Source organism: Leeuwenhoekiella parthenopeia (genome assembly GCF_020782115.1).
In the GTDB taxonomy this organism is placed as follows: domain Bacteria; phylum Bacteroidota; class Bacteroidia; order Flavobacteriales; family Flavobacteriaceae; genus Leeuwenhoekiella; species Leeuwenhoekiella parthenopeia.
The window spans coordinates 1-57,507 of record NZ_JAJGMW010000027.1 but is presented as its reverse complement, the minus strand read 5'-3'; the positions used below and the strand labels follow the sequence as shown (position 1 = coordinate 57,507).

61 protein-coding genes are annotated in these 57,507 nt (G+C 43.5%); 37 read left to right on the top strand and 24 right to left on the bottom strand.

What is annotated here, in order from left to right; genetic code table 11:
• The 3 genes from LLW17_RS16450 to LLW17_RS16440 form a co-directional block, all read right to left on the bottom strand.
• A partial coding sequence (locus LLW17_RS16450) for a transposase (RefSeq protein WP_228228726.1) occupies window positions 1–184 on the bottom strand: 184 nt, incomplete at its 3' end.
• A gap of 75 nt (window positions 185–259) precedes the next feature.
• Complete coding sequence (mnmC2, locus tag LLW17_RS16445; protein WP_228231383.1) at window positions 260–937, bottom strand: tRNA (5-methylaminomethyl-2-thiouridine)(34)-methyltransferase MnmC2; 678 nt, start codon at window positions 935–937, stop codon at window positions 260–262.
• A 1-nt stretch (window position 938) separates the two neighbouring features.
• On the bottom strand, window positions 939–1,451 hold the full coding sequence (locus tag LLW17_RS16440; RefSeq protein ID WP_228231382.1) for a DUF4920 domain-containing protein: 513 nt from the start codon (window positions 1,449–1,451) through the stop codon (window positions 939–941).
• 226 nt (window positions 1,452–1,677) lie between these two features.
• On the opposite strand from LLW17_RS16440, the gene LLW17_RS16435 reads away from it, so the two are divergent.
• The 3 genes from LLW17_RS16435 to LLW17_RS19075 all read left to right on the top strand — a co-directional run bounded on the left by LLW17_RS16435 (window position 1,678) and on the right by LLW17_RS19075 (window position 4,443).
• Window positions 1,678–2,748, top strand: coding sequence for a branched-chain amino acid aminotransferase (locus LLW17_RS16435; RefSeq protein ID WP_228231381.1), 1,071 nt, complete (start codon window positions 1,678–1,680; stop codon window positions 2,746–2,748).
• Between the two features lie 120 nt (window positions 2,749–2,868).
• A complete protein-coding gene (locus LLW17_RS16430; protein ID WP_228231380.1) occupies window positions 2,869–3,801 on the top strand; it encodes a peptidylprolyl isomerase in 933 nt (310 codons plus the stop codon).
• 453 nt (window positions 3,802–4,254) lie between these two features.
• Window positions 4,255–4,443 (top strand): 30S ribosomal protein THX, encoded by a 189-nt coding sequence (locus tag LLW17_RS19075; RefSeq protein WP_434084791.1) that lies wholly within the window; start codon window positions 4,255–4,257, stop codon window positions 4,441–4,443.
• A 3-nt stretch (window positions 4,444–4,446) separates the two neighbouring features.
• Here the strand turns inward: LLW17_RS19075 and yaaA are convergent, their stop codons facing one another.
• The 6 genes from yaaA to LLW17_RS16395 form a co-directional block, all read right to left on the bottom strand.
• Window positions 4,447–5,211, bottom strand: coding sequence for a peroxide stress protein YaaA (gene yaaA / locus LLW17_RS16420; RefSeq protein ID WP_228231379.1), 765 nt, complete (start codon window positions 5,209–5,211; stop codon window positions 4,447–4,449).
• A gap of 189 nt (window positions 5,212–5,400) precedes the next feature.
• Window positions 5,401–5,685 carry a hypothetical protein gene (locus tag LLW17_RS16415; protein ID WP_228231378.1) on the bottom strand — a complete coding sequence of 95 codons (285 nt, stop codon included), beginning with the start codon at window positions 5,683–5,685 and terminating at the stop codon, window positions 5,401–5,403.
• 164 nt (window positions 5,686–5,849) lie between these two features.
• Window positions 5,850–6,545 carry an ABC transporter ATP-binding protein gene (locus LLW17_RS16410; RefSeq protein WP_228231377.1) on the bottom strand — a complete coding sequence of 232 codons (696 nt, stop codon included), beginning with the start codon at window positions 6,543–6,545 and terminating at the stop codon, window positions 5,850–5,852.
• A 71-nt stretch (window positions 6,546–6,616) separates the two neighbouring features.
• A complete protein-coding gene (locus LLW17_RS16405) occupies window positions 6,617–7,387 on the bottom strand; it encodes an O-methyltransferase (RefSeq protein ID WP_228231376.1) in 771 nt (256 codons plus the stop codon).
• Between the two features lie 264 nt (window positions 7,388–7,651).
• Window positions 7,652–9,526 carry an ABC-F family ATP-binding cassette domain-containing protein gene (locus tag LLW17_RS16400; protein WP_228231386.1) on the bottom strand — a complete coding sequence of 625 codons (1,875 nt, stop codon included), beginning with the start codon at window positions 9,524–9,526 and terminating at the stop codon, window positions 7,652–7,654.
• Window positions 9,527–9,700: 174 nt separating this feature from the next.
• Window positions 9,701–10,087, bottom strand: coding sequence for a nucleoside triphosphate pyrophosphohydrolase family protein (locus tag LLW17_RS16395; RefSeq protein ID WP_228231375.1), 387 nt, complete (start codon window positions 10,085–10,087; stop codon window positions 9,701–9,703).
• 386 nt (window positions 10,088–10,473) lie between these two features.
• On the opposite strand from LLW17_RS16395, the gene LLW17_RS16385 reads away from it, so the two are divergent.
• The 3 genes from LLW17_RS16385 (at window position 10,474) to LLW17_RS16375 (ending at window position 13,375) form a co-directional block, all read left to right on the top strand.
• The gene (locus LLW17_RS16385) at window positions 10,474–11,529 is read left to right on the top strand and encodes an SRPBCC family protein (RefSeq protein WP_228231373.1); all 1,056 of its coding nucleotides are present in this window, start codon (window positions 10,474–10,476) and stop codon (window positions 11,527–11,529) included.
• Window positions 11,526–11,897 carry a fluoride efflux transporter CrcB gene (gene crcB, locus LLW17_RS16380; RefSeq protein WP_228231372.1) on the top strand — a complete coding sequence of 124 codons (372 nt, stop codon included), beginning with the start codon at window positions 11,526–11,528 and terminating at the stop codon, window positions 11,895–11,897. Before LLW17_RS16385 ends, crcB begins: the two co-directional genes overlap by 4 nt.
• Window positions 11,898–12,148: 251 nt before the next feature.
• Complete coding sequence (locus LLW17_RS16375; RefSeq protein WP_228231371.1) at window positions 12,149–13,375, top strand: MFS transporter; 1,227 nt, start codon at window positions 12,149–12,151, stop codon at window positions 13,373–13,375.
• Here LLW17_RS16375 and LLW17_RS16370 read toward each other — a convergent pair.
• The gene (locus tag LLW17_RS16370; RefSeq protein WP_228231370.1) at window positions 13,365–14,765 is read right to left on the bottom strand and encodes a hypothetical protein; all 1,401 of its coding nucleotides are present in this window, start codon (window positions 14,763–14,765) and stop codon (window positions 13,365–13,367) included. The genes LLW17_RS16375 and LLW17_RS16370 overlap by 11 nt on opposite strands.
• Before the next feature lie 110 nt (window positions 14,766–14,875).
• The gene (locus LLW17_RS16365) at window positions 14,876–15,070 is read right to left on the bottom strand and encodes a DUF1328 domain-containing protein (protein ID WP_228231369.1); all 195 of its coding nucleotides are present in this window, start codon (window positions 15,068–15,070) and stop codon (window positions 14,876–14,878) included.
• A 227-nt stretch (window positions 15,071–15,297) separates the two neighbouring features.
• Here LLW17_RS16365 and lipA point away from each other — a divergent pair, with 227 nt between their 5' ends.
• From lipA to LLW17_RS16350, 3 genes are read left to right on the top strand one after another with little or no spacing between them, the layout of a single operon-like run.
• Window positions 15,298–16,176 carry a lipoyl synthase gene (gene lipA / locus LLW17_RS16360; RefSeq protein ID WP_262909014.1) on the top strand — a complete coding sequence of 293 codons (879 nt, stop codon included), beginning with the start codon at window positions 15,298–15,300 and terminating at the stop codon, window positions 16,174–16,176.
• A gap of 11 nt (window positions 16,177–16,187) precedes the next feature.
• Entirely contained in the window at window positions 16,188–17,183 is a 996-nt protein-coding gene (gene gap / locus LLW17_RS16355; protein ID WP_228231367.1) for a type I glyceraldehyde-3-phosphate dehydrogenase, read from the top strand.
• 55 nt (window positions 17,184–17,238) lie between these two features.
• Entirely contained in the window at window positions 17,239–19,461 is a 2,223-nt protein-coding gene (locus LLW17_RS16350) for a tetratricopeptide repeat-containing hybrid sensor histidine kinase/response regulator (RefSeq protein WP_228231366.1), read from the top strand.
• Here the strand turns inward: LLW17_RS16350 and lpxK are convergent.
• On the bottom strand, window positions 19,458–20,468 hold the full coding sequence (lpxK, locus tag LLW17_RS16345) for a tetraacyldisaccharide 4'-kinase (RefSeq protein WP_228231365.1): 1,011 nt from the start codon (window positions 20,466–20,468) through the stop codon (window positions 19,458–19,460). The genes LLW17_RS16350 and lpxK overlap by 4 nt on opposite strands.
• 134 nt (window positions 20,469–20,602) lie before the next feature.
• Between lpxK and LLW17_RS16340 the strand changes: the two genes are divergently transcribed.
• From LLW17_RS16340 to LLW17_RS16280, 13 genes are all read left to right on the top strand, one after another.
• The gene (locus LLW17_RS16340; RefSeq protein WP_228231364.1) at window positions 20,603–21,697 is read left to right on the top strand and encodes a Nif3-like dinuclear metal center hexameric protein; all 1,095 of its coding nucleotides are present in this window, start codon (window positions 20,603–20,605) and stop codon (window positions 21,695–21,697) included.
• 1 nt (window position 21,698) lies between these two features.
• The gene (locus tag LLW17_RS16335) at window positions 21,699–22,478 is read left to right on the top strand and encodes a zinc ribbon domain-containing protein (protein WP_228231363.1); all 780 of its coding nucleotides are present in this window, start codon (window positions 21,699–21,701) and stop codon (window positions 22,476–22,478) included.
• 127 nt (window positions 22,479–22,605) lie between these two features.
• Window positions 22,606–23,268, top strand: a complete 663-nt coding sequence (gene msrA, locus LLW17_RS16330; RefSeq protein WP_228231362.1) for a peptide-methionine (S)-S-oxide reductase MsrA — start codon at window positions 22,606–22,608, stop codon at window positions 23,266–23,268.
• The gene (locus LLW17_RS16325; protein WP_228231361.1) at window positions 23,268–23,702 is read left to right on the top strand and encodes a DUF4174 domain-containing protein; all 435 of its coding nucleotides are present in this window, start codon (window positions 23,268–23,270) and stop codon (window positions 23,700–23,702) included. Before msrA ends, LLW17_RS16325 begins: the two co-directional genes overlap by 1 nt.
• Window positions 23,703–23,954: 252 nt before the next feature.
• Window positions 23,955–25,067, top strand: coding sequence for an alkene reductase (locus tag LLW17_RS16320; protein ID WP_228231360.1), 1,113 nt, complete (start codon window positions 23,955–23,957; stop codon window positions 25,065–25,067).
• A 93-nt stretch (window positions 25,068–25,160) separates the two neighbouring features.
• On the top strand, window positions 25,161–25,808 hold the full coding sequence (locus LLW17_RS16315) for a flavin reductase family protein (protein WP_228231359.1): 648 nt from the start codon (window positions 25,161–25,163) through the stop codon (window positions 25,806–25,808).
• Entirely contained in the window at window positions 25,798–25,941 is a 144-nt protein-coding gene (locus tag LLW17_RS16310) for a DUF2256 domain-containing protein (RefSeq protein ID WP_228231358.1), read from the top strand. The genes LLW17_RS16315 and LLW17_RS16310 overlap by 11 nt, the downstream gene beginning before the upstream one ends.
• The gene (locus LLW17_RS16305) at window positions 25,938–27,233 is read left to right on the top strand and encodes a DASH family cryptochrome (RefSeq protein WP_228231357.1); all 1,296 of its coding nucleotides are present in this window, start codon (window positions 25,938–25,940) and stop codon (window positions 27,231–27,233) included. Before LLW17_RS16310 ends, LLW17_RS16305 begins: the two co-directional genes overlap by 4 nt.
• A 42-nt stretch (window positions 27,234–27,275) precedes the next feature.
• Window positions 27,276–28,814 carry a cryptochrome/photolyase family protein gene (locus tag LLW17_RS16300; RefSeq protein ID WP_228231385.1) on the top strand — a complete coding sequence of 513 codons (1,539 nt, stop codon included), beginning with the start codon at window positions 27,276–27,278 and terminating at the stop codon, window positions 28,812–28,814.
• A gap of 85 nt (window positions 28,815–28,899) precedes the next feature.
• Complete coding sequence (locus tag LLW17_RS16295; RefSeq protein WP_128759385.1) at window positions 28,900–29,058, top strand: lmo0937 family membrane protein; 159 nt, start codon at window positions 28,900–28,902, stop codon at window positions 29,056–29,058.
• A gap of 17 nt (window positions 29,059–29,075) precedes the next feature.
• Window positions 29,076–29,213: a hypothetical protein gene (locus LLW17_RS16290; protein WP_228231356.1), complete on the top strand. Its 138-nt coding sequence runs from the start codon at window positions 29,076–29,078 to the stop codon at window positions 29,211–29,213.
• Window positions 29,214–29,364: 151 nt separating this feature from the next.
• Window positions 29,365–30,219: an aldo/keto reductase gene (locus LLW17_RS16285; protein ID WP_228231355.1), complete on the top strand. Its 855-nt coding sequence runs from the start codon at window positions 29,365–29,367 to the stop codon at window positions 30,217–30,219.
• Between the two features lie 232 nt (window positions 30,220–30,451).
• Window positions 30,452–31,210: an SDR family oxidoreductase gene (locus LLW17_RS16280; protein ID WP_228231354.1), complete on the top strand. Its 759-nt coding sequence runs from the start codon at window positions 30,452–30,454 to the stop codon at window positions 31,208–31,210.
• A gap of 246 nt (window positions 31,211–31,456) precedes the next feature.
• On the opposite strand, the gene LLW17_RS16275 is transcribed toward LLW17_RS16280, so the two are convergent.
• Together LLW17_RS16275 and porG are read right to left on the bottom strand one after the other, a co-directional pair.
• Window positions 31,457–33,289: an ABC transporter ATP-binding protein gene (locus LLW17_RS16275; protein WP_228231353.1), complete on the bottom strand. Its 1,833-nt coding sequence runs from the start codon at window positions 33,287–33,289 to the stop codon at window positions 31,457–31,459.
• Between the two features lie 54 nt (window positions 33,290–33,343).
• Complete coding sequence (porG, locus tag LLW17_RS16270; protein ID WP_228231352.1) at window positions 33,344–34,078, bottom strand: type IX secretion system protein PorG; 735 nt, start codon at window positions 34,076–34,078, stop codon at window positions 33,344–33,346.
• Between the two features lie 227 nt (window positions 34,079–34,305).
• On the opposite strand from porG, the gene LLW17_RS16265 reads away from it, so the two are divergent.
• Entirely contained in the window at window positions 34,306–35,178 is an 873-nt protein-coding gene (locus LLW17_RS16265) for a pirin family protein (protein WP_228231351.1), read from the top strand.
• Here LLW17_RS16265 and LLW17_RS16260 read toward each other — a convergent pair whose 3' ends face one another.
• The 3 genes from LLW17_RS16260 to LLW17_RS16250 all read right to left on the bottom strand — a co-directional run bounded on the left by LLW17_RS16260 (window position 35,179) and on the right by LLW17_RS16250 (window position 37,690).
• The gene (locus tag LLW17_RS16260) at window positions 35,179–36,396 is read right to left on the bottom strand and encodes a multidrug effflux MFS transporter (protein ID WP_228231350.1); all 1,218 of its coding nucleotides are present in this window, start codon (window positions 36,394–36,396) and stop codon (window positions 35,179–35,181) included.
• A gap of 251 nt (window positions 36,397–36,647) precedes the next feature.
• Entirely contained in the window at window positions 36,648–36,863 is a 216-nt protein-coding gene (locus LLW17_RS16255) for a hypothetical protein (protein ID WP_228231349.1), read from the bottom strand.
• A gap of 110 nt (window positions 36,864–36,973) precedes the next feature.
• A complete protein-coding gene (locus LLW17_RS16250; RefSeq protein ID WP_228231348.1) occupies window positions 36,974–37,690 on the bottom strand; it encodes a pirin family protein in 717 nt (238 codons plus the stop codon).
• Window positions 37,691–37,884: 194 nt separating this feature from the next.
• Between LLW17_RS16250 and LLW17_RS16245 the strand changes: the two genes are divergently transcribed.
• A complete protein-coding gene (locus tag LLW17_RS16245) occupies window positions 37,885–38,592 on the top strand; it encodes a hypothetical protein (protein ID WP_228231347.1) in 708 nt (235 codons plus the stop codon).
• Window positions 38,593–38,817: 225 nt separating this feature from the next.
• On the opposite strand, the gene LLW17_RS16240 is transcribed toward LLW17_RS16245, so the two are convergent.
• Entirely contained in the window at window positions 38,818–39,972 is a 1,155-nt protein-coding gene (locus LLW17_RS16240) for an MFS transporter (RefSeq protein ID WP_228231346.1), read from the bottom strand.
• Window positions 39,973–40,050: 78 nt separating this feature from the next.
• Here LLW17_RS16240 and kynU point away from each other — a divergent pair, with 78 nt between their 5' ends.
• The 3 genes from kynU to LLW17_RS16225 are packed head-to-tail and all read left to right on the top strand — an operon-like array spanning window position 40,051 to window position 43,430.
• On the top strand, window positions 40,051–41,340 hold the full coding sequence (gene kynU / locus LLW17_RS16235; RefSeq protein ID WP_228231345.1) for a kynureninase: 1,290 nt from the start codon (window positions 40,051–40,053) through the stop codon (window positions 41,338–41,340).
• Window positions 41,341–41,379: 39 nt separating this feature from the next.
• Window positions 41,380–42,786, top strand: coding sequence for an FAD-dependent oxidoreductase (locus LLW17_RS16230; RefSeq protein ID WP_228231344.1), 1,407 nt, complete (start codon window positions 41,380–41,382; stop codon window positions 42,784–42,786).
• Window positions 42,787–42,788: 2 nt separating this feature from the next.
• Window positions 42,789–43,430: an O-methyltransferase gene (locus tag LLW17_RS16225; RefSeq protein WP_228231343.1), complete on the top strand. Its 642-nt coding sequence runs from the start codon at window positions 42,789–42,791 to the stop codon at window positions 43,428–43,430.
• Between the two features lie 286 nt (window positions 43,431–43,716).
• Here the strand turns inward: LLW17_RS16225 and LLW17_RS16220 are convergent, their stop codons facing one another.
• From LLW17_RS16220 to LLW17_RS16200, 5 genes are all read right to left on the bottom strand, one after another.
• A complete protein-coding gene (locus tag LLW17_RS16220) occupies window positions 43,717–43,998 on the bottom strand; it encodes a Sec-independent protein translocase subunit TatA/TatB (RefSeq protein ID WP_228231342.1) in 282 nt (93 codons plus the stop codon).
• An 89-nt stretch (window positions 43,999–44,087) separates the two neighbouring features.
• Window positions 44,088–46,394 (bottom strand): M1 family metallopeptidase, encoded by a 2,307-nt coding sequence (locus LLW17_RS16215; RefSeq protein WP_228231341.1) that lies wholly within the window; start codon window positions 46,392–46,394, stop codon window positions 44,088–44,090.
• Between the two features lie 64 nt (window positions 46,395–46,458).
• Window positions 46,459–46,965, bottom strand: a complete 507-nt coding sequence (locus LLW17_RS16210) for a DUF6702 family protein (RefSeq protein ID WP_228231340.1) — start codon at window positions 46,963–46,965, stop codon at window positions 46,459–46,461.
• 58 nt (window positions 46,966–47,023) lie between these two features.
• On the bottom strand, window positions 47,024–47,854 hold the full coding sequence (locus LLW17_RS16205) for a peptidase associated/transthyretin-like domain-containing protein (protein WP_228231339.1): 831 nt from the start codon (window positions 47,852–47,854) through the stop codon (window positions 47,024–47,026).
• A 142-nt stretch (window positions 47,855–47,996) separates the two neighbouring features.
• A complete protein-coding gene (locus LLW17_RS16200) occupies window positions 47,997–48,764 on the bottom strand; it encodes a carboxypeptidase-like regulatory domain-containing protein (protein WP_228231338.1) in 768 nt (255 codons plus the stop codon).
• A gap of 144 nt (window positions 48,765–48,908) precedes the next feature.
• Between LLW17_RS16200 and pepE the strand changes: the two genes are divergently transcribed.
• Entirely contained in the window at window positions 48,909–49,613 is a 705-nt protein-coding gene (gene pepE / locus LLW17_RS16195) for a dipeptidase PepE (protein ID WP_228231337.1), read from the top strand.
• Here pepE and LLW17_RS16190 read toward each other — a convergent pair.
• Entirely contained in the window at window positions 49,610–50,038 is a 429-nt protein-coding gene (locus tag LLW17_RS16190; RefSeq protein WP_228231336.1) for a GNAT family N-acetyltransferase, read from the bottom strand. The genes pepE and LLW17_RS16190 overlap by 4 nt on opposite strands.
• A gap of 58 nt (window positions 50,039–50,096) precedes the next feature.
• On the opposite strand from LLW17_RS16190, the gene LLW17_RS16185 reads away from it, so the two are divergent.
• From LLW17_RS16185 to LLW17_RS16145, 9 genes are all read left to right on the top strand, one after another.
• Entirely contained in the window at window positions 50,097–50,384 is a 288-nt protein-coding gene (locus LLW17_RS16185) for a GNAT family N-acetyltransferase (protein ID WP_228231335.1), read from the top strand.
• Entirely contained in the window at window positions 50,371–50,829 is a 459-nt protein-coding gene (locus LLW17_RS16180) for a GNAT family N-acetyltransferase (RefSeq protein WP_228231334.1), read from the top strand. Before LLW17_RS16185 ends, LLW17_RS16180 begins: the two co-directional genes overlap by 14 nt.
• Entirely contained in the window at window positions 50,829–51,563 is a 735-nt protein-coding gene (locus LLW17_RS16175; RefSeq protein ID WP_228231333.1) for a M15 family metallopeptidase, read from the top strand. The genes LLW17_RS16180 and LLW17_RS16175 overlap by 1 nt, the downstream gene beginning before the upstream one ends.
• Window positions 51,564–51,656: 93 nt before the next feature.
• Window positions 51,657–52,421, top strand: coding sequence for a M48 family metalloprotease (locus tag LLW17_RS16170; protein WP_228231332.1), 765 nt, complete (start codon window positions 51,657–51,659; stop codon window positions 52,419–52,421).
• Window positions 52,422–52,778: 357 nt separating this feature from the next.
• Window positions 52,779–54,296 carry a 2,3-bisphosphoglycerate-independent phosphoglycerate mutase gene (gpmI, locus tag LLW17_RS16165; RefSeq protein ID WP_228231384.1) on the top strand — a complete coding sequence of 506 codons (1,518 nt, stop codon included), beginning with the start codon at window positions 52,779–52,781 and terminating at the stop codon, window positions 54,294–54,296.
• A gap of 11 nt (window positions 54,297–54,307) precedes the next feature.
• Window positions 54,308–54,898: a thioredoxin family protein gene (locus LLW17_RS16160; protein ID WP_228231331.1), complete on the top strand. Its 591-nt coding sequence runs from the start codon at window positions 54,308–54,310 to the stop codon at window positions 54,896–54,898.
• Between the two features lie 687 nt (window positions 54,899–55,585).
• Entirely contained in the window at window positions 55,586–56,008 is a 423-nt protein-coding gene (locus LLW17_RS16155) for a hypothetical protein (protein WP_228231330.1), read from the top strand.
• Window positions 56,009–56,036: 28 nt separating this feature from the next.
• On the top strand, window positions 56,037–56,486 hold the full coding sequence (locus LLW17_RS16150) for a hypothetical protein (protein ID WP_228231329.1): 450 nt from the start codon (window positions 56,037–56,039) through the stop codon (window positions 56,484–56,486).
• Between the two features lie 110 nt (window positions 56,487–56,596).
• Complete coding sequence (locus LLW17_RS16145; RefSeq protein ID WP_228231328.1) at window positions 56,597–57,367, top strand: hypothetical protein; 771 nt, start codon at window positions 56,597–56,599, stop codon at window positions 57,365–57,367.
• Window positions 57,368–57,507 lie beyond the last annotated feature (140 nt).

Below are 57,507 nucleotides of genomic sequence, written 5' to 3'. Positions count from 1 at the left end.
ATCCTTTCTCATTAAAGTTAGAAAATTTATAAATCCATCGGTAAATACTAACACAAGGTATGTTGTGCAACATCGATAGTTGGCTAGCACTATACTTACCGGATTCAAAATCTTCGACGATCTGACGTTTAAAACTCTCAGAATAAACACGCCTCTTTTGGATGATTTGTACGTTGGATTTCATTGTTAATCACGTTTAAGTGGTCAACCTATATCAGGGACGTACATGTGACAACAAATAACTTTTAACAATTAACTTTTAACTTTTCGTAGCTCTGAGCATTTCCCGTTTTCCGGGAGGGCCGGGAAGGCGTTCTACGGTAAAGCCCACGCTTTGCATTGCGCGGCGTACACTGCCTTTTGCGGCATAGGTTACCAGAACTCCGCCTGGATTCAGGGCATCAAACATCTTTTGGAAAATGGGTTCTTCCCAAAGTTCAGGTTGTACCCGCGCACCAAAGGCATCAAAGTAAATAAGATCGTGCTTACTGATATCGGTTATGGTTTCAAAGGTCTGCTCGCGCTTTTTTAAATGGAATTGGGAGGTAATTACGTGCTCCTCTTCCCAGGGAGTCTGGTGCATCGCGTCAAAAGTCTCGCGATAGCTTTCGGCTTCAATCGTTTCTAAATAATTGAGTTGCTTTAATTCTTCAGTAGAAACCGGAAAGGCTTCGACTCCTTCATACTTCAGTTTTACCGGGAGTTTTTCAGCGTGGATCAAAGTTAAAAGTGCATTCAACCCCGTACCGAAACCTATTTCTAAAATATGAAGTTCATCAGGCTGGCCCGCTTTCGCGAAGGCGTGATCAAAACCCATTTTAAGAAACACATGCCGCGCTTCCTGCACCGCACCGTGCATAGAATGGTACTGCTCATTCCAGTCGGTTATCTGTATGGTGGTAGAGCCGTCTGCTGTTTTAACGATTTTGCGCTCCAACTTACTCGGCGATTTTCACTCCGCTGGCCGTAAAGCCCAGACTTTTCTTAGGAAGGGTAATCGCTGCGATTTCGGCTTCGCTTTTCCCGGCATCTTTGGCATAATGCTGCTGTTCCTCAACCGGCACCTCGCTGATAAAGGCCATTCCGTGAACAACCACGCGCTTTCCTCCTAAATCTTTAGGTACAAAAAAACCGTAATCCTTAAACTTAACCATTACAGGATCTTCAGCACCTACATCTACCTGCATCCAGCAGCCTTTTGCCTGGCAAACCTCTTTGACAGGGCCTTCAAAGGTCACCTTAACCGTGTCTCCGGTTTTTAGATTTGAATAAATTTCGCCCAACTCATAGGCCGAAAGAATGGTTTCGTTTTTAAAATCGGCACCAAAAACCGGTAAATCTCCGGTGACTTCCTCCTGATTGATCACAGCTGCAGAGGCTCCTGCAGATTCATTATCCTTACACGAATAGACAATCAGAGCGATTGTGAGGATACTAAACAACTTTTTCATAGTTATCGTTTTTTTATTTGATTTCTTGCTTAAGCAAAAGCAAAACCCTTAAAAAAAGAGCTTTTTAAATGCTAAAACAGCTGTTTTGATGCATAATTAGTTTCAGAGAACCGGGTCCGGAGCTGTATTACAATGCAATAAGTCTGGCGAACAGGTAAAATTAATCATTTCTTGAGCTTACTTACTTTGAGAAAATGATAAATTTGTGCTTATAAATCGGATGATTATGACAGATACTTTAACGATTACCAAAGCGGAAAAGTCAAAAATAAGTCAGGTTGACTTTAGTAACCTTGCTTTTGGTAGCATTTTTACAGACCACATGTTTGTTTGTGAATATAAAGACGGAAGCTGGCAAACCCCTGAGATCAAACCTTACGGGCCTATCGAGATGGATCCTGCAGCAAAAGTCTTTCACTACGGGCAGGCGGTTTTTGAAGGAATGAAAGCTTACAAAGACGACAACGGCGACATTTTTATGTTCCGCCCTGAAGAAAATTTTAACCGTATCAATAAATCCAGCGAGCGTCTGGCGATGCCGGCATTTGATAAAGACTATTTTTTTGATGGTCTCAATACCCTGCTAAACCTCGATAAAGACTGGATCAAACCCGGAGAAGGCAACTCGCTTTACATTCGCCCGTTTGTCATTGCGACCGAAAACGGCGTATTGGCTTCCCCTTCTACCGAATATAAATTTGTCATCATTTGCGCACCCGCTCAGTCGTATTACAGCGGCAAGGTGCGCGTACTTTTTGCAGACCACTACAGCCGTTCTGCTGATGGTGGTGTAGGCTTCGCTAAAGCAGCAGGTAACTACGCCGCGCAGTTTTATCCAACTGAGCTAGCCAAGGAAAAAGGCTACAATCAGGTGGTATGGACGGACGCCAGCACGCACGAATACCTGGAAGAAGCCGGTACGATGAACGTATTTTTCCGTGTGAACGATACCTTGCTTACCGCGCCTACCAGCGACCGTATTCTGGACGGAATTACCCGTAAAAGTTTGATCGAGCTTGCGCGCAGTCAGGGAATCAAGGTTGAAGTGCGCCCGGTTAAGGTTTCTGAAATTGTAGAAGCTGCCGAAAACGGATCACTCAAAGAAATGTTTGGTGCCGGTACCGCTGCCGTGATCTCTGTGATTTCGGGCTTTACCCACAAAGACAAGCAGTTTGACCTGCCTGATCTGGATGATGCCTATGCGCCAAAACTCAAAAAACAATTGACCGAATTACAGGCCAACCGTGCTGAAGATCCTTTTGGATGGAGGTATGAAGTACCTGCGATCGAAGTCTAGTTTATTATCTATTTCGCTTTCGCGAAAGCATTACAAAACCCAAAGCATTTAGGATTTGCTTTGGGTTTTGTGTTTGTAGACTTTAGACGTATTTTTGCACCTCATTTTTAAACCGAAGACATGCAAGACGGAATATATGCCAAATTTCATACGCCAAAAGGTGAAATTCTGGTAAAACTCGAACACGAAAAAACTCCCGGAACCGTAGGTAACTTTGTAGCTCTGGCTGAAGGAAACCTCGAAAACTCCGCTAAAAAACAAGGAACACCTTATTACGACGGACTTAAATTTCACCGGGTAATTCCTGATTTCATGATTCAGGGAGGTTGCCCACAAGGCACCGGTACCGGCAATCCCGGTTACCAGTTTGATGATGAATTTGATTCAAGCCTGAAACACGATACCCCCGGAGTACTCTCTATGGCAAACGCCGGCCCGGGCACTAACGGAAGTCAGTTTTTTATCACGCATACCGCGACACCATGGTTAGACGGAAAGCATACCGTTTTTGGTAAAGTAGTAGAAGGTCAGGATGTGGTTGACGCAGTCGCTCAGGGCGATAAAATGGAGCAGGTAGAGATCATTCGCGTAGGTGAACAAGCTGAAAAGTTTAATGCTGTTGAAGCCTTTCGTACGTTTGAAGGAGCCCGTGAAAAACGCATTGCCGAAGAACGCGCTAAAAAAGCCGAAGCTTTAGACAAATTGAGTCAGGGTTTTAAAGAAACCAAGAGCGGTTTACGCTATCAAATCATTCAGGAAGGAAACGGCAAAAAAGCCGAAACCGGAAAAATGGTATCGGTACATTACAAAGGTCAGTTAGCTGACGGAACTGTGTTTGACTCTTCGTACAAACGCAATCAACCATTGGATTTTCAGGTTGGTGTAGGTCAGGTGATCGCCGGCTGGGATGAAGGTATTGGCCTACTTAAAGTGGGTGACAAAGCCCGTTTTGTAATCCCTTCAGACCTGGGTTACGGAAGTCGCGGTGCAGGCGGGGTGATTCCACCGGATGCGATTTTGGTTTTTGACGTTGAATTGATGGACGTTAAATAAATTCCGAATACAAATAGAAAAAGAAAGGCTGTCTGAAAAGATGGCTTTTTTTTTGGTTGTTTTCGGTTTGCTGTTTACCGTTTATTTTGTTTTAAGGATAAAACTGTGAAATTTTACATTCTACATTCGTAACTGATTATTGGATTATTGGGTTATTGGGTTATTGGGTTATTGGGTTATTGGGTTATTGGGTTATTGGGTTATTGGGTTATTTAAAAGATTAAAAAAACACTCCTAATTCTGCATTCTGAATTCCTAATTGAGGAAGATTTGCGCTTTCGGGCCTATTTTCTTATTTTTTAAAGCTGATTAGTTGTACGAAGTAACCTCAAAATTTCAGGTCGAGCGCAGTCGAGACCTTTATGCTATTGAGAACATAGCCTCGCGACTGCGTTCGAGGAGACAGTCGTTACTACAAACGCCATTTTTTAATAATTAAAACAGTTGAAACCAATGGGAAAAGGAGATCAAAAAACCAAACGCGGAAAAATACACCGGGGCACTTACGGCAAGCTCAGACCGAAAAAAGGAAAGAAGAATCCGGCAACTACTGCTGATGTTCCTACGAAACAAACGGCTACCAAAACAAAGGAGGCCGGCAAAGCGACCTCAGATACAAGTTTAGCAGATAAAAAGCCCTAAATCTTAACGCACAAAAACGAGTTCGTTTTTAGCTAAATTAGAGTACTGCTCACTAAAGCCGTACCCGTCGTAATCAAAGCCCTTCAGGTCTTCTATGGTTTGCACATCGGTATCTATAATGTAGCGAACCATAGAGCCACGGGCTTTTTTAGCGTAAAAGGAAATGATTTTGAGCTTTCCGTTTTTATAGTCCTTAAAAACCGGAGTGATCACCGGCACTTTAAGTTTTTCAGGCTTAACCGATTTAAAATACTCCTGACTCGCAAGATTCAAAAACAACTCGTCGTCTTTTAATTCTTTGTTTAAAGCATCCGTGATTTTTTCGCCCCAAAACTCATAAAGATCCTCAGTGTGGCCACTTTTTAGCTTGGTTCCCATTTCCAGGCGATAGGGTTGCATCAAATCCAGGGGTTTCAACACGCCGTAAAGTCCGCTCAGAATGCGCAGGGTATCCTGAAGTTTATCAAGCTTTTCGGTTGGGATGGTGTAGGCATCAAGTCCGGTATAGACATCCCCGTCAAAGGCATAGATCGCAGGACGCGCGTTGTCTTTGGTAAATGGGGTATTGAATTCTTTATAGCGCTGGTAGTTAAGATCAGCCAGCTTGTCGCTGATGCTCATCAGCTCTGAAATCTCAGCTTTAGTTTTGCGCTCTAATTTTTTATTCAGGGTTTCGGCCTCTTCCAGAAACTGAGGCTGCGTCGCCCGTGTTGTGGGTAATTTATCTTCGTAATTCAGTGATTTTGCCGGGGAAACAACTGCTTTCATATATTCAACTTTTGATCAAAAATAAGCATTCACGAAAAGCTATTGAACGGCTTTTGATAAGTTTTGGCAATTGGAGGATAGATGTGTGACGTTAGATTTGAGATATGAGACTTGAGATCTAAGACTAAAGAACAGAGAGAAGAGAAAAAAGAAGTTACTCATTTAGCCTGCATCTTTCAGAAATCGAATTTAAGACAGGAAGAGGTAACAAAATAGTACTACTAGAACTATGGAAAGGAAAACAAGATAAAATTCCTTTAGGAGCTGCTTTTGAGCTTGCTTCTTGATTTCAACTTTCAGCTCTGCCAACTTATTTGGGTCTATAGGTTCTTTTGTGGATGGATTTGCCTTACCGGTCTTCTTTAAGGTATTTTGCAACAGCTTTTCTTCCCGACGTTCCAGTTTTTTGCGACGTAATTCTTTAAACCTTTGGTTATGCGCACTAAACCTTCCATATGTTCCATCTACAGGCATATTATATATTCTTTTAACACCTAGTCGGGAGAATTGAGATGTGAGACTTGAGATCTAAGACTAAAGAACAGCGAGAAGAGAACAAAGTCCTTAAAAACTAAAATTTAACTCCGGCCCGAGTTCCAATAATAATAATAATAATAATAATAATAGCAATAAACCCTCTAACCTACCAAACTCTTACGCACATCGCTCTCAATCAAACCATCCCGCAGGCGGATTACCCGGTGTGCATGTTCGGCGATGTCTTCTTCGTGTGTAACTAGAATAACGGTATTTCCTGCCGCGTGAATGGCGTCAAACAAATTCATTATTTCTACCGAGGTTTTAGAATCCAGGTTTCCGGTAGGCTCATCTGCCAGGATAATCGACGGTTTGTTAACCAAGGCCCGGCCTACGGCAACACGTTGGCGCTGTCCCCCGGAGAGTTGGTTAGGCTTGTGATCCATACGATCTGCCAGGCCTACATCGGCTAAAACCTCTTTTGCCCGCTCGTGACGCTCGGGTTTTGAATAACCCGCATAGACCATAGGCAGCGCGACATTATCAAGCGCAGTGGTACGGGGCAACAGGTTAAAGGTCTGAAATACAAAACCGATCTCCTTATTACGCACCTCAGCGAGTTCATCATCGGTCATCGAACTCACGTCCCGACTATTGAGCACATAGGTACCCGAAGTAGGCGTATCTAAACAACCCAGAAGATTCATCAATGTAGATTTACCGGATCCTGAGGGGCCCATAATGGCAACGTACTCCCCTTTTTCGATCTGCAGATCAATTCCCTTTAAAACGTGTACGATTTCGTTCCCCAAAGGGAAGTCGCGGGTAATATTCTTGATGTCGATAAGGCTGCTCATAAAATCCGGTTTACTGAAAAATAATCGATTTTGTACTATTTGTAGCCAAACGGGCTGTTGAGTTACAAAATTTACAGGCGAATCGTAAAATGTTCTTTAGCCTGCTCTGCTCTAAAAAACACAAACCCCAGCCAGAAACAATCTACCGTCACCCGAACTTTGGGATGTTGTTTGATGAATTCCCAGGCTTCGGTCATTCCTTCAGACCAGTAGATATCATCAAAAACCCAGATGCTATCGTTGTGCGCTGTAACCAGTAATTCTTCGAAATAGGCCAGCGTCGCTTCTTTACTGTGATTGCCGTCGAAATAAATTAAATCAAAGCCTGCTTTTTTTTGCTGCTTTAGTGTTTCAGAAAAATCACCAATTAAGATTTCAACAGTATTGATTCCGGCAGTGTTTAAAGCTTGCCGGGCCACATCTGCAGTTTGCGGGCAGCCTTCAAGTGAAGTTACCTTTCCGGTTTTGGGTAATGCCAAAGCTGAAGTCGCCAGACCCATTGAAGTACCCAACTCGAGAATTGTTTTGGGTTTGAAATACGAAACCACCCGATACAAAAGCTTCATACGCTTTAAAGTAGCTCCGGCGTGTTTAGTGATGTCTTTTACTGCCCGGGCATTGCTTTTAAAAACCCGGGAGCCGGCACCAAAATCGGTTACCTCAATTACTTCTGAAGTGTTCAGCAAGTTCTGGCGGTACTGCTTCAATTTTTGATAGTCATCTTTCGACTTACGATCGTATAAACATTGGGTCACAAAAGCATAAACAAAAGGCGAATGCACCCCGTGCTGGTTAGTCGCCTTCCGCAGAAATTTTAAATATGCTTTTGCGGTGTACCACATTCTCTGTTTTCTGTTTTCTGTTCTCTGTTCTCTGTTCTCTGTTCTCTAAAGAAATATTTCGTTTTCGGTTGGCTTCGATACAAATTTTGTTTCGCTAAGGCTTCACAAAATTCACTCAGCCACCGTGTTCTGGGTTTCGGTTTTCTGTTTTCTAAGCTCTAAAAAAAGGTTGAATCGTTGAAGCGTTGAATCGCTGAATCGTTGAATCGTTGAATCGTTGAATCGTTGAATCTTAAAAAATACTTTCTACTTTCTACTTTCCTTTCACCCTTCCATCTTAGCGCCCAGTTCAAACCAGCGCTCGGTAAACTCGTCAATCTTATCCTGAATTCCCTGCAATTCCATAGATCGCTTGTTGATTTCGTCGCCAGACAAATCCGGGTTCAGAAATTCGGCTTCCTTGGCCACTTTTTCCTTTTCCAGTTTGGCGATATCGCGTTCCAGACGGTTGTATTCTTTTTGTTCGTTATAGGAGAGCGTAATGTTTTGGGTTTTCCAGTTCTCCTTGTTGGTTTCCTTAGCTGCTTCCGGTTTTTTCTCCTCTTCCTGAATTACAGCCGGACCGGCATCATAGGCTCTAAAATCAGAATAGTTACCCGGAAAATCTTCTACTTCGCCCTGACCTCTAAAAACAAAGAGGTGATCTACAATTTTATCCATAAAGTAGCGGTCGTGAGACACCACTAAAAGACAACCGGGAAAGTCCAGCAGAAAGCTCTCCAGCACATTCAGGGTCACGATATCCAAATCGTTTGTAGGCTCATCGAGAATCAAAAAGTTAGGATTCTGAATCAAAACGGTACAGAGGTACAAACGCTTACGCTCTCCCCCGCTCAGTTTTTCTACGAAGTCGTATTGTTTTTTACGGTCAAATAAAAAGCGCTCCAGCAACTGCCCGGCAGAAATCTGTCTGCCTTTTTTAAGCGGAATGTACTCTCCAAATTCTTTGATGACCTCGATGACTTTCTGCCCCGGCTTAATGTCGATACCTCTCTGGGTGTAATAGCCAAACTGAATGGTTTCGCCAATCACAAGCTTTCCTCCATCGGGTTCCATTTGCCCGGTAAGGATATTTAAGAAGGTAGATTTTCCGGTTCCGTTTTTACCGATGATCCCAATGCGTTCGCCACGCTGAAAGTTGTAGTCAAACTTGTCGAGGATTACCCGGTCTTTAAAGGATTTTGAAACTTTGTGCAGCTCTACAATCTTGCTTCCCAAACGCTCCATATTGAGTTCGAGTTGAACCTCGTGATCGTTACGGCGTTTAGAAGCCCGGTCTTTGATTTCCGCAAAATCGTCTATTCGTGATTTTGATTTGGTCGTACGCGCCTTGGGCTGGCGGCGCATCCACTCGAGTTCCTTTTTAAAAAGCTGCTTGGCTTTTCCCGTTTCGGTTTCTTCATTGGCGATACGCGCGTCGCGTTTCTCGAGGTAATAGGCGTAATTGCCTTTATAGCTGTACAGCTGCCCTTCATCAAGCTCGATGATTTCATTACACACGCGCTCCAAAAAATAGCGGTCGTGCGTCACCATAAAGAGCGTGAAGTTTTCTTTGGCGAAAAAAGCTTCAAGCCATTCAATCATTTCCAGATCGAGGTGGTTGGTAGGCTCATCCAAAATCAGCAAATCGGGTTTACTAAGCAGCATATTGGCCAGAGCCAGACGCTTCTTTTGACCACCGCTTAGTTTTTCAACTTTCCGGCTTAAATCGTCCAGCTTCAGCTGAAATAAAATCTGCGTGTATTGGGTCTCAAAATCCCATGCCTGATGCGCTTCCATCTGATCAAAAGCTTTTTGATAGGCTTCCGAATCTTCCATATTTTGAAGCGCGTGCTCGTAGGCTGAAATCACTTTGAGGATTTCATTATCGCTATCCAGGATGGTTTCTTCCACCGTAAGATTGGGATCCAGGTTGGGTTCCTGAGGTAAAAAAGCGACCTTGATTCCCTTACGGAAAATCACCTGACCACTATCGGGATTTTCGGCTCCTGCCAAAATATCAAGCATAGAGGTTTTGCCGGTACCGTTTTTGGCGACCAGGCCTATTTTTTGACCTTCATTAATACCAAAAGATAAATCTTTAAACAGAACCCTTTCGCCGAAGGCTTTAGAAATCGATTCTACCGAAACATAATTGATTGCGCTCATAGGCTGCGAATTTAGCTTTTAAAAACGGGAAAACAAGAACCCCAAGGCCAGCTGCCGAAGTATAAACGGAAAGAACTGTCTTACCTACTTATGTATACTGAAATGGAAATCGTTACGAATGGCATCAGGGATTTTTTCTTGTTTGAATTGGAAAATCAAAGCGCCTTATTTGGCTAAAATAGCTACGATATCGGGTTTAAAATAGGAAGGACCTTTGAGCACTTTACCGTCTTCGCGGTAAATGGGTTTACCATCGGCACCCAACTTGCTCATATTGCTGCGCTGAATTTCATCAAAAACCTCCTCGATCTTATGCTGCATGCCGTGCTCGAGAATGGTGCCGCAAAGAATGTAAAGCATATCGCCCAGTGCATCTGCGACTTCAGCAAGGTCATTGTTGTTTGCAGCCTCCAGATATTCTTCGTTTTCCTCGCGCATCAGCTCAAACCGCAGTTGGTTTTTGGCTTTGCCCAGGTCTGCCGTGGGTTTTTCATTAATTCCCAATCCAAATGCGGTATGAAACTCGTGAACGGCTGACAGTCTTTTTTTCATCTCTGTGATTAATTTAAAGGGGTTTCAGGTTTATCAAAACAATCAAAAACACTTGATTGTTGCTCTTTATCGTATCGTTTTCTGTTATTTATAGCTTAATTTTGACCAAAAATACTGTTTAATGTTTAGCACCGGTCAGATAATATTTGCGCTCCTCTTTTTTGTTTCGTTTGTCATTTTTGTGAGCTTTAGTTACAAAAAAGACCGAAAGCTGCACCGCAAGGAATATAAAGGCAGTTTTTGGGTCTTGATAGGTTTTATCGCATTTGTTTTGATTCTCTTCGTTATAAAGCTCTACCTGAAAGAATAATTCTTACTTTGATCTGCATAACTGTATATTTTTATAGACCAAAGTGTTAAATTAGCAGTATAAGCTCCCCTTAATTATGAAAATTCTAAAATACCTCTTCTTCCTGCTGCTCATCATTTTTATTGCAGGAGCCATATACTTCGCCACCCAGGACGGCACTTACGACATTAAAGAATCTAAACGCATCGAAGCGCCTGTAAGTCTGGTTTTCGATAAAGTAAACGATTATAAAACCTGGGAGAACTGGGGACCCTGGAAGCAGGATGATCCCACAATGGTTTTCAATTATCCCGAAAAAACCAGCGGTGAAGGTGCCAGTTATTCGTGGAACGGTAAAGAGGCCGACGGCTCCATGCGCACCACTCAGGTCATACCAAATCAGCGTATAGAACAGGACATTACCTTTATTACTCCCGGGGGAGAGCGCGAGGCAAAAGTGTACTGGCAGTTTGAAAATACCGAAAAGGGCACCGAACTCACCTGGGGAATACGCGGAGAACACACGCTGACCGATAAAGCCTATTTTACCCTCACCGGTTATGATTTTGAGGCCGATATGAGAAAAATGTATCGCTTGGGCCTTGACAATCTCAGCCAGATGATACTGGACGATATGAAGGCCTACACTGTAAAGGTAGACGGTATCACCCAATACAGCGGGGGTTTCTATATGTACACCACAACCTCAACCACTCTAGAAAATGTTAATGATAAAGTAGCCGAATTGCTTCCGCAGGTCTATCGCTTTATGGAAGGGAATAACATTACCATTTCAGGCAAACCGCTAAGTCTGTATAATGCGAAAGATGCCGCCACAAACAGCGCCATTATTTCGGCAGGAATACCCACCACCTCGCGTATTGTTGTACCCGAGGATTCTGCTATTTTGTGCGGTTTTATGCCTGCATACACGGTAGTAAAAACCACATTAACCGGCGATTTGAGTAATCTTGAAGAGGCCTGGAGCAAAACGGAAGCCTACCTGAGTCAAAATAACTATACCAAAGCCGAAGGCGCATCTGTTTTTCAGGTCTATGTTAAGGGTGCCGAAGAGGATCTCAACCCTGCGACCTGGATCACCGAATTGTACATCCCCATTGAAGTTGCAGAACCCGAGACCGAGCAGCTATGAAACAACTCATCCTTGTTTTTGTAGGTGGTGGAGCCGGAAGCGCATTGCGCTTTTTGCTGGGCCGCTGGCTTAACACCACACCAAACGGGATTCCGTACGGGACTTTTGCGGCTAATATTCTGGGAAGTCTTTTAATAGGCTTAATTCTGGGGTGGGCACTTAAAAACAATAGTCTGAGCCCTAACAGTACCTTACTCCTGGCTACAGGATTCTGTGGTGGGTTTACCACCTTTTCAACCTTTGCCTATGAAAACCATTTGATGCTTAAAAGCGGCGACTTTTTAACTTTTGCAATCTACACGCTTGGCAGTCTGGTACTGGGTTTTGCGGCGGTTTTCGCAGGAATGTGGATTACAAAAGCCCTCTAAAAAAGTTGAATTTTAACTTTTTACAGGAAAAAGATTTGAAAACTGAAACTTTTAAGTAGCTTTGAAGTTCAAAACACCATTTTCGCAGCAATTTCTAAATAAAATGATCCTTTCCTACACATCATATCGCCAACTGAAGGTCTCTACGACCCGGCCAGATTTGTTGTGTTGATACATGAACGTTCATATATAAATCACTTCTAAAGTCTGGCTCACCGCCAGACTTTTTTTATGCCAACCAACAAGAAACCATGAAAACTATTTTTACCGCCTACCTCAATACATTTAAAGGCCTCTCTAAAGAGGTTTGGTGGCTGGCACTCATAACATTTGTGAACAGGGCCGGTGCCATGGTAATCCCTTTTTTATCGCTTTACCTCAGAGACGATTTGCAATTCAGCCTAAGCGATGTAGGCTGGGTGATGACCTGCTTTGGTTTCGGCTCCTTATTTGGATCCTGGATTGGCGGTAAACTTTCAGATAAACTGGGGTATTATAAAACCATTTTATTTAGTTTAATCGGTACCGGAATCGGATTCTTTTTTCTGCAATTCATTACAGGCTTTTGGCCGATATGCCTTGGCTTTTTTCTGCTTATTGCCATCGCCGATATGTCGAGACCGGCTTTTTTTGTTGCGCTCAGCGCATACAGTAAACCGGAAAACAAAACGCGATCGCTAACGCTCATCAGACTGGCGATTAACCTGGGCTTTTCAGCGGGACCCGCTCTGGGCGGACTCATCATTGCGGGCATTGGTTATTTTGGTTTATTTTGGGTAGACGGGATTACCTGCATTTTAGCAGGCCTTTTATTGATTAAAGCCCTCAACCCCAGAAAAGCCAAAGAGACCGATCAGGAAGCTCCGGTATTGATCCCACTCCCCCCGCATAAAGACCAGTTGTATGTAATTTTTCTTATTGCACTGGCTCTTTTCGGGATTGTATTTGTACAATACTTCTCTACGGTACCCCTGTATTACAAAGAGGTACGTAGCTTGAGCGAATCACAAATCGGACTTCTACTGGGCTTAAACGGCTTTTTGATTTTCGCTTTTGAAATGCCGCTTATCGCCTTTATGGAACGAAAAAAATGGTCGCAACTGGCAAATGTGATCGCAGGTCTTCTCTTTACAGGATTGAGTTTTGGCGCGTTTTTTCTGGGCAGCTGGAATCTGTTTCTGGTCGTGGGGATGGCCGTTGCGACTTTGGGTGAGATGATCGCCTTTCCTTTTGGCAATGCATTTGCGCTAAGGCGTGCAAAACTGGGCAGACAGGGAGCCTATATGGGGCTGTACAGCATGTCGTTTTCCCTATCACATATCTTTGGTCACAATTCGGGAATGCAGCTGGTGAATGCCCTGGGATACGACATAACCTGGTTAGTGATGGTCGCCATTACAGTGGTAGCCACGGTATTGCTTGTGTATGTTAAAAGAAGAATCACTACCGAAGAGCAGGAGAACCTCGTTAATATTTAGCCCTGCCCAGATAGCTTTTTATAAGCTCATTGTAGGTCGGTTTGATTTTAAGCAATTCGGTTTCGGGAATGCTGTACAGGGATTCATAATCAGCGTATCCCCGTTTAAGCAATTCTTCGAGATAGAAATACGCTGTGTTGTAATCCTGATCTTTTGCCGAAAGACTGATGATATTTAAATACGATTCAGTCGCATCGGGGTGTAGAATGGTATTGAGAACGTTCACAAATATGCGTTGCGGAATCAGGTTTGTAGTATTTAGAAACAGAAAGTCCTGAATCTGGTAATCGATAAAACCAAGAATGCGCCTGGCGACTTGTTGCTCTCTGGGTTTGGCATCATTTGCTGCAGCTGCCTCAAACTGCCTGATGCGCTCATCCCAATACCCGAGGTTCTCAAAATTGGCCATAACAAAATCCTCTTCCAGAAAATAATCAAGATCCTCCAGCAAAAGTTGTTCTTCAATGTTCCCGTTACGCTCAGCACGTCGCGCTTCTTTGTATGCCTCAGAACGCCTTACACTGCGCTGCAGATCGCGTACGCCATCCAGATCAACATAGCCTCTGTAGTCACTTTTCACATCTTTAATTAAATCATAGCCGGTAAGATATTCCTTTTCGGAAATTAAAATTTTTAAAGCATCCAGATCCCTTTGATAATCGCCGGCATAAATGGAATCTGCGATGTTTTTGTCTAAACGTTCGGCATTTACGTGCTTCAGCCGATTAATCATTACCCGTAGTAGGGCCGCACCGGGCCACTCCCCGGTTTGCTCGTAAGCATACAACTCATTATCCCGGCTAAAAGAACCCACGAGATAAAAATAATCACTCATCTGGTAATAGTTGGGTGAAGAGCGCCCCACCAGACCCAGGACCAGATTGCGCCCGGCACGTCTGGCAAAACGGTTTGCAAAATACACGTCATCAACCACAAGCAGGCGTGTTGCCTGGGTGACCACATAAGAAACGGCACTGGCGACGCGGGCTCCGCTTCGCAAACCCGATAAATAAACTTCCGTTTGTTCTATTGGAATTTTTAAAAGCACGTCGCGCATAACCAAAATAGCCCTGTTTGCATTAGCGTCAAGACTGTCTATCGACTCGTGTAACGGGAAATTGTTGGAAACGACCACAAAGTCATCGGGTTCTGTAGCTGCCGAAAACAGGCGCGCTGCCCTCACCCCTTCACCTTCGGGATCAAAAACAAAAATTACTTTAGAGGGTTTCTCCGAGTTATAACCTGACGGAAGGTAAATCGAATACGGTAAATCAAGAGTATCATTACTCACACGGGTTTCGGTTACCGCTCCTTTTAATAAGGTTTGATTTTGCGCATAACCTGCCAGAATAGATAAAAAGGAAAGAATGAGGATAAAATAGAGACGCATAGAAGGAGTTTCAAAAATCTACAACAACAATTGTGCTACAATTTAGGCAATAAAAAAACTGCTTCTATTGAAAGCAGTTTAAATTTAGAGGTGAAAGCTATTATTGAATTTTAAGATTCTACACGCTGGGGTACCTGTGCTCTTTTTCGAAATAAAAATTTTGCGAATAAAGAAACCACAAATAAGTCTGCAGAGATTAGGAACAATACCCTTGAGGCTTCAGTTCCCCAAAGATTAAAACCTCCAAAACCATATACTCCGGTTAAAATAGCAACGATCAAAGATGGTAGTGTTAGGCGTTTCATGATTCTTCTTTTTAAGTTTATTACTGATGTAAAAGTACTGTGATCTGCCAAGGACATATCCCAACGATTTCCTAATTACTATATCTTTAACGATTACACCGTATTGATGTTAAGGGAGTTAACACACCCGTCTGATTTAATTTTATCCCGTGCTAAGCCCCTTCCCGGTGTTACGACTAAAGGCGTGTAATTGACCTGCAGTTTGTATCTTTGCAGAGCAAAAAAAATTGAGAATGAATAGCGAGACGACAGTTGCACCGGTACGCCAGCCCAAACCTAAATGGTTGCGGGTTAAATTACCCACAGGAAAAAAATATACCGAACTCAGAAGTCTGGTTGACAGGTATGACCTGCATACCATTTGCACATCCGGTAGCTGTCCAAATATGGGAGAGTGCTGGAGCGAGGGTACGGCTACTTTTATGATCCTGGGTAATGTATGCACGCGTTCATGTGGCTTTTGTGGTGTAAAAACCGGAAGGCCCGACACTTTAGACTGGGAAGAACCCGAGAAAGTAGCACGCTCCATTAAACTGATGGGTATTAAGCACGCCGTAATAACTTCAGTAGACCGCGATGATCTAAAAGATATGGGATCTATTATGTGGGCCGAAACAGTTAAAGCCATCAGAAGGATGAATCCGGAAACCACACTTGAGACTTTGATTCCCGACTTTCAGGGTAACGAACGCAACATAGACCGAATCGTTGAAGTAGCCCCTGAGGTAGTTTCCCATAATATGGAAACCGTAAAAAGACTTACGCGTGAGGTGCGCATTCAGGCACAATACGATCGCAGTCTTGGGGTTCTCAAATACTTAAAGCAACAGGGGATAAACCGAACAAAATCTGGCATTATGCTGGGTCTTGGGGAGACCGAAGAGGAAGTCCTGCAAACGATGCGCGACCTTCGCGATGCAGAGGTAGATGTGGTCACTATAGGACAATATCTTCAGCCTTCTAAAAAACACCTGCCTGTAAAACAATTTATAACTCCAGATCAGTTTAAAAAATACGAGACTTTCGGCCTTGAAATGGGCTTTAGGCATGTTGAAAGCAGCGCTTTGGTGCGTTCTTCCTATAAAGCTCAGAAACACATCAACTAGATTTTTCAGCTATGAGCAAAGTCAAAATCGGCATAAACGGTTTTGGGCGTATTGGCAGAAGGCTTTTTAGACTTTTGCATAATCATCCTGAAATTGAAGTTGTAGCCGTAAACGATCTGGCCGATGGTTTAACGCTGGCTCATCTTTTAAAATACGACAGCATTCACGGTATATTTCATGCGGACGTCAGTTTTGCCGAAAATTCCCTGTTGGTAGACGGGCGATCCGTTCGGCTCTTTCAAAACAGCACGCCACAAGCCAATCGCTGGGCAGAAGAAGAGGTTGAAGTAGTGGTTGAGGCCACAGGCAAATTTAAAACCTATAAAGATTTAAAAGGGCATCTGGATGCCGGTGCGGGCAAAGTGATTTTGAGCGTTCCGCCATCTGATGACAGCATCAAAACCATTGTACTGGGTGTTAACGACCTCCTCATTGAGCAGGACGACCGCATCCTCTCAAACGCCAGCTGTACAACCAACAATGCCGCGCCTATGATAAAGGTGGTCAAAGACCTGTGCGGTATCAAGCAGGCCTATATCTCTACGGTACACAGCTATACCACAGACCAGAGTCTTCACGACCAGCCTCATCATGATTTGAGACGCGCCCGTGCGGCGAGCCAGTCTATAGTACCCACAACAACCGGGGCGGCTAAAGCACTTACTAAAATTTTCCCCGACCTTAAAGATGTCATCGGAGGCTGCGGCATACGGGTGCCTGTACCTAATGGTTCTCTAACTGACGTCACCCTTAACGTTTCCAGAGAAACCACCAGTGAAGAAATCAATGAGGCTTTTAAAAAAGCTGCTGAAGGTAATCTTCGTGGCATCCTTGATTACACATTGGTGCCTTTGGTCTCTATTGATATTGTAGGAAACACGCATTCCTGCATTGTCGACGGGCAAATGACTTCTGTAATCGGAAATCTGGTAAAGTTAATAGGCTGGTATGATAACGAAACAGGCTACTCTTCCCGTATTATTGACCTCATTTTAAAGATCTCTTAAAAATATTAAGTAAAATTCTTAATGTTTTCGACAAAGTGTCTATATTAGTGACTTAATGAACACAATAATGCTCTTCGACAGAAATTTTGTTGTTGCACTTTTTGTTTTATTCTGCCTCAATGGTTTTGGTCAAAAACCTAAAAATCTGGAGACCGCTCAAGAGATTCAGGTAGAATCCCTGCTGCTCAAAGGCATCGAGGCCTTTAACACGGCCGAGTTTGATAAGTCTATTGCAAATTTTCAGGAGGCAAAACAACTGGCACGCAAAATAAACAACCTAAGTCGCGTTGGTATAAGCCAGCAGTTGCTCGCAAACGTATATCTGAAACAGGGGGAATTTGACAAAGCCTTCCCGGAGATTCATGAAGCCATTAAGATTCACCAGCAATTACAGGAGTCTAAGAGACTGGGTGAAGATTATCTGACCTATGCCCAGCTACTCAGTAAAACCAATAACAATACCGAAGCCCTAAAATATTTAAACGAATCTGTAAGTATCTTTGGAGGTTCGGGGGACAAAAATGACAAACAAAGCCTGGCCTCTGCTCATCTCTATAAGGGAGCCATTTTTCAGGATCAGAAAAAAGATTTGTTAGCCCTTGAGGAGTTTGATGAAGCGCTTCAGATCCTTTCAAAACTCAATGATTCCCGAAATAATTACAGCATTGCAAGGCTCAAGTTACTTACTGCCCGCAGTCGCAGTACATTGAATGAACTGGAAAGCAGTTTAGAAGATGCCAATACCGCTTACACCATGAGCGTTAATGGCAGTTTCCCGCTAATTGAAACCGATGCTTTACGACTTATGAGCAGCGTTTCCAAAAAAATGGGTAAGACCGAAGACGCTCTAAATTATCTCGAACTTTACACCAAAAGGGCTCAATTGTATTTTCAGGATGATATTGCCAGCACGCGCAATCTTGCAGCCCGAAATGCTTTAATGGCAGATATCAATCCCGATAACTACGACGCTTCCAAACGGGTACAGGCGAATAAAATTACAACGGTTCTTATCATTGCGCTGTTTACCATACTCTGTCTCTTAGCCCTGTCTCTTTACAAAAACAACAACCTTAGGGCCAAGGCAAACGAATTATTGCAGGCCAAAAATGCCGAACTCGTCATTGCCAAGGAAAATGCGGAAAAAGCTTCTGTGGTTAAAGCCCAGTTTTTATCTACCATCACCCACGAGTTGCGTACGCCTATGTATGCCGTGACCGGACTTACCCATTTACTTCTGAGCGAAAACCCTACCGAAGAACAGAAAAAACACCTGGATTCCCTTAAATTTTCAGGGGAATACCTGCTTTCCCTTATCAACAACATTCTTGACCTCAACAAGCTGGAAGCTGACAAGGTAGAAGTTGAACAGGCGACATTCAACCTACGTAAACGTGTAGATGATGTGTTGTTTGCACTTGAACGATCTGCTCAGGAAAAAGGCAATAAACTGCATCTGGAATACGACTCTGAAATTCCCGATCAGATTATTGGCGACCCCTTAATGATTTCGCAAATACTCATCAACCTTATAGGTAACGGGAACAAATTTACCCGTGACGGGGATATTTTTGTACGCATCAAACAGTTGAGCCGCAATAACACACAGACCTATCTGCATTTTGAGGTTGAAGATACCGGAGAAGGGATAAGCAAGAAAAAACAGAAAGACATCTTTCAAAACTTCACCCAGGGCTCGGTACAAATCAACCGTAAGTTTGGGGGCACCGGGCTTGGGCTTTCTATTGTTAAACGCCTGCTTACCCTTCAGAAAAGTAAAATTGAACTGGAAAGCACTTTAGGTAAAGGATCCAAGTTTTTCTTCGACATTAAATACGGACTGACTCAAAACAAAAAAGAGCCGGAGGAGCGTGTTTACGAAATTGACTACGATGCCCTTAAAGGCCGAAACATTCTCGTTGTAGAAGACAATAAGATCAACCAGATGATTACCCGTAAGATTCTTGAGAAAAACGAGATGAAATGCGATGTAGCCGATAATGGAGAGATTGCTATCGAAAAGGTGCGCTTTGAAAATTACGACCTGGTTCTGATGGATATTCATATGCCCGGTATAAGCGGTATTGAAGCCACTCAGAAAATCAGGGAATTTAATAAGGACCTGCCCATACTGGCCTTAACTGCAGTTACCATTGACGAGAATATAGATGATTTCTACCTGGCCGGTTTTAACGACATCATTCCCAAGCCCTATAAAGTAGAAGAATTCTTCTTCAAAATTCACAATGCCCTGAAGCGCAAGAACGTCATTCTCTAAAGGGATTTTGCCACAAATGCTTCTATTGAAGCACTAAAACGTTCTTCTTCAGCTAGAAATTTAACCTGCATAGGCAGGTAATAGAGTTTTGCTTTTTTTAATTTACCCTTAAGACGCATAAAATCTTTCTCTGTAGTAAGAATGACTTTTTTACGGTCCAGAGCCTTTATTTCTTCGGTATTGAATGTATGATGATCTGCAAACTCGAGATGTTTGTAGGTTAATCCCATCAGATCTAAATGATCTAAAAAAGGCTGCGGTTTAGCAATGCCGGTAACAATGTTTAAACTTTCGGTCTGTAGCTTAGTCCACGACACCAGGCCATTTACTCCTACCGGTAAATCGTAAGCAATACCTGAGAAAAATACAGGGGCTTTGGTATATTGAGCAATCCTGCTCTTTATAAGAGCGCGTTGTTCTTTTGCCAAATCGAACGGACACTTGGTCACTACGACAAGATCTGCACGTTGCGCACCCGATCTTGACTCGCGAAGGTTTCCGGCAGGCAATACAAAATCTTCATAAAACAAATCGCCGTAAGCAGTAAGCATAAGTAACAAACCCGGCTGCACATGACGATGTTGATAGACATCATCGAGCAAAATGACTTCGGGTGCCGGAGTCTTTTCGCGTAAGCGCTGTATTCCCAAACGGCGCTTTTCACAAACTGCGACCTGCACATCCTGGTATTTTTTGGCGAATTGCAGGGGTTCGTCACCCGTATCTGCAGCACCTAAATGCGGGGCTACATCCAGATATCCTGTTGTTTTCCTCCCATAACCCCTACTTAGCACGGCTAATTTTTGGGAGGACCCCAGTAACTCAATCAGATACTCAATCATAGGTGTCTTGCCGGTACCTCCTACCGAGAGATTACCCACGCCAATAACCGGAAAATCATAGCTTTCAGACTCGAAAACCTGATTATCAAAGAGTGTGTTACGTACCCGGGTGATCAGGTCGTAGGGAACGGCAAATGGCCAGAGAAGTTTACGCAGGTCTTTCACAATGCCGAAGATATTATTTTTATCCTAAATGGGTAAGTCTTTAGCAAGGAAGCCGCAAAACGCAGATTTTTCAGTCCCGCTTGCTCCTACAAACGCAATGAGTAACTTTACGCCTAAAGCCCAATTGTATAGTTATGAATCTTAAAACCATAATAAACAACCTCGAATCTTTTGCACCACTGGCCAATGCCGAGGATTTTGACAATGTAGGCCTGTTGGTAGGAAATCCTGATTCAGAAGTTTCCGGAATTCTGGTAACCCTCGATACACTTGAAAAAACCGTTGACGAGGCCATTGCAAAAAACTGCAATCTCATCGTGAGTTTTCATCCCATTATTTTCAGCGGACTCAAAAAAATCACCGGTAAAAACTATGTGGAGCGCGTGGTGCTCAAAGCTATTCGGCATGACATTGCCATTTACGCAATTCATACAGCGCTTGACAACCTGCCACAGGGCGTAAGCAAAGGCATGTGTGACGCACTGGGGCTTGAAAATCGAAAAATACTGATTCCAAAAAAAGGAGCAATTAAAAAGCTAACCACCTATATTCCGAAGGATGCATTTGAAATGGTGCGCAACGCCTTGTTTAAAGCCGGAGCAGGAAATATAGGCAACTATGAGGAGTGTAGCTTCAGTCTTGAGGGTGAGGGTACTTTTAAGGGCAATGAGGCCAGCAATCCGGTCGTAGGCAGTAAAGGAGAGCTTCATACCGAACCCGAAAAGCAACTACACATCACTTTTGAAGCACGGCTGGAGTCTAAAGTGCTTTCGGCATTATTCAGCACCCATCCCTATGAAGAAGTTGCTTACGAGATCACCACGCTTGACAATGCCAATCAGAATATAGGTATGGGTATGCTGGGCGATTTACCAGAAGCTTTAGAAGCCATGGCATTTTTGAACCGGGCCAAGCAGGTATTTCACGCTGAAGGCATCCGCCATTCGGCTTTACCTGAAAAACCTGTAAAAAGGGTTGCGGTTTTAGGCGGAAGCGGAAGCTTTGCCATTGAAGCTGCAAAAGCCGCAGGAGCAGACGCCTACATTACGGCAGATCTAAAGTACCATCAGTTTTATCAGGCTGAAAATCAGCTACTACTGGTAGATATAGGACATTACGAGAGTGAACAATACACAAAAAATATAATGGCAGACTTTCTTACGAAAAAATTTACTAATTTTGCAGTCGTTTTATCAGAAGAAAACACCAATCCTATTAAGTATTTATAATATGGCAAAAAAGAACGAAGCGACCGTAGAAGAGAAACTCAGAGCTTTATATGATTTGCAACTGATACACTCTCGGGTCGACACCATACGTAACGTGCGTGGCGAGCTTCCTCTGGAAGTTGAAGATCTTGAAGATGAAGTTGCAGGACTAAATACCCGACTTGAAAAACTAGGAGGTGAACTAAGCCTTATTGATGATCAAATCAAGGCTAAAAAGATATTAATTGAAGACGCTAAAGCGGCTATCAAAAAGTATACAGAGCAGCAAAAAAATGTACGCAACAACCGCGAGTACAACTCTTTGAGCAAGGAAATCGAATTTCAGGAACTTGAGATTCAACTTGCCGAGAAAAACATTCGCGAATTTCGTGCTCAGATCGAGCAGAAAAACGAGGTGATCGACAGCACTAAAGAACGTGTTGAAGAGCGTAAGAAACACCTTAAGCACAAAAAAGACGAACTCGAAGAAATCCTTGCAGAAACACAAAAAGAAGAGGAAGCTCTTCTTGCTAAAAGTGAAACCTACGAAGAGCTTATCGAAGAGCGTTTGGTAAAAGCTTACAAGCGCATTCGTTCTAACGTTCGCAACGGTCTGGCTGTTGTGGCTATTGAACGTGGTGCTTCAGGAGGATCCTTTTTTACCATCCCACCACAGGTGCAGGTAGAAATTGCAAGTCGCAAAAAGATCATCACAGACGAGCACAGTGGTCGTATTCTGGTAGATGAAGAACTTGCAAAAGAAGAACAGGAAAAAATGGATGAGATTTTCGCTAAAATCTAATTCAGACAAAGCATAAATCTAAAAGCTCCGCCAAGCGGGGCTTTTTTTATGCATATCACACGAGTTTAACAGGCTGTTAGCAGCCTGGCTATAGGAATTCTTTTAACTTTAATCAAATTCCCAACTCATGAGATTATATAGCTCAATACTTATAGCGCTTTTGCTCCTTTCCTGTAAGAATGGCAGCACCGGTAATGAGGCAGATCAACGAATGGCTCAGCTTGAACCGGTACAGACACAACCCGTAAACGGCTATCAACGCGCCTATTTTGCAAGCGGTTGTTTCTGGTGTGTTGAAGCGATTTTCGAAAGTCTGAAGGGGGTACACGAGGTTATAAGCGGTTACAGCGGTGGAACAGAAGAAAACCCTACTTACCGTCAGGTAAGTTATGGCGAGACCAATCACGCCGAGGCAGTTGAAGTCTTTTACGATCCTGCAGTTATTAATTATCAAACGCTGGTCAAGGTGTTTTTTGGCTCACAGGACCCAACCACCCTAAACAGACAGGGGCCAGACCGGGGCAGACAATACCGCTCCATCGCCTTTTATCAAAACGAGCAGGAAAAAGAAGTGATAGAAAACACCATCAAACAATTGAATAAGCAGGTCTACGATGGCGAAATTGTAACTCAGGTTTTACCTTTTCGAAAATTTTGGCAGGCAGAAGACTATCATCAGGATTACGAAGAAAAAAACCCGGGAGACCCTTATATCCAGGGGGTTTCCATACCACGCTATAACCGATTCAAAAAACAATTCCCAGAACTTTTAAAAGACAACGCTCACTAATGAAAACCGTTACCAACCTTGCCTTAGTTTTGTTCTCTATGACAGCAGGAGCTCAGGAAGATTTTTCCAAGCTCAAATGGCGCAACCGTATTTTGATATTTTCAACCCAAAGCCTTAAAGACGAAGTTTTTGTAAGTCAGTGGGAAAATTTCAGAAGTTCAACCAAAAAAATTGAAGACCGCAATATTCTGCTTTTTGTACTTTCTAAAGGCCGTCTTCTGGATAAAGACTTAAAAGTACTCCCCAATTACCACATCGCACCTTTACGTAAAAAATACAACATCCCTCAAACCTACGAGGGCATTACACTCATAGGTAAAGACGGAGGGGTAAAACTTCAAAAGCCTCTTACAACAGAGCCCAGAATATTTTTTGAAGCGATAGACCAAATGCCTATGCGTCAGCAGGAAATGCGTCATAACATAGACGACTAGTTGCGTTGAAACTACAAAACCTTTGTACTAAGGATAGGAGACTTCTGAGTAACCTATTCTTTTTTTTGTTTTAGGACAGCGCTGCTTTTTCCCGGTCTGTTTATCTCACTAAAACGCGCAAAACACACCCCTTCGTTTTATTTTATCAAACGTTTAACAGCATAACCTGTCAGGCTGAAGTAATTTATAGACTGATATTATAAATCTGTTGAATAAGGCTTTTTTGGCCTGTTTAAAACAAAAAATAAAACTATGAAAACCAATCAACCGCTTTTAGAATCATTTGATTTAGGCGCAATTACCTTAAAAAACCGAGTCGTTATGGCTCCTATGACCCGTAGTCGTGCAGACAATCCTGAAGCCGCACCTACAGACTTACACGTCAAGTATTATACACAACGCGCCGGAGCCGGCCTCATCATCACCGAGGGATCTCAGGTTTCCAAACGCGCAGTTGGCTATATTCACACAGCCGGAATTCACAGCAAGGCACAAACCGAAGGCTGGAAAAAAGTTGTGGATGCTGTTCACGAAAAAGACGGAAAAATCTTTATTCAGTTGTGGCACGTAGGCCGTATGTCGCATCCTGACTTTCACAACGGTGATAAACCTCTTGCTCCAAGTGCCGTAAACCCAAATGCAAAATCCTACACTCCGGAAGGTTTCAAAGATACCGTTGAGCCCAAAGCTATGTCTCTTGAAGAGATCGAAGAAACGCAGCAGGAATTTGTAAATGCTGCCAAAAACGCCAAAGAAGCCGGATTTGACGGCATAGAAATACACAGTTCTAACGGCTATTTATTTCATCAGTTTTTTAATAAAAAAGCAAATCTTCGGGATGATCAATACGGCGGAAATATGGAAAACCGGGTGCGCTTTTTCTTTGAAACCCTGGATAAGGTAAAAGAAGTTTGGTCTGAAAACCGAATTGGAGTGCGTCTTAACCCATCTTTAAACGGTACGTTTGGCATCGAAGCAACGGCAGATACCATTCCTACTTTTGATCACATCATCGAGCGACTCAATAATTACGATTTGGCCTATTTACACCTTTCAGAACCTTTTACAGATGTAAGTGATATTGAATTTCTGGAAACCGAAATCGCCAAACGCTATCGTCCCCGTTATAAAGGAAACTTAATGATCAACGCAGGTTTTACTCAGGAAACAGGTAATGCCGTGATTGAAGAAGGCAATGCAGACCTTGTAGCTTTTGGTAAATTGTTTATTTCAAATCCCGATTTACCTCAGCGTTTTGCCCTTAATGCACCTATGGCCGAATGGGATCAGGATACGTTTTACACCCAGGGACCTAAAGGCTATACAGATTATCCCGCCTACGCTTCAGAAAAACAGGAAGCCTAATATGCAAATGTTATGTTATTTCGTTAATTGTTAACAGCTTGTAGCATACACATACAGTAATTTAAGGGTCAGTTCCTAATTGACCCTTTTTTTATGAAACATTATGATGCACAAGCCCTTGAAAATCTGCCTTCAAGGTATCGCGCCCATTTTATAAACAGCTGTACCGGCTTTAAATCTGCAAATCTTCTGGGTACCATTTCTGAAGATGGCATTACCAACGTGGCTATTTTCAGCTCGGTGACTCACCTAGGCAGCAATCCTCCCCTGCTCAGCTTTATTTTAAGACCCAATACCGTAAAGCGAAATACCTACGACAACATTTTAAAAACCGGTGTTTTTACGGTAAATCATGTCAATCAGAATTTCATCAGAGAGGCACACCGAACTTCTGCTAAATACGACGGTGGTGTTTCAGAATTTGAAAAAACCCTGCTTACCGAAGAATATTTAGATGATTTTAAAGCTCCTTACGTAAAACAAAGCCGGGTAAAACTGGGCTGCGAGTTTGTCAATGAATATTTCATCAAAGAAAACAATTGCCACTTTATCATCGGCGCCATCAAGCATGTCTATGTAGATAAAGAAATACAGGCCGAAGACGGCTGGCTCAATCTTGAGACTGCCCAAACCGTTTGTATAGACGGTTTAGACGGTTATGCCCTCCCCCAAATTTTAAACCGCTTTTCGTATGCAAAACCGGATGAAAACGTAAGATCCCTTTCTGACCTTGGCTCATAAAAAACCACATTTACCTCAAAAAATTTGTGAAATCTGCGGAAAGCCCTTTTCCTGGAGAAAAAAATGGGAGAAAAACTGGGATGCCGTTAAATATTGCAGTGAACGCTGCCGCAGATCAAAATCTAAAACATGAATATCGTCTGGTTTAAAAACGACTTACGCACACAAGACAATCACAGCCTTTTAAAAGCGGTTCAGGAAAACCAGCCCGTAATTGCGGTGTACTTTTTTGACCCCGGGCAATTTAAAACAGATCGCTTTGGTTTTAAAAAGACCGAAAAATACAGGGCACAGTTTCTAATTGAAACCGTTCAGGAACTTCGCAGCGAACTGAAGAAATTAAACATTTCATTACTCATTTATACCGAAGAGCCCGAAACTAAACTTCCCAAACTCATTAAAAAATACGAGGCTCAAAAGGTTTACCTTCAAAACGAATGGACTTTTGAAGAACGCCTGATTATTGATGGGGTTAAAGCAAATTGCGAGGATTCTGTAGCGTTTATTGAAACCTACGATCAATTTTTGATACATCCCGATGATCTACCCTATACTTCCTTCAGCAAAATCCCTGAGGTATTTACCCAATGGCGGAAGAAGTGTGAGAAGCAGGCTGATATCAGGCAAACCGTAGCGGTTGACCCGCTTCAGCCTGAAAATCTGGTTGCTGAGGAAACGCAAATCCCCTCTCTTGAAGATTTAGGTTTAGAATCCTTTGAAGTTGATGAGCGCACTGCTTTTCCGTTTAAGGGTGGAGCGCTTCAGGCGTTGAAACGGATTGAAAATTACTTTTGGGAGACCAAAAATTTAGCCCGTTATAAAAAAACACGCAACGGGCTGGTGGGTAAAGATTACAGTTCAAAACTTTCGGCATGGCTCGCCAACGGAAGCATTTCGCCCCGAACCATCTATTACCAGGTACAAAAATTTGAAAAGGAAGAAACCAAAAACGACAGCACCTACTGGTTGATTTTTGAACTCTACTGGCGCGATTTTTTTAAATACGTTTCGCTTAAACACGGCGATAAAATTTTTCACCTGAGTGGCATTTTAGAAAAAGACTACGACTGGAGCACCAATAAAGCCGCCCGCGAAGAATGGATTGAGGGGCGAACCAAATATGATTTTGTAAATGCCAATATGAAAGAAATCGCCCTGACCGGCTTTATGAGTAACCGCGGCAGACAAAATGTAGCGAGTTTTTGGGCGAAAGAACTGCAGCAGGACTGGCGTATAGGCGCTGCCTATTTTGAAAGTATGCTCATAGACTACGATGTACACAGCAATTATGGCAACTGGCTTTACAACAGCGGGGTGGGCAATGACCCGCGGGATCGTAAATTCAATATAGAAAGCCAGGCCGACCGCTACGATGGTGATCGCAAATACCGCGATCTTTGGTTAGCCAAAACCTTATTTGATTAAATTTTAGGCAAAGCCAAAACGACACCTCTTAAAACACTTTAGATATTGAAAACCTTACGCCTCATTCTTGGAGATCAACTCAACCACAAACATTCCTGGTACGACGATGACAGCACAGACATGGTCTATTTTATGGCCGAAATGCGTCAGGAAACCGATTATGTGAGGCATCACATTCAAAAGGTAGTGGCCTTCTTTGAGTCGATGCGCAATTTTTCACAATGGCTGGAAGAACACGGCAAAAGCGTCATCTATTTCAAAATTGATCATCCGGATAACGAACAGGATTTGGTCAAGAATCTGAATAAACTCATCAAGGCTCACGATATCGAAAAGTTTGAATACCAACTCCCCGATGAATACCGGCTTGATGAGCAGCTAAAAAACTTTTGCAACGACCTCAATCTGGAAACTGAAGCCTTTAACACCGAACATTTTCTGACTTCACGTACCGATCTCGAGCAGTTTTACAAAGGCAAAAAGACCTATACGATGGAATATTTTTACCGCGATATGCGCAGGAAATATGACATTATGATGGTGAATGACAAAGATCCTGAAGGCGGTAAATGGAACTTTGATCAAAGTAACCGCAAAAAATGGAAAGGCAAACCTGAAATCCCCCACGAGCGTGGTTTCCGTAAAGATGTATCCAAAACTCTGGAGCAAATTGAGGAGGCAGGAATCAAAACCATTGGCAATATTGACGCTTACTCATTTAACTGGCCTACCTCACGCCCCGATTGCCTGAGTGTTCTCAATTATTTCTGTGAAAATTTATTGGTGCACTTTGGCGACTATCAGGATGCGATGGACCCCGATCAGATTTACCTGTTTCACAGCAGACTGAGTTTTGCGATGAACAGTAAGATGCTGCACCCCAAAGAAGTGATTGAAAAAGTAATTGGCTACTGGCGCGAAAATCAGAACCAGATCGACATCAGCCAGGTTGAAGGTTTTGTGAGGCAAATTCTGGGCTGGCGGGAATATATGCGCGGGATGTACTGGATGAAAATGCCGGGTTACAGACGCAGCAATAAACTCGACAACCAAAACAAATTACCTGATTTTTACTGGACAGCCGATACTAAAATGAACTGTATGCACCACGCTATAAAGCAGAGCCTTGATCACGCCTACGCACACCACATACAGCGGCTTATGATTACGGGTAATTATGCTCTGCTAACGCAAACCCACCCCGATGAAGTAGACGAATGGTACCTGGGCATCTACATCGATGCTATTGAATGGGTAGAAATCACCAATACCCGGGGAATGAGCCAGTTTGCAGATGGTGGCCTGGTTGCCACAAAACCCTATGTTTCCAGCGGAAGCTACATCAACAAAATGAGCAATTATTGTGGTGATTGTGCGTACAGCGTCTCCAAGAAAACCGGTGAGAACGCCTGTCCCTTCAACAGTTTATACTGGAATTTTCTCTACGAAAAACAGGAATTCTTTAAAGACAACCAGCGCATGAATATGATGATGAGCATGTTAGAGAAAAAAGACCAGAAAGATCTTGAGGCTTTGGTAAGCCGCGCTCAGGAAATCATAAAAAATCCTCAAAACTTCTGATTTACAAGTTAATTCGCTGTTAAGCAAATTGGTCAGCTCAGATTCATGATCTACTTTTATAATACTAACCAATATATTTATAATTATGAGAGATATAATCTGGCTCATCGTGGTGATACTATTAATAGGTTGGCTTGTAGGCTATTTTGGCTTCGCTGAATCTGTAGGAAGTTTAATCCACATTCTATTAGTACTTGCAGTAATTGCAATTTTGTACAAACTCGCAACGGGCAGACGTCTTTAACTAAACAACCAAAAAGTATGAAACGTTTTATTTTAATTTTTGCCGTAATGGGCACACTGGCAACAACCTTATACAGTTGTCGCGAAACAACCGAAGATAAAGTAGAAGACGCCGCAGATGATGTAGGCGATGCTATGGAAGATGCTGTAGATTAAACAGTGTATTTCAATCCTATTTAACCGCTCTATCGAGCGGTTTTTTTGTGCGCATATTTGTCAAAATCCTTAACAAAGCCCCGTTAACAAGGGTTAAAAACCTTGAGTTTGCCTGCTTCTCTCCTTAACTTTAGAAGAAATAACAACAACTATGAAAACAGAAACCGCACAAAAACCAATAACAAATCTACAGGGAACCTGGGAACTTAATAATGGGTACAAAATGCCTTATTTAGGCCTGGGCGTTTGGAAAGCCGAAGACGGTGAAGAAGTAATTAATGCCGTAAAATGGGCAATCGACGCCGGTTACCGCCATATAGATACCGCCAAGGCTTACGATAATGAAGAAGGAGTAGGAAAAGGAATTAAAGCCAGCGGAGTCGACCGAAAAGAGCTGTTTATCACCAGTAAACTGTGGAATACCGATCAGGGTTATGAAAGCACCTTAAACGCATTCCATAAAACTCTGGATCGGCTCGACACCGATTATCTTGACCTGTACCTTATACACTGGCCTGTAGAAGGCAAATACAAGGATACGTGGAGAGCTATGGAAAAATTATATAAGGAAGGGAAAATTAAAGCTATAGGTGTAAGTAACTTTCTGGAGCATCAGCTTAAAGATCTTATGGAAGATGCAGAAATCCATCCTATGGTAGATCAGCTTGAATTTCACCCCTGGCTGGTGCAAAAGGATTTGCAGAAATTCTGCGCCGAAAACAACATTCAATACGAGGCATGGTCTCCGTTGATGCAGGGTAAAGCCTTCAAGAATGAAACTTTAAAAGAAATTGGAGAAAAATACGGTAAAACTCCGGCTCAGGTAGTATTGCGCTGGGATCTGCAAAACGGAGTCATCACGATTCCTAAATCAACTTCGCAGGATCATATTAAAAGCAATGCCGACCTGTTTGATTTTGAACTGAGCGAGGATGATATGCAAACCATAAACGCTTTAGACAGAAACGAACGCATTGGGCCCGATCCCGATAACTTTGATTTTTAATTATAAGAAATATATTTTGGCAAACTACCTGGGATTAAGGCCTAAAGGCGTTAGTTAAAAATAAATTTTACTTTTTAGGCAAGCCTGTGGTATTAATCCCCTTGGCGGCGCCAATGAAAACCTGCCTGTCCGGCAGGTTTTTTTAATGCCCTAATCTGAAAGATTTTTCAGCATTTTGCCTGGCAAAGCCTAAGAGACTTTGTAGTTTTGCCGAAAAGCATTTTTTTGATTTATGTGGAATTTAGAAGGAAAAACGGCTCTGATTACAGGAGGAACTAAAGGTATTGGCCGGGCAACGGTTATGGAATTTGCAAGACTGGGAGCCAAAGTAATTTTTACTGCCCGCAATGGTGCTGAAGTTGCGGCTTTAGAACAGGAACTTAGCGAGGCAGGCTATATAGCATCGGGGATGGCCGGTGACGTTACTATCGAAGACGATCAGGATAAACTCACCGATTTTGTCTTTCAGCGCAGCGGTACCCTTGATGTTTTGGTTAACAACGCAGGCATCAATATACGCAAGGAAGCGCACATTTACGAGCCTGAAGAATACCGCAAGATCCTGGAAGTAAACCTCATCGCTCCTTTTGAACTCACGCGTAAATTTTTCGCTTTGCTAAAACGCAGCGGAAAAGCTTCGGTTATTAATGTAGCTTCTGTCGCCGGATCTCAGGATGTAAAAAGCGGCGCTCCTTACGGTATGTCAAAAGCCGGACTCATTCAGGAAACCCGAAGCCTCGCCTCCGAGTGGGCTGCCCACAACATTCGTGTTAATGCGGTTTCTCCGTGGTACACCGCTACGCCTTTGGTCAAAGAAGTAATGGATCAAAAAGAACGCTACGATAAAATCGTAGAGCGCACTCCTATGAAACGCTTTGCAGAACCCGAAGAAATGGCAAATACCATCGCATTTTTGGCAATGGATAAAGCTTCATTTATCACCGGTCAAAACCTGCAGGTAGATGGCGGTCTCAGTGCGAATGCGCTTTGATAATGCTGAATTAAGAATGCAGAATTATAAAGTTTAACTCGGAAATCAGAATACCTCTTAGTACTGTTTTGAATGCAGCATTCAGAGTGCTGAGTGCTGAATGATGAGTTATAAAGTTTAACTCAGCACTTAAACTTCTACTTATAATAACCTTTTAAATAACAGAATTGAGAGTATAGGCGTAATCCTTAAACTGAAAAACTCTTAACTTTTAACTCTTAACTCTTAACTCATAACTCTTAACTCCTATTTGTACCCCTGTGCCTGCAGGTCAAACAGCTCAGCATAAAGCTTCGGTTCCTGCATCAATTCTTCGTGCGTGCCCAGCTCGAGAATGCGTCCGTTTTGCAAAACCAAAATACGATCTGCCATACGCACGGTGCTAAAGCGATGCGAAATGATGATGCTGGTTTTTCCTTTAGTCAGATCAATAAAGCGCTCAAAGACCTCATATTCTGCCTTGGCATCAAGAGCCGAGGTAGGCTCATCCAGAACCATAACCCGTGCATCTTTCATATAAGCCCGTGCCAGAGCCACTTTCTGCCACTGCCCGCCTGAGAGTTCCTGCCCGCGGCTAAAACGCTTGCCCAGTTGGGTCTCATAACCGCTGTGCAAGGTTTCGATTACTTCGTTTGCCAGACTCAGCCGGGCGGCATTGGCAATACGCGCGTCATCATTGACCGCAATAATATCTCCCACGGCGATATTTTCGCGAAGCGTAAACTCATACCGAAAGAAATCCTGAAAAATAACCCCGAAAAATTGCTGATAAGCCGCCTTCTCATAGGTATTGATATTGATGCCGTCCAGCAAAATTTCGCCTTGCGTAGGCTCATAAAACCGAAGCATCAGCTTGATTAATGTGGTTTTTCCGGCACCGTTTTGACCTACAAAAGCCATTTTTTCACCTGCTTTGAGTTTAAAACTTACGCCTTTTAAAACTTCGTGATCACTTCCCGGATAGGCAAAATGCAAATCTTTGATTTCAAAACCGGTATGGATTTCTTTTGGCAAAGCCGAAAATTCCCGGTCTTCATCGGTTATTTTCCAATCGATAAAATCAAAGTAATCCTTGAGATACAGCGCACTTTCGGTTATTCGGGTAAAATTGGTAAAGAAGGTTTGCAAACTGGTACGCAGGCGGTTAAAAGACGCCGAAAGAAACGTGAGTTCACCAATCGTGATTGTCCCTACCAGAACACTGCGTATAATCACCAGGTAAGCCCCGTAATAGCAAACCACGCCCAAAACATTAAAACCGGCACTGTAAGCGCTTCTTCTTATCGTAAGCTTTTTATTGATCTCAAAGTATTGCTCGCTCAGGTTTCTAAAGCGTTTGGCAATAAAATCGGTCAGCCCAAAAAGCTTGATCTCTTTGGCTGTTTTATCATTTGCCCCTATGTAGCGCAGGTAATCGAGCTCACGCCGTTCGGCTGTCCAGCTTCTGGAAATTGAATATTGCTGACCGCTGAAGCGAATTTCATTAATAAACAACGGGATGATGCTGAGTGCCAGCAAAACGATTAAGATCGGTTGAAAATAAATCAGTCCCGCGATAAGTGTACCTATAGAAATAATGCTTTGTGCCTGAGCCAGAGCGGTACTCATAAGCCCTACCCTGCCCTGAGTCTGCTGGCGCGCACGTTCCAGTTTGTCATAAAATTCAGAATCCTCCAGCTGGCCAATATCAATTTTACTGGTCTTGCGTATCATTTTCTCGGAAGAATCGATGTTATAGCGGTCGCCCAGCAATCCATCGGTAATGCCGGTAAGCCGGTTTAAAATATCAGACAGAATAACGATACCAAACTCCAGCAGCACGTAATTCCACAACTGGGTATAATCGGCATTTGTGGCATCAACCTGAGCTATAATTTCGTCGATGATGAGCTTTCCTACCCAAAGAATAACTACAGGTGTAAACGCGTTGACCAGTCTGCAAAACAGATTGGTTAAAAATAGTGACGGACTAACGCTCCAGATTTCCTTAAAAAATCGGGGTATAAACCGCAACGCCTGAAAAGAAGTTTTGACGCTGGTTTTCTTTTGATCCTGAATACTGCTTAAGCTATTTGCCATACTGCAAAGATACTCCTACCGCAAACAGAAACTCAAGCCCTCCTGACTAAAGTTTTATAAGGTACAATCGCAATACGCATTGCTGCCTTTACCAAAACGATAGGTAAGTGTAAGACCGAGATAGGTGTACCAGTCGTTGTTCTCAAAATTGACCACGCGGTTAGTCTCAACGCGCTCATCATCGGGATACGAACCATCAAGATTGTCACTCAGACTGTAACGCGGAGCCAGCTCGATACCCAGCATAAAATTGCGTCCTACAAAGGTTTTAAATCCGGCTCCCATAGGTACGGTAAGTCGGGTGCGGGTGCCATAAACTACAGACTCCACATCCTCAAATCCGGTGGATAACGGATAGTAAGCCTCATCGCCATAAATAGCTCCCAAACCCCCGTAAATGTAAAAATCAATGGGATTGGGTTTGTTTTTAAAGAAGGAAAAGGGCACGAACTCTAAAGCTACGACGCCTTCAATATTGGTATGCTCAAAAGAATAATACAAATCTCGACCTCTGCCGTTTCCGCGAAAACCATCGTTGGCATCCCGGTCGTTATCGGCAAGAGTTAAATAGGTAATACTGGCTCTGGCACTTAATTTTTCGGTAAAATTCATCTTACCAATTACGCCAAAGAATGCCCGATTGGGCGCCACAAATGCTTTCTTACCAATTTCCCCATAATAATTAACCCCGCCGAGATATAAACCCAGATCGTAGGTGGTTTGAGCATGGAGTTGATTGAAATAAAAGCTTAATAGTAAAGAGGTAACGATAAAAAATTTAAGTTTCATAAAATGCCGGTTTAAAATACATGCAATGAGGTTTAACCAAAAGACCTGAATCTCACGCCTATAAAATGACGTTAGAAATCAGCTCCATAACCAGATTAGGTTGAAGCACTTGTATGATCGCAGATTAGGGGGCGTAGAAACAGGCTTAAATTGACCAGTGAATTCAGCTTATTTCTTAACTTTCAAAATAATACTATTTCATTCTATAACGCTAATAAAATTAAAAATTGTCTAATACAGGATTAATCATCGAAGAGCGCGCCCGGGATATCGGCGATTTTCTGGTGGGCCGCTTACTGCCGTTTCGTAAAAAAAGAATGGTAGGACCTTTCATTTTTATAGATCATATGGGGCCAAATACTCTGGGACCTGAAGATTATATGGATGTAGATCAGCATCCGCACATCGGGTTGTCTACACTTACCTACCTCATCGAGGGCGAGCTCATGCACGAAGACAGTATAGGCACCTACCAGCGCATCAAACCCGGCTCTGTAAACTGGATGGTCGCGGGCAAAGGAGTGGTACATACCGAGCGTACCCCAAAAGATATGCGCGATGGCAATGTATTTACCATGCACGGCTATCAGATTTGGGTGGCCTTACCCAAAAAACTCGAACATACCGAACCCGCATTTCATCATATAGATGCCGAAGTTTTGCCACGCTGGCGCGAAAACACCGCAGAATATAAGCTTATTGCCGGTAAGGGTTACGGTAAAACGAGTCCGGTGCCCGTACACTCAGATTTGTTTATGATTGAAATTAAAGCCGAAGATGATCACAAACTAAATATTGCCGGAAAGCTGGAAGGAGAAATCGCCGTAACCGTGGTTTCAGGCGAAGTCGAAGCTGATGGCGAGCGCTTTAAAGACGGAGTTATGCTCGTGAGTAAGACCGACGAAGTTTGCAAAATCAAATTGCTCAGGGGAGCGCACGTATTTCTTTTTGGAGGGAAGCCTTTTGAAGAAGATCGCCACATCTACTGGAATTTTGTAGCCACTTCAAAAGAACGTATCGAAGAAGCTAAACAAGCGTGGAAAGACCGCAAATTCCCGGAAGTTTCAGGCGACAATACCTACGTGCCTTTACCCGGTTAATCAGGACGAGGTTTGTAAGTTCAGGGATTTGGTTTTATTTCGGTAATATATAATCAAAGCCAGACTGCACAGGGCACTGCCAAAGAGAATATACAGCAATGGCGTAACGCTTTCGGTTACCAGCTGCGCCACCAGTATACTGGCAACAGAACCAAAGATCATCCCGATACTGCCTACCAGCGCCGATGCACTACCCGCCTGTTTATTAAAGGGATCAAGAGATAATGCGGTAACATTAGGATTTTGAAAACCTACCAGGAACAACATAATAAACAGGAAAGGATACATGATCCAGAAATCTAGCGCGATAAAACTTACAACAAGCCCTATCCCTGTTAAGACGGTAAGCGCCACACAGGTCGCAGTGGTGATTTGTAAGAGCGAATAGCGTTTTAATGCCAAACGGTTAACCTGACTGCCCAAAATAAGCCCCAGCGCATTGCTGCCAAACACCCAGCCAAAATGCTGCTCGGTTAACCCGAAGTATTCAATAAAGACAAAAGGCGCGCTGCTTACATAGGCGAGCAGACAACCCATCGTAAAACCACGGGTCATCGCAAAGATGAAGAACTCCCGGTTTTTTAGGATAGAAATATATTCCCGTACAATCTTTTTGGGTTTAAGGCTGGTTGCGCGATTGGGTTTTGCACTTTCGGGCAGTATGTACGTAATGAGCAACAGCATTAGCACTGCAAAACCGGCCAGTATAAAAAACACGGCTTCCCAGTCAAAAGCTGCAATGACTAGTCCGCCAACGGTTGGCGCAATAATAGGTGCGACCCCCATAATGAGCATCAGGGTCGAAAGCACATCAGCCACTTGTTTTTTCTCAAAAAGATCGCGTACAATGGCTTTTGAAGCCACCATCCCGGCACAACCCCCAAGCGCCATAAAAAAGCGGGCGATGATGAGCATATTAAGGCTAAAACTAAATGCGCAAATCAGGGAGGTTGCGATAAAAAGCAGTAATCCCCCAATAAGCGGGCGCCTTCTGCCGAAACGGTCCATCAGCGGACCGTAAGCGAGCTGACCAATGGCAATACCAATTAAATAGCTGGTTAAGGTAAGCCCCACTTTACTGATATCTACGCCAAAATCATCTGCTACATTCGCAAAGCCCGGCAGGTACATATCTATAGAAAAAGGTCCTATAGCGATGAGTGTCCCCAGGATGAGAATAATGAGCGTTCGTGATGATGTTGTATACCGTTTTGTCATAACCTTATTGCGTCTGCAAAATTACGGCTTGTACCAGCAATAACGGGCGTCAGGTTGTTATTAAAATGGTAAAACTGCACCTTGTTTTCTTAAGGTAACGATGTCGTAAATGCCCGCTAAGGATCTTCATGCTTTACCATTTAAAGGGTCTGAAATAAAAACAGGAATATCATGTGAAAAACGGGCTGTTCCGGTCTTTGGCGTTGCCCATAAAAAAAGAGATGCAGACGGCATCTCTTTTTTGATCGTTATCAGGCCCGAAATCGCTGAGGGGGCACAGATGTTATGTGGTGTTCTTCAGGATGGTGATCGGGGTTTTTATATTCCCTTACCACGTACTCGGTGCTGTTTCTGAACTTTTGCAGGAGTTCATAATTCACGTGAATAGGAACCTGTAAACCCGGATATTTCAGGGCGTACATATCTCCTTTTTTTCCTACTAACTCTAACTCGATAGGTGTTTCCATAATCTTAAGGTTTAATTAATAGTTTTAGCAAAAGCCAAACAAAAAAAATACCAAATGACCCCGGAAGCCTTTCGCCCGAAAACGGCTGTCAAATTTTCAGAATTTGTGTTCTATCCCAGACGCATAGGGACTTCCATCAACAATACCGAAGCATTTTCAGCAGCTGTTAATTCTACCGAAGCAGTATCATAAACTCCCAGACCATCGCGGCGTCCCAGTTTCTGTTCTGCGGCAGTGACACTTCCTTCGAGAACAAAAATATACAAACCGTTGTCCTTTTTATTGAAATCGTAAGTCACCGCTTTACCGGCGTCCAGATCCACCATATTAAACCATGCGTCCTGATAAATCCAAACACCATCATCTTCTTTATTAGGCGAAAGCACCTGCTGTAGTTTGTTTTTTCGGTCTGCTTTGTTTAGTGTGATCTGATCGTAACGCGGCTCTACGTTTTGCTGATTTGGAATCACCCAAATTTGTAAAAACCGGACTTCCTCATCTTTGTTTTTGTTGTATTCAGAATGTTGTACCCCGGTACCGGCACTCATCACCTGGATATCGCCTTCTTTGATAACCGTGGTGTTGCCCATACTGTCTTTATGCTCCAAATCTCCCGATAACGGAATGGAAATAATCTCCATATTTTGATGCGGGTGCGTACCAAAACCCATACCGCCACTTACCTTATCGTCGTTAAGCACGCGTAAAACGCCAAAGTTCATCCGCTCGGGATTGTAATAATTGGCAAAGCTAAAACTGTGTTTGCTGTGAAGCCAGCCGTGATTGGCATCGCCCCGGGTATCGGCCTGATGAAAAATTGTCTTCATAACTCGTTGATTTATTTAAATATGGGATTTATCCCTTCAAAACAATTTATAATTAGTTTTTAATAGTCGGTTATAAGCGTGAAACTTACAATTAAGAAACGGGTATAAACGATAAGGATTCCTTAAAATAAGAAACCCCTGAGCTTAAAAGCTATGCTAAAGCTTTGTATTTTTGGCACTTTAAAACACACACTATGAAAAAATTACTACTCAGCCTAGCGGGTCTTGCTACCTGTATCGCTTGTAAAAACGAACCCAAAACGGAAGAACCTTTTGAAATGGTCGAAGTTGCAGAAGAAGTACGCACCCCAGAACAGGAAGTGGCCTATGCCATTGCAGATGCCAGCGGTCTTGCCAACTGGGACAAGGTTTCTGAAGTAGCGTTTACGTTTAATGTAGACCGCGATGATTCGCATTTTGCACGCTCCTGGAAATGGAATCCCAAGACACAGGACATCACCATGATGACCGCTCAGGACACCCTTACCTACAACAGAGCTACCGTAGACAGCACCAGTATGGATGCTGACAAAGGCTTTATAAACGATGCCTACTGGCTGCTTGCCCCTATGCATTTGGTTTGGGATAAAGAAAACACCACGTTGACCGTTCAGGATACGGCTACTGCGCCTATGAGCAAGGAAAAACTCAGCAAAATCACACTCACCTATACCGACCAGGGTGGTTATACTCCGGGTGATGCCTACGATTTCTTTTACGATGACAAAAACATGGTGAAAGAATGGATTTACCGTCGTGGAAATGTTTCTGAATTCTCGATGGTAACTACCTGGAATGATTATCAAAATTATAACGGAATACAAATCGCCTCAGACCACAAAGCGCCTGAAGATGCTGTACACCTGTATTTTACAGATATCGCGGTAAAGACTGAAGAATAATTTCTGAAGCCTAAATCTTTAAAAAGCCATTTGAGAAATCAGGTGGCTTTTTTTGTGGTTGTTGACCGGGAAGTACCCCTGCGGGTGAGGCCTGCCTAAATTTGATAGCAAATAGTCTTCAAGCTCCTCCTCTTTGAAGGGGAGGCCGGGAGAGGATCTTCGCTTCTGTCCTTCACGCAAAAGACCACTTAATGGGAGTTAATCTCTTTAGCGTTATCCATAAAATTATTTCGTATTCCGTTTCAGGCTCATAGCGAGAATTCCCGCAGCGGCCGTAAAGCTCATCAGCGCCACAAAACTGCTTTTCAGATCGAAGGTTTCGGCCAGAAAGCCTAAAAACACCGGGCCTATCAACAAGCCCACAAATCCGGTTCCGGCGATAAAACTGATTCCTTCGGCGGCCTGAATGCCTTTCAGCTTTCCGCTATATCTAAACAACTCGGGCACCACCAATGACAAACCGATACCTACAAAACCAAAACCCACCAAAGCCCAGGCTGTGACTGCCGTAAGGGTGAGTCCAAACCCCAGAGTCGCCGTAAGACAACCGGCAATTAAAATAATACGCGAACCAAAACGCGCACTGATGCTGTCTCCAAAAAAACGTCCTAAAGCCATCATTCCGTTAAAAATCGTGTAGCCCAAACCTGCCAGAGCCAGATTCGCAAGAGTCACTTTTTCCAGATAGAGCACGCTCCAGTCTACGATTGCCCCTTCTGAAGCCATAACCAGAAATCCTATTACAACCAGACCAAGAAGCGGCCGCAAATTCTTCAGTTTAAAATGCCCCTCACGCGTTTCTTTAACAGCATCGATATGCAGATAATGACGCGAAAGCAGCAGGTTAACAAACAGCATCAGCAACACAACCACCCCGGCATGGTACACGGGCAGGCTCACCAGATCTAAAACCAAAGCGCCAATACCGGCGCCAAGCATTCCGCCCAGACTAAAGAAACCGTGAGAAACCGACATAAAATGTATGCCATCGCGTTTTTCGATTTCGGTCACCAAAGTGTTTATGGTCACATCAAGCAGACCCGAAAATACGCCCACCCCAAACAAAGCCGCACAAAGCTGCACATACGAACCGGCGAGAAAAGGCCCCAAAAACATCAGGCAAAACCCCAATACCGCTAGCAATGTTGCTTTTCCCAGCTTTAAAAAACTGATGATTTTTGGCACAAAAGGAATCGTACACAGCGTCCCGAGTGCCATAAAAAACACGGCAAAACCCAGTTCGCCTTCCGAAATCCCGAGACGGTGAATGATTTTTGGGATGTAAATTGCCCAGGTTCCAAAAACGATATTGAGGGTCGCAAATAAAAATGCCGGTGCAAAATACCTCCAACTGCTAAAAACGATACGTAAGGCCTGCATAGATTCGGTATTAAAAATTGAAATTACCAAAATTTACGGGACTGCTTAAAACTATTTTAATTCCTATTTTTACAGTCTATGTTAAAAGAAGAAAAATTGCAGTATCAGAACACGCCAGACTTTGCCAAACAGGCCGATAGCGAAGATCCCTTGGCGCATTTTCGCGAAAAGTTTAACCTTCCCAGGGATGAAAACAGTAAAAACCTGATCTACCTCTGCGGAAACTCACTGGGCCTACAGCCCAAAAAAGCGCGTGATTACGTAGCCGAAGAACTCGACAACTGGGCTGAAATTGCAGTAGAAGGCCATTTTAAAGCCAAAATCCCCTGGACGGAATACCACGAAATCCTGGCACAGCCCATGGCTGACATCGTGGGTGCAAAACCCGGTGAGGTCGTAATTATGAATACGCTCTCGACCAACCTGCACCTGATGATGGTTTCGTTTTACCGGCCAACACCTAAACGACACAAGATTTTAATAGAAAGCGATGCGTTTCCTTCAGACAGTTATGCGGTAAAATCGCAAATACACGAGCGCGGTTACAATCCCAACGAGTCTTTAATCCTCTGGAAACCCAGAGCCGGTGAAGACCTGTGCCGCCTGGAAGATCTGGAAGCCCTGATGGAGCAGCACGGGGAAGAAATAGCCCTGGTGATGATTGGCAACAGCAATTACTACACCGGTCAAAAATACCCCATCAAAGAAATCACCCAACTGGGACATAAATACGGCTGCAAAGTAGGTTTTGATCTTGCGCACGGCGTGGGCAATATCGATGCAGATCTGCACGAAAACGGACCTGACTTTGCGGTGTGGTGCACTTATAAATACCTCAACAGCGGGCCCGGTGCCCTCGGCGGCTGTTTTGTACACGAACGCCACGCAAACGATAGCAGTATTCCCCGGTTTACGGGTTGGTGGGGCCATAAGATGGACAGCCGTTTCAATATGCGGGTTGATTTTGACCCCATTCCGGGAGCAGAAGGCTGGCAGCTGAGCAATCCGCCTATTCTTTCTATGGCACCCATACGTGCATCTCTGGAAATTTTCGCGGAAGCGGGCTTTCAAAACATACGGGCCAAATCCCGAAAACTCACCGGCTACCTGGAATACCTCATCAACGAGATTAAAGACGACCGTATTTGGATTTTGACGCCCTCAAACCCAGATGAACGCGGTTGCCAACTTTCCATACAGGTAAAAAATGCAGACCGCAGTATGCACGACGGCTTTATGCAGGCCGGGATCATTTGCGACTGGCGCGAACCCGATGTGATCAGGGTTGCCCCTGCCCCTCTCTACAACAGTTTTGAAGATGTGTATGAGATGGCACAACGCCTGAAACAACTTTTAGCTCAAAAATAACTCGTGTTTGTAGTAAACGACACCAACTAACTACCTCTTTTGAAAAACCAAGAACACATACTCATCATCGGCGCCGGTCTCTGTGGCTCCCTACTTGCCTTACGTATGGCGCAGCGGGGTTACCGCGTTACGCTGATGGAGAAAAGACCCGACCTGCGTAAAGAAGTAATAGACTCCGGTCGCTCGATCAATCTGGCGTTTTCAGATCGGGGAATGAAAGGATTGCGACTTGCGGGCCTGGAAGAAAAAGTACTGCCTTTGTGCATACCCATGCGCGGCCGCATGATTCACAGCGCAGACGGCCAGCTTTTTATGAGCCCCTACAGCGGCCGTAGTTACGAGTATATCAACTCGATTTCACGTGAAGACCTCAACGTGATGCTGCTTGATGAGTGCGAAAAAATGCCGGAGATCACGATGCTTTTCAATCAAAGGTGTACCGGTGTGACCCTCGAAACCGCTGAAGCTACTTTTGAAGATTACCATACCAAAGAGATTAAAAGCTATCAGGCAGATGTGGTGATGGGAGCCGACGGCGTGGGTTCGGCCCTGAGAAAAAGCATGCTCGACCATCGCAAATTCTTATTCAGCTACGGGCAGGATTTTTTGACGCACGGCTATAAAGAACTTTCTTTCCCACCCCTCGGGAATGGCGGCTATCAGGTAGAGAAAAATGCGCTGCACATCTGGCCGCGCGGTAAAGATATGATGATCGCGCTTCCTAATCTCGATGGCAGCTTTACGGTCACATTGTTTCTATCCTGGGAAGAAGGCAAAGACAGTTTTGAAAGCCTCAACAGCGATGCAGCGGTAACAGACTACTTTGAGCGCGAGTTCCCCGATGCCCTGGCCCTGATGCCCGATTTACTGGAAGAATTTAAAACCAACCCTACTTCCCCGCTGGGTACCATAAAATGTTCCCCCTGGCACGCCTATGGCAAGGTTTTACTGCTTGGCGATGCGGCTCACGGCATCGTGCCGTTTTATGGGCAGGGTATGAACTCGGCTTTTGAAGACATTTTTGTGCTTGACCGGTATATAGATAAGCACGAGGGCGACTGGAAAGCTATTTTTAAAGCCTATCAGGACGAGCGCAAAGAAGATACCGATGCTATTGCAGACCTTGCAGTAGATAACTTTCACGAGATGAAAGCACACACGGCACGGCCTATTTTTCAGGAAAAGCGAAAACTGGAAATCGCCTTTGAAGAGCAATTTCCTAAAGAATACTTTTCAAAATACAGTCTGGTTACCTTTCGGGAAGACTTACGCTATTCGGAAGCAATGCGGCGGGGTCGTGTGCAGGATAAAGCCATTTTAAACCTCATTCACGACGGAAAGTTTACCGATGCGATGTCGTTGCACGACAAGCTTGATCTGGTTAAACAGGAAACGCGTAAAATGCTTCACGACGATGAGGTGGTTGAAGGACTTGAAGAAGATTAACTATGCATTTTATTTCTGAAGATCTTGACGACTATGCAGTAGCGCATTCTTCGCCCGAGCCCGAAATCCTGGCCCGGCTTACCCGCGAGACCTATCAGAAGATGGTGCAGCCGCGTATGCTGAGCGGGCATTATCAGGGTCGCATTTTAAGCCTGATCTCAAAGCTGAAGGCTCCCAAAAAGATCCTCGAAATTGGCACCTACACCGGCTACTCGGCATTATGCCTGGCGGAAGGATTGCAGCAGGATGGCATATTGCACACCATTGATGTAAATGAAGAGCTTACAGACTTTCAGCGCAAGTACTTTGATGCTTCGGGATATGGGGAGCAAATCAAACAACATCTGGGCTCTGCTCTGGAGGTCATTCCCCAACTCGAAGGAAATTTTGACCTGGTTTTTATAGATGCCGACAAACCCAATTATCCCGCCTATTTTGACCTCATTATAAACCGGCTCAACCCCGGAGCGCTGCTGCTTTCAGACAATGTATTGTGGAGCGGAAAGGTGGTGGAGCCGCTAGATCCCAAAGACAGTTCTACCAAAGCGCTTCTTGATTACAACAGGATGCTTGCAGAAGAAGAATCCCTGGAAACCGTATTACTTACGATTCGCGACGGACTCACACTAAGCCGTAAACGTTAAGACAAAAAAATCCCGCATCGATAAGCATCGAGGCGGGAATTATAATTAACACTTAGTACGGATTAAAAAAAGATAACAGTTTATATACCTCGGGTAAAACCTTTCAAACGTAGAACCCAAAATAGCTACTGCTATCTGTTTTTAATGCTGAAATCCATCAGATTGAATTTCACACTTAAATTACAGCTTAAAAATAGAATAATTCTAATTTTTCCTGAAAATATTATCACTTTGCCAGTTTACGGCAGAAGAATTAAAAATATGAGGGATTTGATAGCGTTTGATACTAAAACTTACGCTTTATAGGACCGGTAATGTCTTCGATATTACGCTTGGCGTCTTCGATTTCCTTCTTCATATCCTTGGTAATATCAGGATCAAGACCCTGTTTTTCGGCGCTTTTGGTGATTTCATTCTTAATATCATCTGTGGCATTGCGCAGGGTGCGCATACCTTTGCCCAGCCCGCGGGCAATATCGGGAACCTTATCTGCGCCAAATACCATAATCACAATAAAAATGATAAAGGCTATCTCACCACCACTTATAAATAAAGGTACTGTCATCATAGTGCAAATATAACGGGAAAAATGAAAAGCCGATGAGTGATCATCGGCTTTTATTATTTCAAAAAAGTTAATTCTTAAAGCGGTTTGCCTTAATCTTCTACTTCTTCTTTAAAGTTATCAAACTCACTCTCCTGAGCTTCACGAGGCCAGTTGTTGTTGCTTACATCAACATCTGCCGTCTCCTGATCTGGATCAACCACAACGCCTACGAGTTCTTTATTGGTTGCTAAAACCTTGGTTACTTCAGCATCATTTTTACGCCAAACCTGTACCGGATAGGTCACTTTTTCTTTAGTACCATCAGCATAGCTGTACTCTACGATAAGTGGCATGGGGATTCCTCCCGGCTTGTTAAACTTAACTGCATAAAAATGCTTCGGAGTTTTAAGTTTTGCGCGCTCCTCGGGAGTAAAGTTATCCATCATAAACTCCTTTAAATTTGGAGCATTCTCAAGCATATCTTTATCCTTCATTGCAGGATCGTAATCCTCACCATCTTCTTCAACTACATAAACAGCGTCAATAGAAGAAGGATCATAACCATAACGGCTTAACAGTTCTTTACCTGCTGCAGTGGGCTCGGCGGTTAGATAATAAGATTTTACGTCTTCTACACCAATATCAACAAATTCGGTGCTGTAGAACCATCCTCTCCAGTACCAGTCCAAATCTACTGCAGAAGCATCTTCCATCGTACGGAAGAAATCTTCGGGTGTAGGGTGTTTAAACATCCAGCGCTGCGCATAGGTTTTAAAGGAATAATCAAAAAGATCACGTCCCATTACCGTCTCACGAAGAATATTTAATGCCGTTGCAGGCTTTCCGTAGGCGTTATTACCCAACTGATACACATTCTCCGGGTTTGACATGATTGGAGCAATAAAATTTTGATCTCCGCCCATATAACCGGTAATTTGAGAGGGCTCTCCTCTTCGCGAAGGATATTTAGCATTTGGAGCAATGGCTTCGGGATAGTTTTCGCCAAAATCCTGCTCTGCCACATATTGAACAAAGGTGTTGATTCCTTCATCCATCCATCCCCACTGACGCTCGTCACTATTAACGATCATCGGGAAGAAGTTGTGACCTACCTCGTGAATGATTACCGAAATCATCCCGTATTTGGTGCGGTCGCTATAGGTACCGTCTTCGTTAGGACGACCGTAGTTCCAGCAGATCATAGGATACTCCATACCCTGATTCTGACCGTGAACCGAGATCGCTTTGGGATACGGGTAGTCAAAGGTCATACGCGAGTACGACTTTAAGGTTTGCACCACAGCTTTGGTAGAATATTCTTCCCAAAGCGGGTTTCCTTCTTTAGGATAAATAGATATCGCCATTACATCTCCCTGCGGGAACTTAACAGCCTGTGCATCCATAATGTATTTACGAGAGGAAGTAAAAGCAAAATCCCTTACGTTTTCTGCTTCCAATCTCCATGTTTTCTTTTTAGTGCTGCGTCCTTTTTCAATTTGTTCGGCTTCAGCCTGAGTACGAATAAAAACCGGCTTGTCATAGCTCTTCATCGCCTGTTCCCAGCGGCTCATTTCTTCTTTGCTGTATACATCCTTGCGGTTTACCAGTTCGCCGGTTCCGTCAAGTAAATGGTCTGCAGGTACGGTAATTTCAACCTCATAGTCACCAAAAGGCAAAGCGAACTCGCCATTACCCCAGAACTGGTAGTTTTGCCAGCCTTCCACATCATTATACACACACATTCTGGGGAAGAATTGTGCGATGATGTAGTTTTTGTTTCCGTCAGGGAAACTCTCGTAACCCGAGCGTGCGCGGTCTACGGTGTGCTCTACGATGTTGAAATTCCACCCGATGCTGAACTCAAACTCTTCGCCCGGCTCAAGCGGTTGTGGCATATCTACGCGCATCATTGTAAAGTTGATGGTGTGTTTAAGCGGCTTACCGTCTTTAGAAACTTCGGTAATGTTGAAGCCTCCGTCAAAAGGTTCTTTCATATAGGTAGAAACCACAGAACCCGGCTGAATAACCGGTGACATCCCGCTGCCGTCTTTTTCAAGTGCAGGAGAATCTTTCTTACGAATGTTCTGGTCCAGTTGCACCCATAAATACTCCAGACGATCTGGTGAATTGTTTTTATAGGTAATGGTCTCGTAACCTGAGATGGTCTGATTGTCGTCGTTAAGTTCAATCTTCATCTCATAATCGGCCTCGTTTTGGTAGTATGCAGGGCCGGGGGCTCCCGAAGCGGTACGATACTGATTAGGGGTTGCAAACTCGTCGTAAAGCTGTCTGAACTTGTTGACGTTAGTATGCCCCATTTGTTTTTCTTTTTCCTGCGGCTGTTCCTGCTCCTGAGCAAAAGCACCTGCTCCTACGAGAAGTAAAACAGCAAAAAAGCTGTACTTAAGTTTTTTCATAAAGTATAAATCTGTTTGTGCTTGTGAATTTTATAAAAGTAAAGATTAGCCGAATGTTAATAAATTATTCAGAAAGTTTTAACACGGCTTTATCATTTTCGCGGGTCAAAAGGAAACTTTTTTTAGTAGTACCGGCGTGCAGATGCACCACATTTTTCTGATCGGGAAACAAGTCCATCAACAAAGTGTTTTCAATGCTTACTGTTTTGAGGTTTTTGATGTTTTCGACCTCTATAAAGCACACCACATAATCTACCTCATCCTTATGACCCAGATAATGTATAGAGCGCTCTTCCCCATTGACCGTCACAATAAATTTTTGTTCAAAATAGCGCTTAATATACCCGTCCAGTTTCTGCTGATCGTAGGAAGCATCTACCCGAATGGATTTATCGTAGCGTTCCTGAAACACCTTTTGCAGGTCGTCATAAAAAACGCGGGTGACTATTTTTAAAGATTGGGATTTTGCATCATAATCTGCCTGGGTGACACTGAAATAATATTTATGTGCCGTAAACGCGCAGAGCGGAAGAATTACAGCAATAAGGAGGAGCAGTTTTTTAAAATTCATGGAAGCAAGTTATCTGTTTTTAGCGATTTTGATCAAGAGTCGTTCCAAAAAAATAAGTTTATTGACCGTCTTTGTCTTTGAAGTTTACCTCAACACCTTCTTCGCTTTTATGCTGAAGGTAGGCGGGAGCCTGTTTCAGCAGCATTTCAAGAATCGAAAGCGGGTTTTGGGTTGCTGCGATGGCCAAAGCTTCGGGCTTGTCAAAATATACATAGTGCGCAAAATCATCTATATACCGCGCCGGAATCTGCAATTGCCTGATATAGGTCGTATCTGAAACCAGATTACGGGCTTTTTGTACCCGGCGTTCCATATTGGAGATACGCACCTGCTCTTTGAGCATTTTGGTACGGCCACTTATCGCATTGATCACCGCATCTACGGGAATGATCCCGGCTCCGCTGTGCGTTGCGGTGTAGAGCCGTCGCTCTTCCTGAGTCAAAATCGGACCTTTGTAAACCGGCAAACCGGCCTCAGCAGGGTCAAATGGTTTTTCCAGCTTGATGCGGTTCATATCGTCGCCCAATCTTCCGTTAAGCTCAATATTGCTGATCTGTACATCTTCCAGTTCGGTAACTTCGGGTTCAAGTTTAACCTCCAGATATTTCCTGTTGACTATTTCCGCAGAAACCACAAGTTCCTGATGTTTAAACTGAACTGCAGAAATGTAGAGCGTATCGCCCGAACGCACTGGGATTGTAAAATCGCCATTCTCACGGGTGACGGTTCCCTTTTGCAGGCTTAAGTTTAAAATGTGCAGGTACTCGTGTTCTATGGAGTCGTTTACCACCTTACCCTCGAGCATCACGGTCTCCTGAGCAAACAAACTACCGGCGGCACTGCTGACACAGAGCGCGATAAAGCAATATAAAAATGCGGTTTTTGACACGTGTTGAGGGTATTAAGATTTCACTTAAATACGCCTCAAAAGTAAACATGTTACACGGCATTTAACCGGTTAAGCCGTTTTTAACAGCCGGTTAATGCTTTAAATGACGGCTTCAAACGGGTCAACTACGTCTTTCCCGTATTTAGTTTTCTTCCAGAGAAGCCTTAAAGGCATCACGTTTTTGCAATAAAAACTGAATCAAAGCAAGCTCGTTACCCTGCTCCAGCATGGGTTTTGTGAGTCCGTTTTCAGACACGTAATCCATAAAGGCGCTGATGTTTTCACGCTTGATATCCAGATTCTGCTGAAAGAACTCATTAGAGTACATAGCTGCCAGTTCCTGCTCTGCATTGCGCTCAATCGGCTCATCTTTTTTATCAAAAATAGCCTTGAAAATATTGATGAAATTAAGACCATATCGCCAGCGCATATCATCTAAAGCGATGTTTTCGGGAGTGGTATACCTGTCGGGCGCATTATCTTCAGCCTTTATCTGACCTCCCGTGAATGGCACTGGGTCTATGGTGCGCACGCGGTTAACATCGGCAACAATATCGCCGGTAAGATCATAGGGGCGCACGATAATCTCCTCGAGAATATTTACGGTTTCCCTAAGCGTAATGCTGATTTTTCGGGAGTTTACAATACCGGCATCTACGATAACCGTGATGGGTGCAAATTGCAGGGATTGGATCACTAACTCGTCATTACGAGCGACTGCAATGTCAAACGTACCCGACTCTGAAGTAACCGTACCGCGCTGGGATGTGTTATTATAAACCACAATACCCCCGGGATCATCACCCGCAGGTACGATAATCTGGCCGTCTGCCATTACCCGGGCCAACTGCTGGCTATGTGCCAGAGTGATTGTAAAAAGTAGCATTAAAAGTGTAGTACTGTATTTCATTCTGACCTGTTTTTTGGTGCCTTAGTTGCTGGTATGAAGTAACAACAAGTTACACAAAATTAAAGGGATTAGGAGGGTAATTTTTTGTTAAATGCCCACCAACCCCATATCTGAATGTGTAATTTTGAAACAAATCGTTTCATTTTGAAGAAATTAATACTTGCCAGTACCTCTACAATCCACGGCGGTGAATATCTTGACTATCTGAAGCCTGCGCTTATCACTCATTTTGAAGGAGTTAAGCGGCTTATCTTTATACCTTTTGCAAGACCGGGAGGCTTGTCTCACGACCTGTACACAGCGCGCGTACGTAAATTTTTCAGAGAACTTAATATCGAAGTTTTGGGTCTGCACGAGTTTAGAGATCCCGTAAAAGCCATCGCTCAGGCTGAAGGCGTTTTTACCGGTGGCGGCAATACCTTTTTACTGGTAGAACAACTCTACCAACATAAAGTAATGGCGATTTTAAGAGACAGGCTCTATGAGAATATGCCTTATCTGGGCACAAGTGCCGGTTCTAATATAGCAGGCATCAGTATGCAAAATACTAATGATATGCCCATCGTTTACCCGCCAAGTTTTAAAACCCTGGGGGCGATGCCTTTCAACATCAACGCCCATTATCTGGATCCCGACCCAAACAGCACGCATATGGGTGAAACCCGCGAAACCCGTATAAAAGAGTTTCATCAGTTTAATAACATCCCCGTCGTAGGATTACGTGAAGGCAGCTGGATTGAAGCTCACCGCCGTACCTATACCCTGCGCGGCCCGCACAGCGCCCGTATTTTTGAAGCCGGAAAAATACCTTACGAACTCGAAGCCGGTTCGGAGATCACGGTAAGCTAGAGTTTTTTCAGAAAGTGATAACCCTTAATGACGTAGTTCTCATTGAGGTAAAATTTATGCCCAGCAAAATTGTGTACGTAGGCATTGAGTTCGCTGGTCTCGCAACCCTTTTCACGTGCGTAATCATAAATCCATTGAAATACCTGTTTGCCTAAACCTTTGCTGCGGTATTCGGGCTTGATAAATACATGATCCGCCTCGCAGGTTTTACCGCAATAGTGACGGGTGGCAAACCAAAGTCCAAAAACCCCGGCTAATTTTTCTTCCACATAAATGCCATAACATTCATACCGGTGTTCAAACATTTCGCCAAAGCGCGCTTTGAGCAGATTTTCTTCCACACTATGCTCCATCAACTCCTGCACCAGTGGTAAAAACGTGTTAATATCGGTTTTATAAAATCTGCTGATCTTAATTTTGAGCATAATTAGCTATTTTTAGATAAGGCAGCTTAACAACTGCTGCAATAAACCAGCAAAAATAATGGATAAAGCGATACACCACAGAGAAAACCGAAGCAGGGGCTTATTCTACAGGGAAGAAAACGGAGAAAAAATCTCAGAGCTTACCTATACCATTCAGGACGCCGGGATCATCGTAATTGACCATACCGAAACCAAAATGGGTTATGAACACCAGGGTTATGCCAGCGAATTGCTGGATTATGTGGTAAACTGGGCCCGGGAGAAAAATATTAAAATTGAGCCGCTCTGTCCTTTTGCCGAAATCAAGTTTGACGAAAATCCTGATTACGCTGATGTCCGCGCCTAGTACTACTACCTCATTACAAATCCGCCAAATCACCGCTGCAGAAACCTTCGCCGTGCGCCATCCGGTTTTACGAGAAGGGAAACCTGCGGAAAGTTGCGCAATGCCGGGTGACGAGGCTGAAGACACCTTGCATTTCGGCCTTTTTGATGCGGAAAGACTTATTGGGGTCGTAAGCCTGATGAACAACTCAAAACCCCAATTTACCGGAAAGCAATACCAACTGCGCGGAATGGCCGTTTTAGCGGAATATCAGGGACAAAAACTGGGAAATCTGCTGGTTGATGAAGCCGAAAAGCACCTGCAAAATCAAGGTGTCGAGTTGCTCTGGTGCAATGCCCGCATCAAGGCGCTTAATTTTTACCTGCGGAAAGGTTTCAACATAGAAGGAGAGCCTTTTGAAATTGAAAACGTAGGTACGCACTATTTACTTTTTAAAAAGCTCTGATGAAAAGACGCCGGTTTATACAAAACACGCTGTTAACCACTGCTGCCGTAACAACCTTTCCGCAGCTTTTAAAAGCAAACACCGCTCTTCCGGAAGCCGAACTTCTGGGTCGGGGAAATCCGGTTTTGACTGAAAAAAGCGGCTATAGCCTGCGTCCCGAAGCTGCCGAGGCTTTTGACCGGATGGCTGCTGCCGCAAAAAAAGAAGGCATCGGCATACAGGTCGTTTCGAGCTATCGCGATTACGCCCACCAAAACCGCATCTGGGAACGCAAATACAGAGATTATACAGGACGCGGAATGCCCCCTTTGGCAGCTATTGAAAAGATTATTGAATACAGCACCATCCCCGGTACTTCGCGTCATCACTGGGCTACAGATCTCGACATCATTCAGGCGGGAACGGGAGTTACAAACAATGTACTCGACCCCGATAAATTTCACGGTACCGGTCCGTTTTGTGCACTCAAAGCCTGGCTAGACGAAAATGCAGAATCCTTTGGCTTTTATGAAGTCTATACCAATGATTACGGGCGAAAAGGCTTCAAGTATGAGCCCTGGCATTTCAGCTACGCCCCACTTTCCGTAGATTATCTCAAAGACTATAAAAAACTGGATATCGCACAAATCTTTCAGCAAAAAAACCTGCTGGGCAGCGACGCCTTTACTTCGGCCTTTATTGAAAAATACCGAACCGAAAATATTCTGGATATCAATCCGAAACTTTTAAAATGAATTTGTTTTAGAGAAAGAGCTGAAACATCCCTCCAAACCTCTCTTTAAAGGGAGGCTTTAGTTAACTGAAACTAACCAATTATTCTTATCAATATGAAACTAGGTGGAAGAGCACTTAAAATAGTCTTAGGCGTAGGAATCGTCATTTTTGGCCTGATAAAATATTACGGCAGCCAGGAAGAAAATCCCTATACCGGGCGCACCCAGGCCATATGCCTTACGACCGAAGAGGAAATCGCAATCGGCCTGCAAAATGCGCCTATTATGGCCGAGCAACATGGCGGCATGCACCCCGACCAGCAATTGCAAAACATGGTAGATCGTGTGGGCAAAAAACTGGTTGACAACACCATTGCCCGCGAGACGCCGTATCAGTATGAATTTCATCTCCTGCGTGATCCCAAGACGGTAAACGCTTTCGCCCTGCCCGGCGGCCAGATTTTTATCACCTATGCCCTGCTCGAGCGTCTTTCAACCGAAGACCAACTCGCAGGCATTTTAGGGCACGAGATTGGGCACGTGGTGGGCAGGCACTCGGCTGAGCGCATCGCGCAAAGCGAACTCGCCAATACCGTTGCTACCGGTGCACAGGTAGGCGCTGATGCCGGAATGCTCGCCAGCCAGCTGGGACAAACCCTGCTGCTTAAAAACGGGCGTGGTGACGAACTCGAGAGCGATGATCTGGGTGTGAAATTTATGCTGGAAGCCGGTTACGACCCCGAAGCGCTTATTGAAGTGATGCAAATCTTAAAAGAAGCGAGCGGTGGCCAGCGCGTACCTGAGTTTCAGAGCTCCCACCCCGACCCCGAAAACCGCATCGCCAAAATCAAAGAAGCGATTGAGAAGTATAGGGGGTGATTATTTGTATTGTTATTATTATTTCTATTGTTATTGGTCTAATCATCTGGTCGATCGGTAGAGTCGCAAGCTTGATTTTGACTGAAAAGAGGGAAAGATATTTAAAAGAAAACTTCAGCATTAAACATCCCTCCAAACCTCCCTTCGAAGGGAGGCTTTTAATACCAGACTAAGAATATATTCCCTTCCTTCGAAGGAAGGGCCAGGGATGGATGTCCCACCCAAGCTCGAAATAATAATAATAATAATAATAATAATAACAGCAATAAGCTCCTCAAACGCTATCGCGATTGGCCTGCAAAGTTTTAGCCTTTAGTTGGTTTAGTCCGTATCTTTGTGAAACAACTCAAAATAACCATGAATAAAAAAGTCATTTTAATGATCCTCGACGGTTGGGGATTTGCACCTAATAAAGAAGTTTCGGCAGTAGATCAGGCAGAAACTCCGTTTATCGATTCACTTTATACCAAATATCCACACGCGCAATTACTTACACACGGTGAAAACGTGGGCTTGCCAGACGGGCAAATGGGCAACAGCGAAGTTGGCCATATGAACCTGGGTGCGGGCCGCATCGTATATCAGGATTTCGCCAAAATCAATAAGGCGTTGCGCGAAAATAAACTGCGCGATCAGCCCGAGCTGAAAGCCGCTTTTAAATACGCCAAAGAAAACAACAAACCCATTCACCTTTTAGGTCTGGTTTCAGACGGTGGCGTTCACGCACATATTGATCATGCTAAAGGTCTGATCAAAGCCGCCAATGAGGTGGGTGTGGAAGAAGTTTACGTTCACGCTTTTACCGATGGTCGCGATGTAGACCCGCAAAGCGGCGCCGGTTTCATCGAAGATTTAAATGACTACGCTCAACATAACGGTGCCAAACTAGCCAGCATCACCGGGCGCTATTTTGCGATGGACCGCGACACCCGCTGGGAACGCGTGAAAAAAGCCTATGACGCTGCGGTAAAAGGTATCGGTACCAAAACGACCGATCCGGTTGCTTCTATTAAAAAATCATACGCAGACGGCACCACCGACGAATTCCTGGAGCCTTTGGTCATTACCGAAAACGATCAGCCTGTTGCCACCATTAAAGACGGCGATGTAGTATTGTTTTTTAACTACCGTACCGACCGCGGGCGCGAACTCACCCGTATGCTTTCGCAGGAAGATTTCCCCGAGCAGGATACCAAAAAACTGGATCTGTACTACGTCACGATGACCAACTACGACCAGACTTTTGAGAACATCCACATCATTTTTGATAAAGATAACCTGACCAATACGATTGGCGAGGTGATTTCCAAAGCCGGAAAGAAGCAGATTCGCATTGCGGAAACCGAAAAATACCCGCACGTAACCTTTTTCTTTTCGGGCGGAAGGGAAAAGGAATTTGAGGGCGAAACCCGCCTGATTGCCAAATCTCCAGATGTGGCGACTTACGACCTGAAACCGGAAATGAGCGCGTATGAAGTGCGCGACAAGATTGTTGCCGAACTCAAAAAAGAAGAAGTAGATTTTGTCTGCCTCAACTTTGCCAACCCCGATATGGTGGGCCACACCGGTGTGCTGGAGGCTGCCATTAAAGCCTGTGAGGCCGTTGACGCCTGTGCCAAAGATGTGATCACCACCGGCCAGGAACACGGTTACAGTGCCATCGTGATTGCAGACCATGGTAACTGCGAAACCATGAAAAACGAAGACGGCTCGCCAAATACCGCCCACACGACCAATCCCGTACCTGTAATTGTGGTAGACAATGATATCAAGAGCGTAAAAGACGGAGTTTTGGGGAATATAGCCCCTACCATTCTCGATATGATGGGTATTGAAAAAGCAAAAGAAATGGATCAGGAAAGCCTGGTCAGTTAAACCAAAAAACGATGAAATATTTAAAATATCTCAGCCTGGTGCTGGCGATTGTACTGATGAGCGCGTGCAAATCGCAAAACGCTGTAGCCAGCCGCTCTGAAGTGCCGCAAACTCCCGGTCCGCCGGAAGCCGCACAGATTCCTACCTCGCAAAAAACCCCGCAACCCGATATGCTGACTGGCCCTGCAGAGCGCCGCGAACTGCAAACCGGCAGTTTTGGAAATTGGTTTAATCCCAATTACAGCGAGTACAGCGTAGACCAAAGCCTGGTTGAAGAATTAAAACCCCTGCTTCAGGATGTAGAAATCACCCTCTTTATGGGCACCTGGTGCGGCGACAGCAAGCGCGAAACGCCACGCATTTACAAAATACTGGATGCTACCGGAAAGACTCAGGATATTGAGCTGATCACCGTAGACCGCTCCAAAACCACGCCGCAGGGACTGGAAGAAGGTAAAGACATCAAACGCGTACCTACCCTTATTCTTAGCAAAGACGGTAAAGAACTGGGCCGTATTGTAGAATACCCTATCGAAAGTCTGGAAGCCGATATGCTTAAGATTTTAAAAGGCGAACCCTATAAACACGCATACGCGGATTGAGTAGTTACAGGTTAATGCAGGCTGAGTGAATCGCAAGCTAAAGCGAAGCGATTTGTATCGAAGCCAGGGCAGGCAAAAGTTTAAAAGCGACAATTCTTTTTGGAATTGTCGCTTTTTTTATGCGTTTTGAGGAATGCCGTAAAGGACAGGGGATTAGTTTGGTTATATTCGTGATTGTAAAATAGATATAGCCCAACTGGTTGTGTTATACGCACGTTGTAAACCATTGATCCGGTCGAATTCTCAGATCTCACCACCACCCTATCTGATTGTTAAACGCAATTTCGCTACCTAAAACGGACAGATTAAAGTCGGTTTCAATTTAAATCCTGGTTACCCTTCCCGCTTTGAATTTTAATTTACTTGAGTCTGTAGACGGACTGATCAACGCCACCTTTCCTGATGGTCATTTAGGGTTTTTGGCCTGCCCGCTGTAAAAAAAGCGTACACCCGTTGACAGGCGCACCGCAAGCGCGCGTATGAAACTCGCTTTTTTTCTTTTGGTGTATTTGGAAGTTCCGGTTAGCGCTTTAATAAACGGTTCACAACAAGGGCTATAAAAGCATTGCTGCCGATTTTTATCACGCAAAATCAACACCTTTTATTATCTTCACCTGAGCCAAAAATCCTGCGGATTTTTTCCGCAACGATTTATAGCCTAAACGTTGTGGTGCATTTGAAAAAGACATGATAACAGTTGAAGAATCATACGAGCTTTTCTCAGACACTTTATCCTATCTCGACAAAAATAGATTAGAAGGAAGTGATGAGGATTTAGAATACTTCATTTTTGAGGAATTGCCGGGTGACGCGGTGAGTTTCCTGCATGGCTGGACAGTCGACAGATTAATTGAAGCGAAGAAAATTCCAACAGATGTACGAAATGACGTTTTAAATTTAAGAACTCAGATTCTGGAACAACTTGAAAAAACAAGGTCTATTGAAGATTATCGTAATGACTTAAATTGGGAATTGATAAGGGACCAAGCAGAAGAGATAAAAGAAAAAATAAAAAAAAAACGACACCACAACAAAACATATAGCTTATGGCGGGTGAACGGCTGCCAGCGAGGTTTTCGCTCCGTAGCCAGCTTTGGTTTCGGTGGATAGGAAAGTTCTCCAAAACCCCACAAGCCATATGCAAAACGTTGTGCTTCATTATAACAGCGAAATGCAAAAAGAACTCTGGAGAAATAGATGGTTAAATTGTATTAATGAATTGACATCATTAGAACTTCAAAGACAATTATGGACTAATAAAAGAAACTCAAATCCACATTGGTCATTCGTGGAATTTATGTGTAGCTATTTTGACGATTTAGGTATCGATAATAACTACGAATATCAATTGAAGCAAGGTTGGATCACAAAAAAGGAATTTGACTCGATTTCGGCATGGCATCAACTACTCGACAAATATGACTCTCCAAAAAAAGATAACTATGATGTTGAACCCATATTAACTGATAAGAAATGGCTGATGATTATCGAAGAAGGTGGAAAGGCAAAGAATCAATTGAGTGCCATAATAAGTGACGAAGAGAAACGGGTTCTATTCAAAGAAATTGATTACAAACAATACTTATGATTGAACTTGAAAAAGAATAAACGAAAGCACAACAACACATATACGCAATGCCCTTCAGGACACTGCGTATGGCCAAAACGTTAGCGGTAATTTCTTTTAAAAACATCCTAATGAAACAACTTAAAATTGATTTAGAGAATTGCTTTGGAATTGGAAAATTAGTCCATCAATTCGATTTCGAGAAAAGTAATACTCATTTAGTTTATGCTCCAAACGGAACAATGAAAACTTCTTTTGCAAAAACATTTGAGTTGTTTTCAAAAGATGATCCCAGCAACAAACCTTGTGATCGAATTTACAAATCTAGAGTTTCGAAATATGAAATCTTAAACGAAGATTCCGAAATTAATCCAGATGATATATTAGTAATAAATGCTGAAGATGATAGTTTTGATGCATCAAGTAAGATCAGTAGTTTTCTTGCGAGTAAAGAACTAAAGGAAGAATATGATACTATATATCAAGAATTAAATGAGTTAAAAGTTGAATTCATAAAAAAATTAAAAGTCATTTCGCAAAGTACTGATTGCGAAAGTGAATTTATAAATACATTTTCAGAAGATGAGAATTTAGATTTTTTTGAAGTTTTATCTAACCAAATAAATCAACTCAAAACAGAATTTGAAAAATATGATTTTCGTTACAATGACATATTCGATAAGAAAGGAAATGTCAAGAAATTTCTTGATAAGAATCAGGCAATTTTAGACCAATATGTTAGTGATTACAAAAATATAATATCGAAGTCCAAATTCTTCAAAGAATCTGAAAACAATACATTTGGCACATATCAGGCAAACACTATAATAAAATCAATTGAAGACAATTCTTTTTTTGAAGCAGTGAGCATCCCCCCATTTGTAGGGCAGTTTTCAGCTTAAATTAAGTTCCGGCTATATTGACTAAGCTGCTTTTTGTTGTTTGTTTAAATACTTTACCAGCGGTATTTCGTTTTCTATTCCCTGATGCCTTCTTTTTGTATTGTAATAACTAAAATACGTTTTTAATTGTTGGTATAGAT

Coding starts and splice junctions, on each gene's coding strand:
- LLW17_RS16410 (WP_228231377.1), bottom strand. CDS start 6,545: ATGAGCAGCCTTATCGACATCAAGAATATTACCCGCGACTTCCCTTTG.
- LLW17_RS16415 (WP_228231378.1), bottom strand. CDS start 5,685: ATGCCTGTAGATGGAACATATGGAAGGTTTAGTGCGCATAACCAAAGG.
- LLW17_RS16305 (WP_228231357.1), top strand. CDS start 25,938: ATGAATATCGTCTGGTTTAAAAACGACTTACGCACACAAGACAATCAC.
- LLW17_RS16335 (WP_228231363.1), top strand. CDS start 21,699: ATGGCAAAAAAGAACGAAGCGACCGTAGAAGAGAAACTCAGAGCTTTA.
- LLW17_RS19075 (WP_434084791.1), top strand. CDS start 4,255: ATGGGAAAAGGAGATCAAAAAACCAAACGCGGAAAAATACACCGGGGC.
- LLW17_RS16435 (WP_228231381.1), top strand. CDS start 1,678: ATGACAGATACTTTAACGATTACCAAAGCGGAAAAGTCAAAAATAAGT.
- LLW17_RS16285 (WP_228231355.1), top strand. CDS start 29,365: ATGAAAACAGAAACCGCACAAAAACCAATAACAAATCTACAGGGAACC.
- LLW17_RS16150 (WP_228231329.1), top strand. CDS start 56,037: ATGCAAAACGTTGTGCTTCATTATAACAGCGAAATGCAAAAAGAACTC.
- LLW17_RS16375 (WP_228231371.1), top strand. CDS start 12,149: ATGAAAACTATTTTTACCGCCTACCTCAATACATTTAAAGGCCTCTCT.
- LLW17_RS16190 (WP_228231336.1), bottom strand. CDS start 50,038: ATGCTCAAAATTAAGATCAGCAGATTTTATAAAACCGATATTAACACG.
- LLW17_RS16245 (WP_228231347.1), top strand. CDS start 37,885: ATGAAAAAATTACTACTCAGCCTAGCGGGTCTTGCTACCTGTATCGCT.
- LLW17_RS16240 (WP_228231346.1), bottom strand. CDS start 39,972: ATGCAGGCCTTACGTATCGTTTTTAGCAGTTGGAGGTATTTTGCACCG.
- LLW17_RS16340 (WP_228231364.1), top strand. CDS start 20,603: ATGAATCTTAAAACCATAATAAACAACCTCGAATCTTTTGCACCACTG.
- LLW17_RS16185 (WP_228231335.1), top strand. CDS start 50,097: ATGGATAAAGCGATACACCACAGAGAAAACCGAAGCAGGGGCTTATTC.
- gpmI (WP_228231384.1), top strand. CDS start 52,779: ATGAATAAAAAAGTCATTTTAATGATCCTCGACGGTTGGGGATTTGCA.
- LLW17_RS16200 (WP_228231338.1), bottom strand. CDS start 48,764: ATGAAATACAGTACTACACTTTTAATGCTACTTTTTACAATCACTCTG.
- LLW17_RS16395 (WP_228231375.1), bottom strand. CDS start 10,087: ATGAAAAAAAGACTGTCAGCCGTTCACGAGTTTCATACCGCATTTGGA.
- LLW17_RS16325 (WP_228231361.1), top strand. CDS start 23,268: ATGAAAACCGTTACCAACCTTGCCTTAGTTTTGTTCTCTATGACAGCA.
- yaaA (WP_228231379.1), bottom strand. CDS start 5,211: ATGAAAGCAGTTGTTTCCCCGGCAAAATCACTGAATTACGAAGATAAA.
- LLW17_RS16295 (WP_128759385.1), top strand. CDS start 28,900: ATGAGAGATATAATCTGGCTCATCGTGGTGATACTATTAATAGGTTGG.
- LLW17_RS16225 (WP_228231343.1), top strand. CDS start 42,789: ATGCATTTTATTTCTGAAGATCTTGACGACTATGCAGTAGCGCATTCT.
- LLW17_RS16315 (WP_228231359.1), top strand. CDS start 25,161: ATGAAACATTATGATGCACAAGCCCTTGAAAATCTGCCTTCAAGGTAT.
- LLW17_RS16260 (WP_228231350.1), bottom strand. CDS start 36,396: ATGACAAAACGGTATACAACATCATCACGAACGCTCATTATTCTCATC.
- LLW17_RS16170 (WP_228231332.1), top strand. CDS start 51,657: ATGAAACTAGGTGGAAGAGCACTTAAAATAGTCTTAGGCGTAGGAATC.
- LLW17_RS16155 (WP_228231330.1), top strand. CDS start 55,586: ATGATAACAGTTGAAGAATCATACGAGCTTTTCTCAGACACTTTATCC.
- LLW17_RS16215 (WP_228231341.1), bottom strand. CDS start 46,394: ATGAAAAAACTTAAGTACAGCTTTTTTGCTGTTTTACTTCTCGTAGGA.
- LLW17_RS16385 (WP_228231373.1), top strand. CDS start 10,474: ATGAAAATTCTAAAATACCTCTTCTTCCTGCTGCTCATCATTTTTATT.
- LLW17_RS16255 (WP_228231349.1), bottom strand. CDS start 36,863: ATGGAAACACCTATCGAGTTAGAGTTAGTAGGAAAAAAAGGAGATATG.
- porG (WP_228231352.1), bottom strand. CDS start 34,078: ATGAAACTTAAATTTTTTATCGTTACCTCTTTACTATTAAGCTTTTAT.
- LLW17_RS16320 (WP_228231360.1), top strand. CDS start 23,955: ATGAAAACCAATCAACCGCTTTTAGAATCATTTGATTTAGGCGCAATT.
- LLW17_RS16365 (WP_228231369.1), bottom strand. CDS start 15,070: ATGAAACGCCTAACACTACCATCTTTGATCGTTGCTATTTTAACCGGA.
- gap (WP_228231367.1), top strand. CDS start 16,188: ATGAGCAAAGTCAAAATCGGCATAAACGGTTTTGGGCGTATTGGCAGA.
- crcB (WP_228231372.1), top strand. CDS start 11,526: ATGAAACAACTCATCCTTGTTTTTGTAGGTGGTGGAGCCGGAAGCGCA.
- LLW17_RS16175 (WP_228231333.1), top strand. CDS start 50,829: ATGAAAAGACGCCGGTTTATACAAAACACGCTGTTAACCACTGCTGCC.
- LLW17_RS16280 (WP_228231354.1), top strand. CDS start 30,452: ATGTGGAATTTAGAAGGAAAAACGGCTCTGATTACAGGAGGAACTAAA.
- LLW17_RS16350 (WP_228231366.1), top strand. CDS start 17,239: ATGAACACAATAATGCTCTTCGACAGAAATTTTGTTGTTGCACTTTTT.
- LLW17_RS16160 (WP_228231331.1), top strand. CDS start 54,308: ATGAAATATTTAAAATATCTCAGCCTGGTGCTGGCGATTGTACTGATG.
- LLW17_RS16430 (WP_228231380.1), top strand. CDS start 2,869: ATGCAAGACGGAATATATGCCAAATTTCATACGCCAAAAGGTGAAATT.
- LLW17_RS16250 (WP_228231348.1), bottom strand. CDS start 37,690: ATGAAGACAATTTTTCATCAGGCCGATACCCGGGGCGATGCCAATCAC.
- LLW17_RS16145 (WP_228231328.1), top strand. CDS start 56,597: ATGAAACAACTTAAAATTGATTTAGAGAATTGCTTTGGAATTGGAAAA.
- LLW17_RS16180 (WP_228231334.1), top strand. CDS start 50,371: ATGTCCGCGCCTAGTACTACTACCTCATTACAAATCCGCCAAATCACC.
- LLW17_RS16440 (WP_228231382.1), bottom strand. CDS start 1,451: ATGAAAAAGTTGTTTAGTATCCTCACAATCGCTCTGATTGTCTATTCG.
- LLW17_RS16210 (WP_228231340.1), bottom strand. CDS start 46,965: ATGAATTTTAAAAAACTGCTCCTCCTTATTGCTGTAATTCTTCCGCTC.
- LLW17_RS16275 (WP_228231353.1), bottom strand. CDS start 33,289: ATGGCAAATAGCTTAAGCAGTATTCAGGATCAAAAGAAAACCAGCGTC.
- LLW17_RS16370 (WP_228231370.1), bottom strand. CDS start 14,765: ATGCGTCTCTATTTTATCCTCATTCTTTCCTTTTTATCTATTCTGGCA.
- LLW17_RS16220 (WP_228231342.1), bottom strand. CDS start 43,998: ATGATGACAGTACCTTTATTTATAAGTGGTGGTGAGATAGCCTTTATC.
- kynU (WP_228231345.1), top strand. CDS start 40,051: ATGTTAAAAGAAGAAAAATTGCAGTATCAGAACACGCCAGACTTTGCC.
- LLW17_RS16290 (WP_228231356.1), top strand. CDS start 29,076: ATGAAACGTTTTATTTTAATTTTTGCCGTAATGGGCACACTGGCAACA.
- LLW17_RS16405 (WP_228231376.1), bottom strand. CDS start 7,387: ATGTGGTACACCGCAAAAGCATATTTAAAATTTCTGCGGAAGGCGACT.
- msrA (WP_228231362.1), top strand. CDS start 22,606: ATGAGATTATATAGCTCAATACTTATAGCGCTTTTGCTCCTTTCCTGT.